Annotated in this window: 67 protein-coding genes and 1 pseudogene (1 of these 68 running past the window's edge); 40 read left to right on the top strand and 28 right to left on the bottom strand. The window is 71.1% G+C overall.

Annotated features, from left to right (window positions below; genetic code table 11):
• From ABZ855_RS42630 to ABZ855_RS42620, 3 genes are all read right to left on the bottom strand, one after another.
• Positions 1–942, bottom strand: the 5' portion of a protein-coding gene (locus ABZ855_RS42630; RefSeq protein ID WP_360817453.1) for a hypothetical protein. The gene continues 240 nt to the left of window position 1, outside the view; only the first 942 of its 1,182 coding nucleotides appear in the window; it begins with the start codon at positions 940–942; the stop codon falls past the left edge of the window.
• Between the two features lie 72 nt (positions 943–1,014).
• Positions 1,015–1,893 (bottom strand): GNAT family N-acetyltransferase, encoded by an 879-nt coding sequence (locus tag ABZ855_RS42625; protein ID WP_360817450.1) that lies wholly within the window; start codon positions 1,891–1,893, stop codon positions 1,015–1,017.
• 193 nt (positions 1,894–2,086) lie between these two features.
• The gene (locus tag ABZ855_RS42620) at positions 2,087–2,392 is read right to left on the bottom strand and encodes a hypothetical protein (protein ID WP_360817447.1); all 306 of its coding nucleotides are present in this window, start codon (positions 2,390–2,392) and stop codon (positions 2,087–2,089) included.
• 237 nt (positions 2,393–2,629) lie between these two features.
• Here ABZ855_RS42620 and ABZ855_RS42615 point away from each other — a divergent pair.
• Positions 2,630–3,150 (top strand): annotated as a pseudogene (locus ABZ855_RS42615) (DUF6233 domain-containing protein); the annotation flags it as partial.
• Between the two features lie 19 nt (positions 3,151–3,169).
• Here the strand turns inward: ABZ855_RS42615 and ABZ855_RS42610 are convergent.
• The 4 genes from ABZ855_RS42610 to ABZ855_RS42595 form a co-directional block, all read right to left on the bottom strand.
• Complete coding sequence (locus ABZ855_RS42610) at positions 3,170–3,703, bottom strand: hypothetical protein (protein WP_360817445.1); 534 nt, start codon at positions 3,701–3,703, stop codon at positions 3,170–3,172.
• Positions 3,700–4,044 (bottom strand): 6-carboxytetrahydropterin synthase, encoded by a 345-nt coding sequence (locus ABZ855_RS42605; RefSeq protein ID WP_360817442.1) that lies wholly within the window; start codon positions 4,042–4,044, stop codon positions 3,700–3,702. The genes ABZ855_RS42610 and ABZ855_RS42605 overlap by 4 nt, the downstream gene beginning before the upstream one ends.
• 63 nt (positions 4,045–4,107) lie before the next feature.
• Positions 4,108–4,782 (bottom strand): hypothetical protein, encoded by a 675-nt coding sequence (locus ABZ855_RS42600; protein WP_360817439.1) that lies wholly within the window; start codon positions 4,780–4,782, stop codon positions 4,108–4,110.
• Between the two features lie 70 nt (positions 4,783–4,852).
• On the bottom strand, positions 4,853–5,500 hold the full coding sequence (locus tag ABZ855_RS42595; protein ID WP_360817436.1) for a hypothetical protein: 648 nt from the start codon (positions 5,498–5,500) through the stop codon (positions 4,853–4,855).
• A 417-nt stretch (positions 5,501–5,917) separates the two neighbouring features.
• Between ABZ855_RS42595 and ABZ855_RS42590 the strand changes: the two genes are divergently transcribed.
• Positions 5,918–6,787: a GFA family protein gene (locus ABZ855_RS42590; protein ID WP_360817433.1), complete on the top strand. Its 870-nt coding sequence runs from the start codon at positions 5,918–5,920 to the stop codon at positions 6,785–6,787.
• Positions 6,788–7,065: 278 nt separating this feature from the next.
• Here the strand turns inward: ABZ855_RS42590 and ABZ855_RS42585 are convergent, their stop codons facing one another.
• Positions 7,066–7,746, bottom strand: a complete 681-nt coding sequence (locus tag ABZ855_RS42585) for an isochorismatase family cysteine hydrolase (RefSeq protein WP_360817430.1) — start codon at positions 7,744–7,746, stop codon at positions 7,066–7,068.
• 583 nt (positions 7,747–8,329) lie between these two features.
• Here ABZ855_RS42585 and ABZ855_RS42580 point away from each other — a divergent pair.
• From ABZ855_RS42580 to ABZ855_RS42570, 3 genes are all read left to right on the top strand, one after another.
• A complete protein-coding gene (locus ABZ855_RS42580) occupies positions 8,330–8,689 on the top strand; it encodes a DUF6233 domain-containing protein (protein ID WP_360817427.1) in 360 nt (119 codons plus the stop codon).
• A 62-nt stretch (positions 8,690–8,751) separates the two neighbouring features.
• A complete protein-coding gene (locus ABZ855_RS42575; RefSeq protein ID WP_360817424.1) occupies positions 8,752–9,597 on the top strand; it encodes a sugar nucleotide-binding protein in 846 nt (281 codons plus the stop codon).
• Positions 9,598–9,726: 129 nt separating this feature from the next.
• Positions 9,727–11,325 (top strand): IS1634 family transposase, encoded by a 1,599-nt coding sequence (locus ABZ855_RS42570; protein ID WP_360817421.1) that lies wholly within the window; start codon positions 9,727–9,729, stop codon positions 11,323–11,325.
• A 321-nt stretch (positions 11,326–11,646) separates the two neighbouring features.
• On the opposite strand, the gene ABZ855_RS42565 is transcribed toward ABZ855_RS42570, so the two are convergent.
• The 20 genes from ABZ855_RS42565 to ABZ855_RS42470 all read right to left on the bottom strand — a co-directional run bounded on the left by ABZ855_RS42565 (position 11,647) and on the right by ABZ855_RS42470 (position 26,245).
• Entirely contained in the window at positions 11,647–12,654 is a 1,008-nt protein-coding gene (locus ABZ855_RS42565; protein ID WP_360817418.1) for a SpaA isopeptide-forming pilin-related protein, read from the bottom strand.
• 62 nt (positions 12,655–12,716) lie between these two features.
• Complete coding sequence (locus ABZ855_RS42560; protein WP_360817415.1) at positions 12,717–13,049, bottom strand: hypothetical protein; 333 nt, start codon at positions 13,047–13,049, stop codon at positions 12,717–12,719.
• Between the two features lie 199 nt (positions 13,050–13,248).
• Positions 13,249–13,743 (bottom strand): hypothetical protein, encoded by a 495-nt coding sequence (locus ABZ855_RS42555; RefSeq protein WP_360817412.1) that lies wholly within the window; start codon positions 13,741–13,743, stop codon positions 13,249–13,251.
• A gap of 41 nt (positions 13,744–13,784) precedes the next feature.
• Positions 13,785–14,657, bottom strand: coding sequence for a DUF317 domain-containing protein (locus ABZ855_RS42550; RefSeq protein WP_360817409.1), 873 nt, complete (start codon positions 14,655–14,657; stop codon positions 13,785–13,787).
• Between the two features lie 47 nt (positions 14,658–14,704).
• Positions 14,705–15,358 carry an HAD family phosphatase gene (locus tag ABZ855_RS42545; protein WP_360817406.1) on the bottom strand — a complete coding sequence of 218 codons (654 nt, stop codon included), beginning with the start codon at positions 15,356–15,358 and terminating at the stop codon, positions 14,705–14,707.
• On the bottom strand, positions 15,355–16,518 hold the full coding sequence (locus ABZ855_RS42540; protein ID WP_360817403.1) for an MFS transporter: 1,164 nt from the start codon (positions 16,516–16,518) through the stop codon (positions 15,355–15,357). The genes ABZ855_RS42545 and ABZ855_RS42540 overlap by 4 nt, the downstream gene beginning before the upstream one ends.
• Positions 16,515–17,768, bottom strand: coding sequence for an ATP-grasp domain-containing protein (locus ABZ855_RS42535; protein ID WP_360817401.1), 1,254 nt, complete (start codon positions 17,766–17,768; stop codon positions 16,515–16,517). The genes ABZ855_RS42540 and ABZ855_RS42535 overlap by 4 nt, the downstream gene beginning before the upstream one ends.
• Positions 17,769–17,823: 55 nt before the next feature.
• A complete protein-coding gene (locus ABZ855_RS42530) occupies positions 17,824–18,126 on the bottom strand; it encodes a hypothetical protein (RefSeq protein ID WP_360817398.1) in 303 nt (100 codons plus the stop codon).
• A 36-nt stretch (positions 18,127–18,162) separates the two neighbouring features.
• Entirely contained in the window at positions 18,163–19,398 is a 1,236-nt protein-coding gene (locus tag ABZ855_RS42525) for an MFS transporter (protein WP_360817395.1), read from the bottom strand.
• Positions 19,395–19,913: a regulator gene (locus tag ABZ855_RS42520; protein ID WP_360817392.1), complete on the bottom strand. Its 519-nt coding sequence runs from the start codon at positions 19,911–19,913 to the stop codon at positions 19,395–19,397. Before ABZ855_RS42520 ends, ABZ855_RS42525 begins: the two co-directional genes overlap by 4 nt.
• Positions 19,910–20,752: a winged helix-turn-helix transcriptional regulator gene (locus tag ABZ855_RS42515; protein WP_360817389.1), complete on the bottom strand. Its 843-nt coding sequence runs from the start codon at positions 20,750–20,752 to the stop codon at positions 19,910–19,912. Before ABZ855_RS42515 ends, ABZ855_RS42520 begins: the two co-directional genes overlap by 4 nt.
• Before the next feature lie 41 nt (positions 20,753–20,793).
• Positions 20,794–21,207: a hypothetical protein gene (locus ABZ855_RS42510; RefSeq protein WP_360817386.1), complete on the bottom strand. Its 414-nt coding sequence runs from the start codon at positions 21,205–21,207 to the stop codon at positions 20,794–20,796.
• Between the two features lie 10 nt (positions 21,208–21,217).
• On the bottom strand, positions 21,218–21,661 hold the full coding sequence (locus tag ABZ855_RS42505; protein ID WP_360817383.1) for a hypothetical protein: 444 nt from the start codon (positions 21,659–21,661) through the stop codon (positions 21,218–21,220).
• Positions 21,658–22,134, bottom strand: coding sequence for a hypothetical protein (locus ABZ855_RS42500; protein ID WP_360817380.1), 477 nt, complete (start codon positions 22,132–22,134; stop codon positions 21,658–21,660). The genes ABZ855_RS42505 and ABZ855_RS42500 overlap by 4 nt, the downstream gene beginning before the upstream one ends.
• A gap of 99 nt (positions 22,135–22,233) precedes the next feature.
• On the bottom strand, positions 22,234–22,557 hold the full coding sequence (locus tag ABZ855_RS42495) for an SH3 domain-containing protein (RefSeq protein WP_360817480.1): 324 nt from the start codon (positions 22,555–22,557) through the stop codon (positions 22,234–22,236).
• A gap of 181 nt (positions 22,558–22,738) precedes the next feature.
• On the bottom strand, positions 22,739–23,488 hold the full coding sequence (locus tag ABZ855_RS42490) for a hypothetical protein (protein ID WP_360817377.1): 750 nt from the start codon (positions 23,486–23,488) through the stop codon (positions 22,739–22,741).
• A gap of 17 nt (positions 23,489–23,505) precedes the next feature.
• The gene (locus ABZ855_RS42485; protein WP_360817374.1) at positions 23,506–24,204 is read right to left on the bottom strand and encodes a hypothetical protein; all 699 of its coding nucleotides are present in this window, start codon (positions 24,202–24,204) and stop codon (positions 23,506–23,508) included.
• Between the two features lie 18 nt (positions 24,205–24,222).
• Complete coding sequence (locus tag ABZ855_RS42480; RefSeq protein WP_360817371.1) at positions 24,223–24,708, bottom strand: hypothetical protein; 486 nt, start codon at positions 24,706–24,708, stop codon at positions 24,223–24,225.
• Positions 24,705–25,247 (bottom strand): DUF4913 domain-containing protein, encoded by a 543-nt coding sequence (locus tag ABZ855_RS42475; protein ID WP_360817477.1) that lies wholly within the window; start codon positions 25,245–25,247, stop codon positions 24,705–24,707. The genes ABZ855_RS42480 and ABZ855_RS42475 overlap by 4 nt, the downstream gene beginning before the upstream one ends.
• 242 nt (positions 25,248–25,489) lie before the next feature.
• Positions 25,490–26,245: a site-specific DNA-methyltransferase gene (locus ABZ855_RS42470; protein WP_360817368.1), complete on the bottom strand. Its 756-nt coding sequence runs from the start codon at positions 26,243–26,245 to the stop codon at positions 25,490–25,492.
• Positions 26,246–26,761: 516 nt separating this feature from the next.
• Here ABZ855_RS42470 and ABZ855_RS42465 point away from each other — a divergent pair.
• From ABZ855_RS42465 to ABZ855_RS42295, 35 genes are all read left to right on the top strand, one after another.
• Positions 26,762–27,895 carry a C40 family peptidase gene (locus tag ABZ855_RS42465; protein ID WP_360817366.1) on the top strand — a complete coding sequence of 378 codons (1,134 nt, stop codon included), beginning with the start codon at positions 26,762–26,764 and terminating at the stop codon, positions 27,893–27,895.
• 311 nt (positions 27,896–28,206) lie between these two features.
• Positions 28,207–28,563, top strand: a complete 357-nt coding sequence (locus ABZ855_RS42460; RefSeq protein WP_360817363.1) for a hypothetical protein — start codon at positions 28,207–28,209, stop codon at positions 28,561–28,563.
• A gap of 247 nt (positions 28,564–28,810) precedes the next feature.
• The gene (locus ABZ855_RS42455; RefSeq protein ID WP_061334899.1) at positions 28,811–29,119 is read left to right on the top strand and encodes a DUF6112 family protein; all 309 of its coding nucleotides are present in this window, start codon (positions 28,811–28,813) and stop codon (positions 29,117–29,119) included.
• Entirely contained in the window at positions 29,119–29,805 is a 687-nt protein-coding gene (locus ABZ855_RS42450; protein WP_360817360.1) for a hypothetical protein, read from the top strand. Before ABZ855_RS42455 ends, ABZ855_RS42450 begins: the two co-directional genes overlap by 1 nt.
• 36 nt (positions 29,806–29,841) lie before the next feature.
• On the top strand, positions 29,842–31,215 hold the full coding sequence (locus tag ABZ855_RS42445; protein ID WP_360817358.1) for an ATP-binding protein: 1,374 nt from the start codon (positions 29,842–29,844) through the stop codon (positions 31,213–31,215).
• 80 nt (positions 31,216–31,295) lie between these two features.
• Positions 31,296–32,768, top strand: a complete 1,473-nt coding sequence (locus tag ABZ855_RS42440) for an SCO6880 family protein (protein WP_360817355.1) — start codon at positions 31,296–31,298, stop codon at positions 32,766–32,768.
• A 94-nt stretch (positions 32,769–32,862) separates the two neighbouring features.
• Complete coding sequence (locus ABZ855_RS42435) at positions 32,863–33,324, top strand: DUF6238 family protein (protein ID WP_360817352.1); 462 nt, start codon at positions 32,863–32,865, stop codon at positions 33,322–33,324.
• A gap of 28 nt (positions 33,325–33,352) precedes the next feature.
• Positions 33,353–34,888, top strand: a complete 1,536-nt coding sequence (locus ABZ855_RS42430) for an ATP-binding protein (RefSeq protein ID WP_360817350.1) — start codon at positions 33,353–33,355, stop codon at positions 34,886–34,888.
• The gene (locus ABZ855_RS42425) at positions 34,885–35,451 is read left to right on the top strand and encodes a hypothetical protein (protein ID WP_360817347.1); all 567 of its coding nucleotides are present in this window, start codon (positions 34,885–34,887) and stop codon (positions 35,449–35,451) included. Before ABZ855_RS42430 ends, ABZ855_RS42425 begins: the two co-directional genes overlap by 4 nt.
• A gap of 110 nt (positions 35,452–35,561) precedes the next feature.
• Entirely contained in the window at positions 35,562–35,732 is a 171-nt protein-coding gene (locus tag ABZ855_RS42420; protein ID WP_360817344.1) for a hypothetical protein, read from the top strand.
• Positions 35,722–36,639: a hypothetical protein gene (locus tag ABZ855_RS42415; RefSeq protein ID WP_360817342.1), complete on the top strand. Its 918-nt coding sequence runs from the start codon at positions 35,722–35,724 to the stop codon at positions 36,637–36,639. The genes ABZ855_RS42420 and ABZ855_RS42415 overlap by 11 nt, the downstream gene beginning before the upstream one ends.
• Before the next feature lie 213 nt (positions 36,640–36,852).
• Positions 36,853–37,632 carry a hypothetical protein gene (locus tag ABZ855_RS42410; RefSeq protein WP_360817339.1) on the top strand — a complete coding sequence of 260 codons (780 nt, stop codon included), beginning with the start codon at positions 36,853–36,855 and terminating at the stop codon, positions 37,630–37,632.
• Positions 37,616–38,587, top strand: a complete 972-nt coding sequence (locus ABZ855_RS42405; protein WP_360817336.1) for a hypothetical protein — start codon at positions 37,616–37,618, stop codon at positions 38,585–38,587. The genes ABZ855_RS42410 and ABZ855_RS42405 overlap by 17 nt, the downstream gene beginning before the upstream one ends.
• A 158-nt stretch (positions 38,588–38,745) precedes the next feature.
• Positions 38,746–39,255 carry a hypothetical protein gene (locus ABZ855_RS42400; protein WP_360817334.1) on the top strand — a complete coding sequence of 170 codons (510 nt, stop codon included), beginning with the start codon at positions 38,746–38,748 and terminating at the stop codon, positions 39,253–39,255.
• Between the two features lie 313 nt (positions 39,256–39,568).
• Positions 39,569–40,348, top strand: coding sequence for a hypothetical protein (locus ABZ855_RS42395; RefSeq protein ID WP_360817331.1), 780 nt, complete (start codon positions 39,569–39,571; stop codon positions 40,346–40,348).
• 111 nt (positions 40,349–40,459) lie between these two features.
• Positions 40,460–41,032, top strand: a complete 573-nt coding sequence (locus ABZ855_RS42390) for a hypothetical protein (RefSeq protein WP_360817474.1) — start codon at positions 40,460–40,462, stop codon at positions 41,030–41,032.
• A gap of 48 nt (positions 41,033–41,080) precedes the next feature.
• Positions 41,081–41,833: a glycosyltransferase gene (locus ABZ855_RS42385; protein ID WP_360817471.1), complete on the top strand. Its 753-nt coding sequence runs from the start codon at positions 41,081–41,083 to the stop codon at positions 41,831–41,833.
• Positions 41,833–42,366 (top strand): hypothetical protein, encoded by a 534-nt coding sequence (locus ABZ855_RS42380; protein ID WP_360817328.1) that lies wholly within the window; start codon positions 41,833–41,835, stop codon positions 42,364–42,366. Before ABZ855_RS42385 ends, ABZ855_RS42380 begins: the two co-directional genes overlap by 1 nt.
• Positions 42,367–42,653: 287 nt before the next feature.
• Positions 42,654–43,106, top strand: a complete 453-nt coding sequence (locus ABZ855_RS42375) for a hypothetical protein (RefSeq protein ID WP_360817468.1) — start codon at positions 42,654–42,656, stop codon at positions 43,104–43,106.
• Complete coding sequence (locus ABZ855_RS42370) at positions 43,103–44,293, top strand: hypothetical protein (RefSeq protein WP_360817325.1); 1,191 nt, start codon at positions 43,103–43,105, stop codon at positions 44,291–44,293. The genes ABZ855_RS42375 and ABZ855_RS42370 overlap by 4 nt, the downstream gene beginning before the upstream one ends.
• A gap of 18 nt (positions 44,294–44,311) precedes the next feature.
• Entirely contained in the window at positions 44,312–45,574 is a 1,263-nt protein-coding gene (locus ABZ855_RS42365) for an MFS transporter (RefSeq protein ID WP_360817323.1), read from the top strand.
• Between the two features lie 79 nt (positions 45,575–45,653).
• Positions 45,654–45,875, top strand: a complete 222-nt coding sequence (locus ABZ855_RS42360) for a hypothetical protein (protein WP_360817321.1) — start codon at positions 45,654–45,656, stop codon at positions 45,873–45,875.
• Positions 45,876–46,069: 194 nt separating this feature from the next.
• Complete coding sequence (locus ABZ855_RS42355) at positions 46,070–47,212, top strand: AAA family ATPase (RefSeq protein ID WP_360817465.1); 1,143 nt, start codon at positions 46,070–46,072, stop codon at positions 47,210–47,212.
• Positions 47,209–49,008: a hypothetical protein gene (locus tag ABZ855_RS42350; protein ID WP_360817318.1), complete on the top strand. Its 1,800-nt coding sequence runs from the start codon at positions 47,209–47,211 to the stop codon at positions 49,006–49,008. The genes ABZ855_RS42355 and ABZ855_RS42350 overlap by 4 nt, the downstream gene beginning before the upstream one ends.
• Before the next feature lie 34 nt (positions 49,009–49,042).
• Positions 49,043–49,540 (top strand): hypothetical protein, encoded by a 498-nt coding sequence (locus ABZ855_RS42345; protein WP_360817315.1) that lies wholly within the window; start codon positions 49,043–49,045, stop codon positions 49,538–49,540.
• A gap of 99 nt (positions 49,541–49,639) precedes the next feature.
• Positions 49,640–50,065 carry a hypothetical protein gene (locus tag ABZ855_RS42340; protein WP_360817312.1) on the top strand — a complete coding sequence of 142 codons (426 nt, stop codon included), beginning with the start codon at positions 49,640–49,642 and terminating at the stop codon, positions 50,063–50,065.
• Positions 50,062–50,907, top strand: a complete 846-nt coding sequence (locus ABZ855_RS42335) for a relaxase/mobilization nuclease (RefSeq protein WP_360817309.1) — start codon at positions 50,062–50,064, stop codon at positions 50,905–50,907. The genes ABZ855_RS42340 and ABZ855_RS42335 overlap by 4 nt, the downstream gene beginning before the upstream one ends.
• A 13-nt stretch (positions 50,908–50,920) precedes the next feature.
• The gene (locus tag ABZ855_RS42330; RefSeq protein ID WP_360817306.1) at positions 50,921–51,616 is read left to right on the top strand and encodes a hypothetical protein; all 696 of its coding nucleotides are present in this window, start codon (positions 50,921–50,923) and stop codon (positions 51,614–51,616) included.
• A gap of 22 nt (positions 51,617–51,638) precedes the next feature.
• A complete protein-coding gene (locus ABZ855_RS42325; protein WP_360817303.1) occupies positions 51,639–52,397 on the top strand; it encodes a hypothetical protein in 759 nt (252 codons plus the stop codon).
• Positions 52,394–53,041 (top strand): hypothetical protein, encoded by a 648-nt coding sequence (locus ABZ855_RS42320; protein ID WP_360817300.1) that lies wholly within the window; start codon positions 52,394–52,396, stop codon positions 53,039–53,041. Before ABZ855_RS42325 ends, ABZ855_RS42320 begins: the two co-directional genes overlap by 4 nt.
• A 16-nt stretch (positions 53,042–53,057) precedes the next feature.
• Complete coding sequence (locus ABZ855_RS42315; protein ID WP_360817297.1) at positions 53,058–53,465, top strand: hypothetical protein; 408 nt, start codon at positions 53,058–53,060, stop codon at positions 53,463–53,465.
• A gap of 274 nt (positions 53,466–53,739) precedes the next feature.
• Entirely contained in the window at positions 53,740–54,123 is a 384-nt protein-coding gene (locus ABZ855_RS42310) for a hypothetical protein (RefSeq protein ID WP_360817294.1), read from the top strand.
• Positions 54,120–54,923 carry a DUF317 domain-containing protein gene (locus ABZ855_RS42305; protein ID WP_360817291.1) on the top strand — a complete coding sequence of 268 codons (804 nt, stop codon included), beginning with the start codon at positions 54,120–54,122 and terminating at the stop codon, positions 54,921–54,923. Before ABZ855_RS42310 ends, ABZ855_RS42305 begins: the two co-directional genes overlap by 4 nt.
• Before the next feature lie 27 nt (positions 54,924–54,950).
• Positions 54,951–55,307: a hypothetical protein gene (locus ABZ855_RS42300; RefSeq protein WP_360817288.1), complete on the top strand. Its 357-nt coding sequence runs from the start codon at positions 54,951–54,953 to the stop codon at positions 55,305–55,307.
• The gene (locus ABZ855_RS42295; RefSeq protein WP_360817285.1) at positions 55,298–56,119 is read left to right on the top strand and encodes a DUF317 domain-containing protein; all 822 of its coding nucleotides are present in this window, start codon (positions 55,298–55,300) and stop codon (positions 56,117–56,119) included. Before ABZ855_RS42300 ends, ABZ855_RS42295 begins: the two co-directional genes overlap by 10 nt.
• The last annotated feature ends 205 nt before the right edge of the window (positions 56,120–56,324 follow it).

Raw genomic sequence — 56,324 nt, 5'->3', positions numbered from 1 at the left:
GCCAGAGAACGTGCCGAGTGTGTCCTCGCGGCTGAAGGATCGGTTCATCGCCGCCTCGACCACCGGCTCGGCCAGGCTGATCGCCGTCCTGACGTGAGCCCCGGCTGCGTCCGCCGAGCCCTCTGCGTCGGACTCTGGCGCGGAATCAGCTCGAACCCTGAGGGGTCCCTCCGGCTCCAGGTCCGCGCGCCGACGGGGATCAGGCCGCGGAACGCGGAATCGCCAGGGCGGTGCGCTGCCCGGCATGTCGATCCACCCGGTCCTGAGCCCGGCCGTGGCTGGGGCGTCGTCGGGCAGGAAGATGTCGACGTAGATGCCGCCCGTGCCGAGCCAGACCCAGCTCATGAAGTAGGCGTGATCATCGTGGTCGACGGACCACTGCGCGAGCTTCTCCAAGCGTGCCTTCTGCGCCTGGGTGCCTTTGCCAGCCGGGAACATTTGCTTGTGGTCGCGCCGGCGGCCCCGCGCCTCCCCAGCGAGCGGACCGGCGGCCAGGTCATACAGCAGGTCGGGCCGCACCCCCTTCTTCGCGTAGGTCCCGACAAGTTTCCCGGGCAGGACGTCGAAGCTGCTGAGGCCGTTAGTCCCGGGCTTCCAGTCGAAGAGGGCCTCGCTGGCGGCGGTCATCACCCCGAGCCCGGTGCACTCGCTGACAAAGCGTCGGATGTGGCCGGAGCTGGAGTCGAGGGCGGGGCAGTCGACCCCGAGTGAACCAGCGCCCGGGCTGCCGGCGATGTAGCTGAGGAGGAGGCTGATTTCGTGGTCGCGCACACGCTGGTCGACCGTCTTGCGCAAGTCGCAGGCAAGGGCGTTGATGTTGACCACTGCGGCCAAGGACACCGGCAGAGGGCCTTGCCCGATCTCGACAGCCTGGACGGCCTCAGCGCCAGACTTTCCCTTCTCGACCGTGAAGCGCCACACCCGGGCGCGCACCGAACTCATGCGGGAAGCCTAGGCCGCTCGCCGACAGCACGGATCGATCCGCCTCTGCGGGGCCCCTTCGACATGAGTTCTTCAACGAACTCCCGGGCCGGCACACGAGAAGTCGTACACCGCGAAGTCGGTAACCGGGCGGTACCCGATCCGCTGGTAGAGGCCGTTGCTGGTGGGGTTGGCCAGGTCCGCGAACAATAGGACCTCCGTCGCGCCTGCGGCCAGCGCGGCCCTGCTCACCTCGACCGTCACGGCGCCCGCGTAACCGTGGCCGCGTAGGTGGGCCGGGGTGTACACGGGGGCCACCCGGACCTGGCCGGCGACCATCGGGGTCATGCCCGCCATGGAGGCGGGGGTGCCGTCCGGGGTTTCCCAGAGCGTGACGCGTCCTTGGGCGATGCGTGTATCCGCCCATGAGCTGTTGTCCGCAGCGGGGGTTCCTCCGATGGCGGTGATGAACTCGCGGTGCCAGAGCATGAGTTGCTCACGGTCCTGCTCGTCCGCGACTCGGCTTCGGCCCTCCGGGAGCGGCTCCGGTGGTGTGAGCGTGCCGAGGCGGTACAGGCGCTCCCGCTCGTGCAGCGACGGTGTCGCGCCCGTATGCCGCGCCCAGGACTCGGCGAAGGCGGTGGCGGTGTCGTGGTCCGCGTTGACGCCGGGGAGGCGTTGGCCGAGGCAGGCCAGGTGGGCAGCGAGGCTGTCGGCCGCCTCGGGTGTGAGTGGGGTGAGGTACGGGCGGCGGGGCGGGGTGCGGAAGAAGGCCGCGTGGATCTCGCCCGCTCGCTCAAGGCTGCCGAAGATGGGGGCTTCTGCGCCGTACTCGTCCGCCCCGCGCGTACGCAGTGTCTCCGTCACCGTCAGCGGGACGGTGTGCAGGGCGGGGCGCGAGCGCAGGAAGTCTCCCGCTCGGGCGAGAAAGCTGTCGAGGTCTTCGGTGAGATGCCAGCCATCCGGACGCATGCCTCATGATCCCTCGTGCTGTCGGCATGGGCGCGCATTTTTCCGCTGGGGCGAGGCGGCAGGGCTGGTAGATCAGACACCGGCATCCTCGCCGATCTGCGCGGCAAACTCCGCGCCCACCGCCAGGTTTCCCTGGTCCGGGACTTCCGCGAGCGCACCGTCTAAAAGGCTCCGCCAGGCAGCGGCACCGGGATCAGGCCGGGGACCCGGCCACCACCAGCGCACCGTCGTCTTCCCGCCGGGTGTCGCGGAGCTTCAGGTCCGGAGACGAGTAGAGCAGCACACGGCCGTCGTAGAGGCGATACTGGTACCGCGTGGACCGCTCCAGGTCACGGCGCTGCTGAGGGTCGCCGTCGGGCAGCACAAGCTCAACGAACCCGCGGCCGTCGACCAGAACGCCCCGCGATGTGATCTTCCCGGTGACGGTCGCCACGAAGGTGTCGGCCAGGATCTCGACCCTGTCGCCGTGCATCGGGATAGGGCCAGGGAAGTCGGTCACGCCGTCACCCCCGCGAGGGGCGATTCGCTGATCAGGGCTGCGAAGAAGCTGTCCACGGGCCGGCGGTGTCCTCGTTCTCGGGGCTGGTAGTCCTGCCCATCCTTGCGGTGCCGCGCCCGTCTGCGCCACCCCCTGCCAGGTGCGGCGGCCGGACGAAGGTGACGGCCGGAGCAGCCTGCCTACTGTGGGGCGGTGAAGACGCCTTCCGATGACGCTGCCGGGCCCGAGCGGGTTCCTGTGCCCGTGCGGGTCGTGCTGCCCGCCGATCCGCTGCTCGGAACCGAGCAGCAGGAGATCGTCGCGCGGCTGTGGAAGCGGCGGCAGACGGATGATGATCACGGAGACGGGCTGGGTCTTCCTCGTGGGGCTGCCGTCGTACGGAGATCTCGAGGACGGGAGTGTGGAGGCGGCGGAGTACCGGGTGTGGGTGCTCGCGCCCGATCATGTGCGGCCGGTCGACGGCGTCGACTGCGACCAGGTCGCCACCGAGCGGTTGGAGCGGTCGCCGCAGTCGGTGGTCCGGGGGGGTCCTCGGGGAGCGCCGGCCGTCGGGATGGGTGCTGCAGAAGGTGAGCGGCGGGCGCGGTCCGGCACAGGCGGTCCTGCACGCCCGGGACTGCAAGGAGGCGCTGGCTGACGCGCCGCCGCTCGACTGGAAGCACGCCCTAGACGTCGCGGAGAACCCGGGCACCCGGCTGTGTGGTTGCGCCCAGGAGCTCTCCCCCCTGCTGAGCGGCTTCGACCACATCGACGGTTCCAAGAGGCGCTCCGGGCCGCTCAACAGCCCGGCGGCTGCCGGGTGGTCCTGGCGGCTTCGGTCGCGTCGGCCGCCCAGGTGGTCAGCAGGTCGACGGCGGCGCCGGCGTGGCCGCGCGCGATGCCCCGGGTCAGGCCGTCCCATTGCGGGCGGGGCCTGATCGGCGGGAGGCCACTGATGTCGTCAGGCGGCTGCGGCGGCCACAGGCGGGTCAGCCACAGCCACGTCGCGACCGGGGGTTGCCCGGCGGTGGGCACGGGCGCGTCCGGGGCGGTGTCGAGACTGTGGGCCAGGTCCTCGCCGACCACGGCCGCGGCCAGGTCCCGCACGTGCCGGGCGCCCTGCTCGCAGTGCTGCCCAAGCTCCGTCAGCGGCACGTCGTCGGGGCTGCGTCCGCTCTGGCCGGCGAGCGCCGCCAGGACGACGGCAAGGAGGCCGCGGATTCCGACGTAGTCCCAGTTCTGCTCCGTGCACAGCGCGGGAGGCTGGAAGCACGCCGTGATCCGCCCGGCCCGGGCCAGGGCCTGGCTCCACCCGTCGCCGGTCGGCGTCACGCCGCGCGGTACGTCGCCGCGGTGTCGCGTGCCTGGGACACGCGCACCTCGGTCAGGCCCGGCATCCGGCCGGCCCACTGCTCGTAGGCCCACACGGCGAACAGCTCGGCACTCGGGCGCGCTCCGACGATCCCGTTCAGATGCTGTCCGCGTAGCCGCTCGTCAGCCCACTGCCTGAGCGTCTGTTCGTTGCTGCCCATGACGGCCGCGTCCTGGCCGGCGAACACGAAGCCGAGTTCGTACTGGTGCCCGTGGACATCGTGCTCGTGATGCCACCGGGGCAGCATCGGCAGGGCGTGGGTCGCCTCGAAGTACAGGGTGATTTCTTGCGTAACGGCCAACTCGGTCGCCCCCTCCGGCTCATGACGTCCCGGCAGCGTATCGCCGTGGCCGGGCCTATGGGCTCAGCTGGCTTCGGCGACCGTGACGAGTCCGTATCCCTGGTACCAGCGGGGATCACGGACCGGCACCGGCGACATCCCCAGGGACGGGGCGACCTCCGCCATGGACCGGTAGTCGCCCCTGCGGCCCGGGGCCTGCCGCAGCCGGTAGTCCTGCAGCGGGTTGTAGGCGCCGTCGGCGAGGTGCGGAGCATGGCCTGCGTGCAACAGCAGGCTGGTGAACGCGCGGTACACCGAGCGGCGTACCCGGGCCCACTGCTCCGGGTCGCTGCCGATCACACGCATCAGGGCGTGCCAGCGGTCGGCGTACGGTCCGGTGGGGGCCGGCCACCCGGCGACGCCGGGCGTGAGCCTGGCCCCGGCCTCGTCTTCGTCCTCGCTCCAGTTGCGTAGCTCGCAGGCGAGCCGGTCCAGGTCCAGGTCGCCGATCGCGGCTCCGGTCCATCCCATCGCGATCCGCAGGGACTCCGCGACCGCGGCCACCAGGTGGCCGCGGGCCTCCTGGTCGTCCCCGAGCAGATAGCCCCGGTGGGGCTGCACCGAAGGATCCTGCTCCTGGTGCCAGCGGACGACGGCTTCCGCCCACGGCCACGCGTCGGTGTAGGGGTCGCTGCCGTCGTGGGCGGCCCGGTACGCGTCGGCGAAGTCGGGCAGGACGGCATGAGGGTCAAAGGCCATGCCCGCAGTCTGCCCCACCACCGGCAGCGTCATCCGGGGAACCGGTACCGCAGATGTGTTCCCGCCCGGGTCAGGCCGCCTCGGGCACGGCCGTCAGGCCGTCGATGCCCTGGTAGGCGAGCGGATCGCTGACCGCGACCGGCATCGTGATGCCGATGATGGGCGCGGTGTCGGCGAGTGCCATGTAACTGGAGTCGTAGGTGTTCTGGCGGTACCTGAGAGCGGCGCCCCGGTCCATGGCCTTCGACGTGTGGAACAGCAGCCCGAGCAGCACATGGCCCGCCCCCGAGGCCAGCCGGCGGGTACGCCCGGGATCGCCGGACAGGAATGCCGCCCGCCACCGGTCGGCATACGGCCCGGTGGGCTCGGGCCATCCGGGCGTTCCCGGCTCAGAACAACTCGCGTTCGTCGCCCAGGGCTCCGCCCAGTAGCCCAGCTCACTGCGGGCGGTCTCCAGGGCCAGGTCTGCCGGCAGCCGGTTGTGGCGGACCATGCTCAGGCGCAGGGTCTCGGAGATGGCGGCCGGAACGTGCTCGATGTCGCCGTCGTTCAGGCAGGCGTTGCGCAGGCTCCACCCGAGGCGCTGCTCGTTCGCCCGGGACCAGGCCAGCGCGGCTTCGGCCCACGGCCAGCAGTCAGTGTAGGGATGGCGGCCGGTCCGGGCGACGTACCGCTCGGCATGGGCGGACACCCTCATGTTCATCCTGCTGCTGTTCACTGCGTCACGCCCCCTGCTTCAACGGCCACCGTCGTGGGATCCTCGCTGGAGTTTCTCACCAACCCCGGTGATCGGGCAGGGCGTTCGGTGGGCGCGGCGCCCTCACCTGGCCCGCGACCACGCGGCCGGGCGTGTCCTCTGGCTCAGGCCGCCACCTTCACAGTGTCGGCCTGAGCTACGGGGACGACGGCGATCGGCTCCCAGGTGATGTGCCGGCGGTTCGGGGCGGTGGGCGACCAGCGACAGGTGGGGGGCCCGCAGCACGACGGCACCGCCGGGGTGGTCAGAGAGCCACGCCTTCATCATCCGGCAGTCGGCCTGGTCGGGGCTGCCGGTTGAGTGCAGTCGGGTATCGGAACTCACCGAATTGCTCGAACCCAGGCGGCAACACGCTGCCCCATTCCTCCAACAAGCGGTGTGGCGAAAGCCGCCGCGGCCCGCGCCTCACCCCAGCGGATGTCCTGCATCTGCTCGCTGGTGGTACGCCGGTGCGCGAAGTTCGTCGACGACCCCATCACCGCCGTCCAAGACGCCGACCTGCTGCTGCACCTCACCGAGTGGCCGCAGTTCTCTCACATCGACCCGCACCGCCTCGCCGCTCGCACCACCACCCCGCACGTCATCGACGACCGCGGCACCCTGAACACGGACACCTGGCGCGATGCCAGATGGATCGTCCGCGCCCTCGGCCGCCCGAGCCGAGGTTTCGTCGCCCGGCCCGCGGCGCCTCCGCAATCGGCCCACGCCGCCGGGCCACGCCAGAGTCGCCAACAGCATCCTGGCGATCATGGAAGCGATGGCACACTGATGGGCCCAACTTGCCCATCGCGCCCGGGAGATCACCTGATGAACGCCACCCCCGCCGCCGACGGCCAGGGAGCCGAAGAAGCCGAGGTACGTACCGGCGGCTGCCTGTGCGGCCGCATCCGCTTCACCACCCGGGGTCCGGCCGTCTTCCCCCACACCTGTGTCTGCCGCCACTGCCAAAAGCTCGGCGGCGCACCAGTGATGTGGTGGGTGGGATTCGAGACCGTCACCTGGACCGGCGAGGGCGGCGAGCCGACCTGGTACGAGACCTTCGAAGGCGAGGCGAAACGCGGCTTCTGCCCGACCTGCGGCAGCCGCCTCGCGGCGATCGACAGCGACATCCCAGAGACTGGCATTAACGTCACCGCCCTCGACGACACCAGCGGCCCAGACCTCGTGCCGATCCACGCGTCCTTCCGCCACAACGCCGTGCACTGGCTGCCGTCGGTGCCGGAGACCGAGCACAGCACGGCCGGTTGATCGCCCGACCACTGGTCGGCAACGTCACCTGCTCCCTCGATGGTCCCGGCCGGCACCCCGTTCTCGCCCGCGAGTAGAGCGCGAACTCCCGGACCGGGCCCCGCCGCGGTCAAGGGGAGCCGCTCTGCGTCGGGAAAGCGAGTCAGCCGCGCCATGGATGACCGTAACCCTCACCCCGACCCGCTCCACCGGTAGCGGCATGACAGCCGTTCCCCGGCCCGCCCAGCGGTTGAGATGGAGGCGAACGCGGATTACGGCGCCCCTTCGGTCCGGCGTAGTCAGTTCGGGTGCCGTCCGATCAAGCCCAGCACCTCGTCCGTAGTCCGTACGTCGCCGAATGACCGGTAGATCGTGTGCAGCGCAGCGTTGTGGTCCTGGTCGCGCCGGGCCGCATTGGCGTCGGCGACCATCAGCACGCGTAGGCCCGTGGTGGCCGCGTCCCGGGCCGAGGATTCGCAGCAGACATTCGTGAGTGTGCCCGTGATGAATACGGTGTTGATACCGAGCTCCGCTAGCAGTCCCGGTAGCTGCGAGCGTCCGGGGAAGAAGGCGCTGTAGGCGGTCTTCTCCACCACGAGGTCGCCGTGCCGGGCGTCGAGGGCGTGCCACAGGCGCGAGCGCAGTGGACCTTCGCCTCCTGTCGCCGCGAACGTCTGGCTGACTGTCGATCCGTAGAACTCGCTGCTCACGCTCCCGAGCGGTGCCTCGTTCGCTGGCAGCACCCAGGCGACCGGGCCGCCAGCTGTGCGCAGTGCCTCAGCGATGCGGTTGATATTGGGCACGACGCCGCGGACGTACGGATTCGCCTCGACGAAGAAGGACACCATGTCGATCACGATCAGCGCCGTGCGCACCGGGTCGAGGCTCTCGTACGCGTGCCGCCTGCCGCTCCTCTCCTCCTGCCGCGCGTACTCCCGGGGTTCGATCCGCCAGGCGTGGATCTTGGAGTCGGTCTGCATACATCCCCCGGTCGGCTGGCCCGTGACTGAGACGAGCCTGCCCCCCGTGACCGACCAGCACGCCGACCCCGCCTCTCGGCTACGTGTCATGCTCCAAGACCCCAACTGAAGCGGAGAGTGCCCGAGCAGCGGCGCTCAGTCACACAGGAAGACACACGGACTCCGCAAGGTGGGACATAAATCGAACACATGCTTGAATGGGGTCATGGAGTCCGCGCCCTACCCCCATGACCTACTGCAGGCACAGCGTGACTGGTACCGAACCTATGAGGCGCTCGCTACGTTGCCTCCCACCGCGGGAACCACGGCTCTGCGTCGACGGCTTCTGCTTCTGTCCTCCCGAGTCGTGTGGCACCGGCATTGGTCAACCCTTCGGTCCTCTCCAGCCGCCCGGGTGGAACTGCGCCGCCAGGCACGGACGCTGGAGAATGAGCCCGTGTAAGAGCAGGCCGCTGTGACCGCCGCCCCGAGGAAGCCATTCGCCCTGATCATGCTGGTCATGCCGGACGGACAGACCGTGCGAGTCCGCCTCTATGAGAGGTTGCAGACGACCGGGCTGCACCCTTGGAGGTACCGCATTGGCATGCCCTCGTGGGTAGCAACGGAGGAGGGCGTGGAGGCTGCCGAGTACTCGGTGTGGGTCACGGATGAGCAGCTCCGGCCCATCGAAGGTGTGGACTTGTCGGTCGTCCCGACGCATCGGCGCCTCGCGGCTCTTCCACCGCCGAAGCCTTCTGGGTGGGTGGCGCAGCCCGATCCACAGCGTCGTGGAGGCACCGTCGTTCACGACTCCGCATGCCGCAGCGCGACGGGCGGGGGCAAGGAACTGGGCGCGCTGGAGGCGCTCGACGCGCTGATGCGGCCCGGCGCCACAGCGTGCCACGAGTGCGCCGCAGCCGAAATACTCATTCCCGCCTTGGAGTTGGGCAAGGGCTACGGGTAACCCGACGGCGATGACGGGAAACGGTACCGAGGCTGCTGCGCCGCCACATAACGTGTCGATCTATGAGGGTTCTGATCATAGGCGGCAGCGGTTTCCTTGGTACCGAGTTGGTCCGCCTGGCCACGGCGGCGGGGCACGAGACCGCCGCGACGTTCGCCACCACCCGCCCCGACGCCGCCTTGGAGGTCACGTGGCATGCCCTCGACGTCCGAGACCCCGCCCGGGTCGCCAGTGTAATCAGCGACGTGGCTGCTCCGGTCGTCATCAACGCATCGAGCGGCAAGTCCGACTGGGCGGTCACCGCAGACGGCGCGGTCCGCGTCGCGATGGCCGCCTCGGAGCAAGGCTGCCGCCTGGTGCATGTCTCCAGCGACGCCGTGTTCTCCGGTGCTCGCGTCCACTACGACGAGACGTGCGTTCCGGACCCGATCACCCCGTACGGCGCGGCGAAGGCCGCTGCCGAGACGGCCGTGCGACTCCTCGTGCCGAGCGCCGCCGTGGCCCGCACCTCACTGATCATCGGGCACGGCCGTTCGGTGCACGAGCGCGCCGTACACGCCCTCGCGGCCGGCACGCGTGACGGCGTCCTGTTTACCGATGACATCCGCTGCCCGGTGCACGTCGAGGACTTGGCCGCCGCCTTGTTGGAGCTCGCGTTGTCCGACGCGGCTGGCGTGTTCCACCTCGCCGGACCGGACGCCCTCAGCCGTTACGACCTCGGCCTGCTGATTGCCCGGCGCGATGGGCTGGACCCCGCGCGGCTGCCTGCTGGGCGACGCGCCGACACACCGCTGCCCAGCCCCCTCGATGTTCGCCTCGACAGCTGCGCCACACAGGAGCGTTTGCGGACCACGCTCCGGGGTGCCCGCGAGTTCCTTCGGCTAGACCCGTACTTCGCGGGTCGCTGATTCGTATGGTGTGACCGGCCCGGGGGTGTCCCGGGCCGGGGTGGTGGCGTTAGGCCGGGTGTGTCGATGACTTCCCGGTCCCCGCGGCCACGGTCTGAACGTCAGCGCTTTGAAGTGGCGGTGACGTCCGTGGTGGAGAAGCGTCTGGGCGCTCTGCCTGTCGCTGCCGAGTTTCTGCGCCGGCTGGACGTCGCCGGGATCGTCGACGAGGTGTGTCCTGGTGGTGCGAGTGCGCTGGTGACGCACGGGCAGGTGATCGAGGCGTTGGTGACCAACCGGCTGACGTCGCCCGCGCCGCTGGTGCGGGTGGAGGACTGGGCCCGGTGCTGGGCGGTGGAGGAGGTCTTCGGGATCGAGCCCGCTCTGCTCAATGATGATCGTCTGGCCCGGGCACTGGATGCGATCGCTCCGCACCTGGAGCACATCGCGGGCACGGTCGGGGCGCGGGCGATCGGTGAGTTCGGGATCGATGTGGCCCGGATGCATTGGGACATGACCAGCATGTCCGTGCACGGGGCCTTCCCGGTTGAGGGTCAGGACGGGGACTTCCCCGTCATTGGCTACGGGCATCCCAAGGACCGGCGCTTCGATCTGAAGCAGGTCCAGGCCGGGCTCGCGGTGTCGGCCGACGGCGGCATCCCGCTCCATGCCCGGGTCTTCGGCGGCGGTGCGGCCGAGGTCAGCCAGGTCGTCGGCGCGATGAAGGACCTGCGGGCCATGGCCGGTGAGCGCGACTTCCTGATGGTCGCCGACTCCAAGCTGGTGTCCTACTCCAACGTCCGTGCCCTGCTGGCAGCCGGGGTTCAGTTCATCGCCCCGGCCCCGGCCGTGCAGGTCAAGGACGAGGTCTATGCCGCTCTCGATCTCGCGCAGGCCACCGTCGTGGACTGGACACCGGACCGGGAGGCGGGCAAGCCCGCCGAGCGGCGCGAGACCTACCGCGTGCTGGAGGACACCCACACCCTGACCGGGCCCCGCAAGAGCGATCCGCCGCTCACCGTGCGGCGGATCCTGGTCCACTCCACCGCGAACGCGGCCGGCCAGCAAGCCGCCCGGGACAAACGCCTGGCCAGGGCCGCCGAGGACCTGAACAAGCTCACCGCTGCGGCCGGCGGACGCCACTACAAGACCCGGGAGAAGATCGTCGCCCGGATCGGTGTCATCGCCGCCAAGCGCCGTGTCACCTCTTGTCTGCGCTGGACTGTCACCGATAACGAGAGCGGAACCCCGGTCCTGGCCTGGCACTTCGACACCGGCGTGCTGGACGCCGAAGCTGCTGTCGACGGCTGGTACGCACTGCTGACGTCCGTCCCCGCCGACCAGGCAGACCCGGCCGGGGCCCTGATCCACTACAAGGGCCAGGGCGCGGTCGAGCGCCGCTACCACGACTTCAAGGGACCGCTCGCGATCGCGCCGGTCTTCGTGCAGCACAACCGGCGCGTTGCCGCCCTGATCCAGGTCATCTGCCTGGCCCTGCTGGTCTTCTGCCTGATCGAGCGGCAGGTCAGACGGGCGCTCGGCCCCAAGCAGACCATGAGCGGCCTCTACCCCGACAACCGCCGGGTCCGCCCCACCGGCCGCATGATCTTCTACCACCTCGGCGAACTCACCCTGCGGATCGGCAATGTCACCGACCCGCCCACCGTCCAGGTCACCCGCGGCGTCCAACTCCACCTCCTCGACCTCCTTGACACCGACATCGGACAAACCCGCTGGCCACAGACCTGAAACGGTGACCCGCGAAGTCCGGGGCTAGACGGCCGCGGCCACCACGGCCCAAGCGAGTGAAGCCTGTACAGAATCCGCGGCCAGATCAGGTACGGGGTTCGGCTGTCTGTCTCCGATCTCGAAGTTCGCGGCATGCCGAACCTTCAGAAGTGGCATGAGGAGCAGCTCCTCGACCCCGCAACGACCGTCTGCCGAGCGGTGATCCTCAACTGACTTCTGGCCCGTACTGCGACGTCCACCAGAGAGCCCGTTTATCGGAAGCGCGAAACCCCCGGAATCGCGAGGACTCCGGGGGTTTATAGCGGCTGCTAGCAGGGTGTGTCAGCCCAGGGAAGGGCCGTCGCTGTCGTCATCGACTCGGCGGCGGCGTGCCGCGAAGACGGCGCCTCCCCCGGCGGCGAGGAGGACGCCGGCGCCGCCGAGCAGCCATGGGGCGGCGTCAGCACCGGTATGGGCGAGCGTGCCCTTGAGGGCGGGGGCCGCCGTGCTCGTCGCAGTCTTGGCGACGACCGCGGTGTCGGACGTCAACGTGGACGACGAGGGCGTGCTATCACCCTGGTCCCGGTTCGGCTTGCCCGACGTGGACTCGTCGGTGGTCGGCCTGTCGGAGGAACTGGGCGCCGGTGTTGCGCTGGTGGTCTTGGCGTTGGTGACGGTCACGGTGACCGGGCTGCCGGGCTTGGCGGTGAAGCTCTTCGAGGGCTCGTAGAGCTCGTATCCGGCCGGTGCCTTGGTCTGCTTGACCCAGAAGGTGGTGCCGGTACGGCTGTTGACGGGCAACTTGGCGGAGGCGGTGCCGCCTGCGCCGGTGGTGACCGTGAGAACGGTGGTGTCGCCGGTGCCGACGTTGACAGTGGATCCGGGCAGCAGCATGCCGCTCTTGCTGTCCCTGGCCTTCACCGTGACCGTGGCGGGCTTGAAGGGGTCGATGATCGTCAGCGGAGTGTCCGCGCCGGGGGTGACAATGACGTCCTGATCGTCGACGACGTCATGCAACGGGCTGCCGCTGGAGACCTCCTTGAGCCGGTAGACCCCCGGCGAGAGGTCCTCGAAGGCCAGTTGGCCGTCGGCGTTGGTCTCGCCGCTGGCGGCCTGCTGGCCTTCGGAGTCGAGCAGGCTGAACGAAGCGCCGGGGAGGACGTCTCCTCCGGGATCCTTCTTCAGGATGGTGACCCCGCCGGTCTCAGCCGCGCTCAACGGGACAGCGGAGGTGGACGGGGTCGGCTCGGAGGTCTGTGCCGCGGCGGCCGGTGCCAGAGACACAGTGCCGGCCACGGCGGCGAGGGTGACGGCTGCGACGGGAAGACGGCGGGCAGAGCGGGTGTGCAAGAAGGGGACTCTCCTGAGTGGGACGCGGGCGGGTCTGCCCGTCGGTTGAAGGGTGAGGCCGGTCAGCGGGTACGGCGCGGAGGCTGAACTGCTGGGGCAGCCGGTACCTGACGCGTTTGTGCCGGGCGGCGTGACGGCGCGGTGGTCGCGTAGCGGCGGGCCGCTGTTCGTATGAGTGTTTGCTGGTCTTCGATGGGCAGTGTCTCGATGCGGGCCAGGCCCTGGGCGATGGTGGGGCCGAAGATCGGGCCGACGGGCAGGCCGGCGGCTTGGACGATCTGGGCGGCTGCCTCGGCTTCGACGAGGATGCCGTACTGGTCAGGAATGTTGAGCAGGTCGGCGGCGTGGTAGCGGAAGCCGTCGATGGCCTCGGGCAGCGTGAAGTCGTCGTTCATGACGTCCTCGACCAGGTAGAGCAGGGTCAGCGTGGCGGAACGCAGCCGGGCGGAGAAGTCCGGGTCCGTGAGCCAGGGGCCTGCGGTCCCGGCGGAGTGTGGGACTCGGGTTCGGCGGTGCGGGTGGCCTCGGGTTGCGGTCGGCGCCGGAGGGCCAGCCAGCGGGGCGGGGGCATGGTCTCCGTGTTCGGGGAGCGGGTCAGCGTGTTCGGGTTCCTGTGGGGCTGGCCTGGGCTGCGGGGATGTTGCGCGCCGTACGGGCCGCCGGCCGGGTGCGCGCCGTGGTCTTCCAGGATCCGGGGAACCAAATCTGCGTGTACTGCTCGATCGCGGCCCGCAGTCCGCTGACGTCCGCGCCGTGCCACGGCGGCTGGCGGTTGTGGTGGCGCAGGTCGAGGATGCGGGCGTAGCCGCTGTAGCCGGGTTGGACCTCACGTGCGGCGTCGCGCCGGGTGAAGGTGTCGTGCTCGTCGAAGGTGAGGACCACGGCGTCGACGTCCCCCTTCTCGGGGTGGACGACGGCCAGGCGCAGACCGTCGTACTCGTTTTCGCGGATGGTGCGCGAGAAGTCGATCCGCAGCCGCAGTACGGAGTTGGGCAGCGGGGTGGCGTAGTAGGTGTTGCCGACGACGGTGCTCTCGGTGAACGGGAGCGTGAGGTGTTCGGTGAAGAACTGCTGGGCGTGCAGGGACACTTACGGGTTGCCTTCTGACGTGCGGGGCAGGAGAGGCCGGTTCAGCGGCGTGGGCCGGTACGGGCCGCGGCGGGAGCCGTGGCGACGGTGGTGGTGCTCCAGCGCGGAACGCTGCGGGTCCCCAGGGCCGGCGGGCGGCGGGCGGCGGCGCGCTGGACATCGAGGGGCGTGGGAACTCCCGGTGCGGGTGGCATGACAGGGGTGAGCTGCGCGGACTCGCGCAGCCAGGGGAGCATGCCGTCCTTCCAGCGCGCCAGCGGTGCCGGGTCGGCGACGCTCTGCGTGATGGCCTTGACCAGGGCGGTCGGTGTGTGGGTGGTTGCAGTGGCGTACCAGCGGGCGTGGCCGCTCTTGGGGCCGCCCCACAGGTGCCAGCGGGCCTGAAGGGTGGTCAGTTCCTTCTCCGGGTCGAGGCGGCCGGTGGTGTATTCGCAGGTGGCCATCCCGTCTGGGGGCTTCAGTTCCATCACGCCCCAGCCCGGGTGCTGGAACTGCCAGCCGTTCTTGATCAGCGGGACCACGGCGTCGAAGGCGCCGAGCTCAGGGTCCTCCAGGTCGGGCGGGGCGAGATAGGTGTCGGGGCCAGCGGTGTATGCCTCGGCGAGGGCTGTAGTGAAGGCAGTGACGAACTCCGTGGGCGCCATGTCGTTGAAGCTCACGCCCCACGTGGGCGGGCCGAAGCGGTCACGGTAGGCGTTGATCCTCCACAGTCCGTCGTCGTCTCCCTCGGGCAGGAATCCGAGTCGGATGCGGTGGTCGGGCGCGGTGACGTATGCGTTGCCGAGGTCGTCGTGACGCAGGTCGAAGCCGAGCGCGAGCAGCGGTTCCAGAGCCGGGTCTCCGGTGTAAGTGCTGGCCGCGAGGTAGCGGGGGGAGACGTAGACGTCGCCGTCGATCTCTTCGGTGTCGGGCACGAAAGTCCTGAGGGTTTGGGGCAGGGGGTGAGCGGCGCGGTGCGCGGTCAGGAACCGGTGCTGGCCGCGAGGGTGGGCAGCAACTGTCGTTCCAGGTGGGCGGGTTGGCCGGTGTAGTGGAGGGTGCGCAGGCCCAGCTGGGCGGCGGCCCGGCAGTTGTCCTCGCGGTCGTCGACGAACAGCACGCGTGCTGGCTCGGCGACTCCGGTGGCGGCCAGGGCGTGTTCGTACACGGCCGGGTCGGGCTTGCACAGGCCCAGCCTGGCGGAGTACAAGGCGTAGTCCATCAGCTCGCGCCGCCAGACGGTGGCGTCCAGGACGTCGCTGAGGTGGGCCGGGGCGTTGGAGAGCAGGACCATCGGCAGCTCCGCGGCCCGGGCGCGGTACAGGACATCGAGGACGCGCGGGTCGGTGCGGGTCCACATGGCGGTGTCGGCAGCCCGCAGGGTGCGCAGCCACCGCGGGCCGGGATGGTGTCCGAGGACCTTGGCCCAGTAGGCCAGATCGCTCAGTTCCCCTGCGTCGTACGCGTTGCGGGGAGCCCAGAAGGCGTCCTGGAACGAGGGAAGATGCCGGTCGGGCCACTCGGCGAGGTCGGCGAGACGGGTCCACATGGCGGTGCTGGGCTGGAGACCGAGGACCCCGTTGTAGTCGAGGATCAGGGCGTCCACGCCGCTCGGGGAGGCGGAGGTGCGGGTCAAGGGGTCGTTTTCTCCAAGGCTTTGGGGGCGAGCACGGCGACGCTTGCGGCGAGGAGGGCGGGCAGCAGCAGCGCGTGCGGCAGTGCGGTGACGGTGGCGAGAGCGCCGATGAGGGCGGGGCCGGCGAGCAGGCCGACGTAGCCGGTGACCGCGACGGTGGCGACCGCGCGGGGTCCGCCAGTGCCGGCGGCGGTGATCAGGCTGGGGATCGTGACGGACAGGCCCAGGCCGAAGGCCGTCCAGCCGAAGAGGGCAGAGGCAGTGGTGGAGCCGGCCAGTCCGGTGGCGAGGCCGAGCGCGGCCAAAGCGGCGCCGGTGCGCACGACGGTGTCCGCGCCGAAGCGGGCGGTGAGCCGGTCTCCGGCGAGACGGCCTGCGGCCATGGCGGCGCTGTAGCAGCCGTACGCCGCGGCGCTGGTCGCGGCTGTCGCGCCGAGGTTATGCAGGTGGACGGAGGCCCAGTCGGCAGCGGCTCCTTCACCCAGCAGTGTGGCGGCGGCAAGTGCGCCCAGCAGCCACAATCGACGCCGGGACAACCCCTTCCGGTTGTCCGAGGTCGGTGCAGCACCGTGGTGGACGGGCTCGAGTGCGGGGCTGGCGACGGTGCGGGTGAGTCGCGTGGTCGCGCCTGCCGCTGCAGCGGCGCCAGCTGCCACTGCGGCGAACAGAACGGTGTGTGATGTGTGGGCGGTGGTGGCGGCGAGTGCGGCGCCGAGGAGGGCGCCGAGGCTGTAACTCGCGTGCAGCCGACCCATGATGGGGCGTCCGTGGGCGTCCTGGCAGCGGACCGCTGCGGCATTTGCTGCGACGTCAAGGACGCCGTGCGCGATGCCGAAGGTGAACGCCGCTGCCAGGAGGCTCTCCAGACTGAAGCAGAGCCCGAGGACGGCAAGACAGGCGGCGAGGGCAATGGCACCGCCGGTCAGCAGCGCGGGCAGTCGGGCCGGGCGGGCGAGGCGTCCGCCTGCCTGGAGTCCGGCGACCATGCCGAGGGCGGCGGCCAGCAGGACCAGGGCAAGCCCGGCTGTAGTCACCTCGGCGGCGTTCTGAACGGCGGGCATGCGCGCGCCCCAGATGGCCATCACCACACCCAGTCCGGCGAAGTACCCGGTCAGCAGGCGGCGGCTGCGCACCAGCTCGGGCGCTGCGGTCTGTCTCACGCGGCACGCTGCCCGATAGTCAGGGCCGTCGGCGGGACCGGGGCGACCTGGACGTCGAGGGTGCGGTACGCCTCCTGGGCGCGTGCTTCGGCGATAGCGGCGGTCGGCCCGGTGGTGATCAGGAAGCCGATGCGGGCGGTGTACAGATCGCCGCCGTCCTGTGGCAGTACGAGCGGGTCGCCGGCCTGTCGCTGAAAGCGCACGCGCACCACTCCTTCGACGTGTGCCTTCAGGCGGCGGGCGGTGAGGGTGCCGGAGTAGGCGGGGTAGATGAAGCGGATCGCCGCCCCCTGGTGGCGGGTGGACGTCAGGTCGGGGGTATGTCCGCAGGCGATGTCGGCGGCGGCCCGGGCGAGGTCGACGCCGGTGGCCAGGTGGACGAGGTGGCCGATCATGTCGCCGCCCAGGCGTGCGTTGACCTCGATCAGCCGGGGCCGGCCGCCGACCAGGCGCATCTCGACGTGCTGCACGCCGTCGGTGATTCCCAGGGCCTTGATGGCAGCAGCGGCGGTCGGCGCCACCGTTGCGAGGAGCGGATCGGCGGCGTCGACGGTGTGGCCGGTCTCGTCGAAGTAGGGTGCGGGACCCAGGCGTTTGCGGGTCACGGCGACGGCGGTGGTGGTGCCGCGGTGGGTGACGCATTCGACGGAGACCTCCGGTCCGTCGAGATACTCCTCGACCAGGACGCCGCTGTCGGCACGGCTGCGGTGTGCGCCGGCCGAGGCGAACTGGAAGGCGGCGGGCAGCTCTTCGGGCCGGTCGATGCGGATCACGCCGATGCTGCCGGCCGATGCGGCGGGCTTGATGACGGCGGGGAAGCCGAGGGTCCTCGCCGCCAGTTCAGCCTCCCGCAGGGTCCGTGCCTTCATCGACGCGGCCGACGGCACTCCGTGGCGGGCGAACAACGTGCGGGCGGTGGCCTTGTTGCGGCAGGCCCTCATCGCCTCGACGGAGTTCGCGGCCAGACCGAGCGCGCGGGCGAGGCGGGCGGTGGGGACGAGGTTCCATTCGTCCCAGGTGACGACGCCGCCAAGGTCGTGTCGTTCCGCCAGAGCCCGGCCTGCGGCGAGCAGCGCAGTGGTGTCGTTCAGATCGGCGACGGCGTGGTCGACGATGTGCGGCTTCTCCCACGACGGCTCGGTGCCGGTCAGCAGGACGATGTCATACGCGGCGGCCACCTGCTCAAGGCAGTAGCCGCGATCCGCCTCATCGCCCGGAGAGACGACGAGGACGAGGGGGCGAGCGGACAAGAAGGGTTTCTCCGAGTCGGTAGGCGGCAGGACGAGGGAAGAGAAAAGGGGTGTCTCAGGCGGCCCGGCGTCGGCGCAGCTCGAACACGCCAGCCCAGCGAGGGTGGTCGTCGATCAGGCGGCGGGCGTACAGGGCGGTGAAGTTGTTGTTCAGCCCGGCGACGCCGTACGGGAGTTGGCGGCGCAGTTCTTCGAAGAGGTCCTTGAGGCTGACCCGTGTGGCGCCGGCGGCCAGGCGGCGGGCGGCCATACGTTCCAGAGCGCGGTAGACGTGCGGATTGTGTGCGTCGAAGGCGTGGAACTGTTCGGTGATGGTGCGACCGCTCGCGCGGTTCGTCCCGAGGATCGTGGCGGGCATGAGGTTCTCCACAGGCTGGAGAAAAGCGCGACAGGGTCAGGCGCACAGGGCGGGATCGGCGCGCAGGCGGGCGAACGCGTACAACAGGCCGAGGGCCTGCAGGCCGGCGCAGACGGTGATGACGTGGCCCAGCGCATCGGGCGGGGTGAGGGCGGTGAGCGCGCCGGCGACGGGGAAGGGCAGCAGGAGGACGAGGATCGTCGCCGACAGGGTGCTGCCGAACTTCTCCGGGGGGATCAGGCGGGAGCGCAGGGTGCGCAGGACCACCGTCATGCCGCCGTCGGCCGCCATGAGGACCGCGACCAGGACCAGGTAGGACCAGTAGTCGGGGGCCTGGGCGGCGGCGAGGCAGGCGAGCGAGGCAAGGGCGGCGCAGGCAGCGCCGACCGGCCACAGGCCCAGGCGGTCGAGCGCGAACCAGCAGATCGTGACGCTCAGGAGCGTCGCTCCGGCGGCGGCGGACCAGACCAGGCCGACGGCAGTGGTGGACTGCCCGAAGTGCTGTACGACGATCACCGGACCGGCCGCTTGGAGAAGTCCGGTGGCCAGGTTGGACAGGGTCAGCCCGGTCACCAGCCAGCCGAGTGCCGGAAGAGAGCAGATCGTGCGCCACCCGGTGAGGAGTCCGGCGCCGGACCGTCCCCTCTGCGCGCCGGCCGGGGCAACGGGTGAGGGGGGTGTGCGCAGGGCGAGCATCGCGGCGAGAAGCGAGAGCACCGTGATCACCGCGAGCATCGTCGGCGCCCCGGCGAGCAGGAGCACTCCGGCGAGGGCCGGGCCGGCCAGGGTCGCGGTCTGGTCGATGCCGAGCAGGGCAGCCTGGACGCGGTGGGCCCGCTTTCCTGCCTGTCGGCCGGCGGCAGCGCCCGCGGTCTCGGCCGCGATGTAGCTGAACTCGGTGAGCACGCCGGTCGTCGCCGCGAGCACCAACACCGTTGCGCTCGCCGCGGTGCCGGACGGGTAGAAGTGGAGCAAAGCTGCGCCGGCGGCGAGGACCAGCGCGCGTCCCAGGGAGGCGAGGTGGAAGACGACTGCCGCCCCGCGCCGGTCGACGATGGATCCGGCCCACCCGAACGCCGCCAGCCGCGGGATCCACTCCAGGGCGAACGCGGCGCCCGTCAGAGCGGCGGAGCGCGTGGTGGCCAGGACCAGCAGCGGGATGCCGTAGGTGCACATCGCGAACGCGAGGGCGTCCGCCGTGCGCGGCAGGTACATGCTGCGCATCAGCCCGGCGCTGTGGCGTGCATGCCGGGGTGTAACCGCTGGGCTCACGCGGCCGGCTCGGGCTCGGGCACCCAGGTGATCTGAGGGTTGCCGGCCAGCCACTGAATCAGGAGGGTGCGGGGACGGACAAGGTCCGCTTCGGCCTCGTCGCTGGGCAGCCGCGCGGCGGACGGCCGCGGGTGACCGTCGGCGCGTTCGGTCGTGAGCGTGGGCGCCAGGAGGTCGAGGACGTGGCGGACGCGACTGCTGAACTCGCAAACCGGTGCCGGGTAGGCGTGGTGTCGGGCCCAGCGCGCCGCCGTGTCGTACAGGTCGGTCAACTCCGAGCCCTGCTCGGTGAGTTCCAGGCCGGTGCCGGGTGCGGTCCGGACGAGACCGTGGGCGCGGGCCGTCTCAGTAGCGCGGCGTAGTTGGTGCGAGGAGAGGTCGGGGAGGGTACCGGCCAGCCGCCTGGGAGGTATCGCCCCGTTGTCGTCGATCTCGGTGACCAGGCGGATCAAGGATCGCGAAGCCAGCAGCTCGATCGCGTTGCGTACTTCGGCCGTGGTGAAGGGGGTGGTCATCGGCGCGGACCTCCCGCCGGGATGGCCGCCTGCGGGCGGGCAGGGGTGGCGTGCGAGAAGAGATCGCGGTTGTGCCACGTCGGAGAGGACTCACCCGTCCGGGTCTGCGGGAGGGTTGCGGGTGCCGGCCGGGGCTGGCTGCTGACCCACGGCCTCGGCGCGGGCTTGGCCTGCGGGTGCCCCCAGACCGGGTGTTGGGCCGCGTTGTTGAGGGGCTGTCCGGCGGACCAGGCGGACAGGGCGCCGAGAACGGGGCTCAGGCCGTCGCCCGCCGTGGATAGCCGGTAGGGCTGGCCGAGGCCCTCGGTGTCGACCAGGCCGTCGGCGACGAGCTGCCGCAGTGGCGGGTACACGTTGGTCCCGTCGCTGCTGGGCATCACGATCCGGGCCAGGGCCCGCCCGCTGACTTCCTCGCGGGACTTGAGGACCCACAGGATGGCGGCGGCGTGCCGCCGGGTGAGCAGGGTGAGGCTGTCCTCGATCTGCTCGATCGCGGGCAGCGGGCGGTCCGCCTTCTCCAGGTGCTCCTCGGCCCAGGTGACGATCATCGGCAGGACCGGCAGCAGGGCGACCCCGCGCTCGGTGTGGCCGTAGGTCACATGCCGTGCGGTGTGTTCGGTGCGCTCGACGAGTCCGGCGTCGCACAGCGATTTGAGCTTGGGGTGGAGCTGGCCGTTCTGCAGCCAGGACACCTTGGCCGCCAGCTCGCTGTAACGCAGCGGCGGGCCGGAGAGTGCCAGCAGGATCCTCACGTTCCAGCGCGGGGTGATCATGGCGAGGGCCTCGGTGACCCGGGCGATGTCGGCGTCGGTGTCGGGAGGCAGGGCGGTGATGGCCAAGGGAGGAACTCCTGGAGTGGGGATGGGAAAACGCCAGCGGATCAGCGGCTGTGCGCCGTGCTCTGGACCGGAAGAGGCGGAGCCGGAACGGGCGGCGAAGCTGTCGGCGGGGACGGCACTGGTGCTGGGACGCGGGCCAGGCTCTGCAAAACGGCGGCGACCGACTTGGCCTGGACGTCGCGGACTGCGACTGCCTCGGCGAGCCGGCGAGAGCCGTCGAGAAGGTGGGAGACCTCATGCCGGCTGATCTGCCGCTCGGGGTGGACGAGCCGGGCGAGGTAGTCGCGGTGGAAGTCGATGCTGCGCTCGGCGAGGGCGAGGTCGTCGTGCATGCCGAGTAGGGCGGAGAGCATGCCGGGCGGCTGGTCCTGGGCGTGGGCTTCGAGGTCGGCGAGCGGCGCGCCGTAGAGGTCCTCGATCCGTCCGGCTATGTCGGTGGACGTGAGGTGAGACAAGCGGGGGCTTTCACGGTCGGCGGGCCCGGGCCGCCGCGGCACGCTGAGGTGCCGGGGCGGCGGACGGGGGCAGGGCGGCGGTGACCCTGAGTTGTGCCGTGCGGACGGGACGGGCCCGCTGGTCGGGTGGAGGCATGGTGCGCAGCAGCTCGCCGAGGGCGGCGCGGTAGCCGTCGCGGGCATCCAGCGCCGCCTCCAGCCACTGCGCGTCGAAGCGGAGTTTGTCCGCTGACAGCTCGCCCATGTCGCGGTCCGGATCCATGTCCGCGTGCACGCGGTCGCGGACGCGGGCGACCTGCTCCTCGGTCAGAGCCAGGAAGGAGCGCAGTTCCAGGGCACGGGCGAGGGCAGGCGAGGCGTCGGGTCCGACAGCCGCCTCGTATAGTTTGGGAACCGGGTTCCCGAAGACCTTCTGCAGGTCGCCGTCCATGGTGCTTGCCTTGTCCCGGCTCACCGGACGGGCCTTCCCGCCCGCCACGCCGACGCGGGTGTGCCCGCGGGTCGGTGGGGAGCGCTGGTGTGTACCGCCGGCCCGGTTCGGGGGCGCAGACGGGCGAGGCGTTCGGCGGCGAGGTCCTTCTTGCCCGGAGCGTCCGGGTCGAGGAGCCACCGCACGACCAGGGCCCGGCCGTCGCGTGTGGTCACGGCCGCGTTCACGCGGTGGGCAAGGCCCATCGTCGGGTCGTCGACCTCGCTGGGCTGGGTTTCCAGCGCGGCGAGGAGGTCGTCCTCAGCGCGGTCGAGCACCAACTGGGCCTCGACGAGAAGGCCGTGCCACCTGACGACCTCGGTGGCGTCAGGATGCGCGGTCGGCGCGGCGGAGACCGCGGCCTTCAACTGGTCCATGTCCATGGCGAAGCGCGCTTCGATCCGTTCGGTGAGCACGCCCACGACATCCTCAGCGTCATCGGATATGCCGTCGGACAAAAGGGAAACTCCTGTTCTGGATGGGCCGATGCCTGGGGGAATATGAGGGGCGGCCGTGCCCGGTCACTCGACTGCTTTAGGGCACCTGCTGAATGTCTGTCAGTCCAGGCACATGCGGGTGTCGCGGTACACGTATGTGCCGGAGACCCAGCCCTTGACGCTGGTCGTCTTGTCCGTGATGTAGAGCCAGTTGCCGCTCTTCTTGTGCACGGTGAACTTGTGGCTCTTGTAGAGCACTCCGAGCGCGGTGGACTTCGTGGTGGCCTTGGACCGGATGGTCACAGCCGACGCGTGGACCTTGTACGGCAGCGGCGGGAGGTCCGGGCAGGGCGTCACGATGCTCGTGGCCGTCGAGGCAGCGGCGGCGGGGGCCGCGCTCGCGGGCGTAGTGGACAGCATCGGCAGAGCGAGTGTTCCGAGCATCGCCGCGGATATGGCAATTCGGGTGGAGCGCATGCGGAAGAAACCTCCGTGAAGGCATAGGGATTGCGTGGAATGGCGCCGCGGGAGTTGTCCCGGCGGCTGTATAAGAGTCCGGAGAATCGCCGGTTTGGCTAACCGGCGATCGTCGGCTATGTTGCGCTGCCCGCGTCGGCCTTGGTGCTCAGCGAGAACGGCCGGGCGGGCGCGGAGCAGGGGCCTTTGCCACACCGGCAGGGCTGCTGGCTGCGGCTGCGGGGCGGACCGGCGGGAGGGGACCGGCCTCGCCGGTGAGCCGGTTGTCGCACCACTGCAGGGCCTCGCCCACTGTGTCGAAGCCGCCTTCGCGCAGGGTGTGCGTCCACGCGTGGGTGTCGACTTCCTCGACCACGACGCGGAACGGGCTGGGGGCGCGTTCGTCCAGGGCGCGCAGTGCCACGACGGTGACGGTGTCGTCCGGGTCGTCGCGGGTGTAGGAGTAGCCCATGGCGTAGTGGTCGCCGTCGCCCGCGAGGCGTCGCTCCAGCGCACGAGTGGCCTCGTCCGCCGGCGGTGGCCCCAGCTCGGGGTCGAGGCCGATGGCGTTCTGCGGGCAGCCGCGGTGGATGAGCCAGGACTGCGCCATCGCGGGCAGCGGCATGGCGGCCTGCTCGAAGGTGAACGTCCGCTTCTCTCGGTCCCGTTGCAGGTGCACGGCGAGGAGCTGCGCCATACCAGGGTGTCCCCAGGTGGCGGTGCGGTCGAAGAGGACGTAGTAGCTGTGCGCCCCGTTGGGTGTGTGGTGTGCGGCGAGGGGGACGAGCATGTCCTCGTGGACGGAGACCTGGCGGTAGAAGTCGAGGTACATCTTCTCGTCGGCGTCGAAGTCGTCCAGCTCGAAGTCGACGTGGGGGATGGGTTTCCGGGCGGGCGCCGGTTCGGTAGGGGGCAACAAGGGCCTTTCGGTGGAGTTCAGCGCCGCTGCACGGGGGTGGACGGCGCTGTGCCGGGGCGGGCCGGGGGCGTGGGTGCCTGGGTCGTGGGGGTCCGACGGGCGGCGAACAGCGCGGCGCGTCCGGCGTCGGTGAGTGCGACCGGCTGGCCGGCGTGCAGGGGGCGGTCGGTATCCCGGACGACCAGGCCGGCGTCCTCCAGTCGCTGCAGCTTGGCGTGTGGGATGCGGGTACCGGAGGCGGCGGTGACGGATATCCGTCCGGTCAGCAGGTGTTCGTAGAGCTTGGCGCCGCCTGCGATGGCGAGCAGCGCGGCCTGGTCGTCCGTCGCGAGTGGCTTCGCGCCGGGCGCCGGGGCCGCTGCGGCGGCCTCGATGGGCTCCAGGGCTGCGAGTACCTTCCCGGCGGCGGCGTTCCGTGCGCCGGCGGCCTCCTCCAGCTGGTCCACGGTGCGGTTGATGCGTGTGAACAAGGCGTCGTTGACGTCGAACTCGCCGTTGGAAAGGCGGTGGAGGAGGCGGAGGTAGAAGGTGACGCCGGTCTGGGTCTTGGCCAGCTCGCGGTGCCGGTCGACCAGGTGGGCATGTGACTCGTCGAGGATGCCGCGGTCGCGGTAGGCCCACAGGGTGTCGATGTCGTGGCCGGTGACGGCTTCGATGCGGTGGTCGAGCGGGGAGACCGCACGCCGGGCTGGTGTCGGCGCGGGTGCAGGGGACATAGGCGACGCTCCGTACGTTCAGCGGGTGTGATGGTGCGCGGGGTTCTGTGCGGGACGGGGCAGACCCGGCAGTGCGGTGGGCGGCGGACCGGGCCGGGGCACGGGGCCGCGGGTGGTCAGCTGCGGGGAGCGCGAACGTGCCGCGTGGGTGCGGGCGCTCAGCGGCCGGCGGGTCATCCCCAGGCGGCGGCCGACCTCGTCGTAGACGTCGTTGCCCGCCCGCGGCCGGATGGCGACGACGTGGATCTCCTTTGGGTGCGCGGACTCCGCGGGCGCCGGGCGGACGCCGTAGACGACGCGCCAGTCCTTGCGCGAGTCCACGAACAGCTTGCGGTAGCCCACCAGGTCACCGTCGAGGCGTAGCCCGAAGCGCTGCGCGTTCACGACTTCCTGCAGGTAGGCGAGGGTGAGGTCGCGGATATCGCTGGGAGCTTGGAGGAGATCGGTCAGCGCGCGGGGGTCGAAGCTCAGTCCGAAGGCGGGCTGTCCCACTCCCGCGGTCATGACGTCGGCTCTGCGGGCCCGCCGGCTTCCGCCGTGGCCGCCGTCTCCGTGCGCGCGGACGGCGGCGGGCCGGGCAGAAGACGGTGCGCGGGCCGGTCGGGAGAGGTCATACAGGCCGACAGCGGCCCGCCCGGTGCGCGGATCGCCGCAAGGGCGTGGGTGAGGAAGTCCCGGTGCCACACGAACAGGCCGCTCAATCCGGCTTCGGGGTCCTTGTGCTGCTGGTAGGCGAGCCATAGGGCGTGGAGCCAGGCCACGACGTCGTCGTGCTCCTGCCACTGCAGGCACCAGGGCGCTGCGGTGGTGACCTCCGCCCCGTAGACCGGGAGGAAGAAGTCGTCGATCCAGTCCGACAAGGCGTCGAGTTCGTCTTCGCGTTCCTCCCCGTCGAGTTCCAGGATCGGGCGGGGCTCGGGCGGAGCGGCGGCAGGCGGCCCGCCGAGCCCCGGCATGCCGAACGCGGCGAACGGCGATCCGCTCGGCGCTGGGGCGGACGCGAGGTGGTCGAGTTGCTGCGCCTGTTGCGCCGACTGCTCCATGAGCCGTCGGACGCTCGCCTCGATTCCTTCCAACTGTGGATCGGGAATGCGTACCGGCTCCAACTCCCCATCGGCAGGGGGTTTTATGGGTTCGGGCATGAAGAAGTTGGGCCTCCTACGAGACGCGGAATGTGAGGAAGACGGAAGCGGCGATGCCCGGACCCGGACGGCGAGTTACAAGTCCGCTTCGTCGGATTGCCGGCTGGGGCGCCGGTCGCCTTGACGGGAAGCGCGCTCGCGGCTCAGGCGGTGAGGATCACGTCGTCTTGCGTGAGGGTCTCGCGGAGCGTTTCGGTGAGCCGGTCGGCCGCGATCGACGCGTAGTGCTCGGTCTTCTCCACGCCGATGAAGTCCCTGCCTTCCAGCAGAGCGGCCACCCCCGTGGAGCCGGAGCCGGCGCAGAAGTCGAGCACCGTGCCGCCCTCGGGGCTGATCTTGACCAGCTCGCGCATCACCTCGACGGGCTTCTGCGTGATGTGCTGACGCTTCGCCCCCGAGGGCTGCGAGGCCGAGTACAGGCCGGGCAGATAGACGGGGTTCCGGGAGCCGTCGATCGCCCCCTTGCTGGCCCAGACGATGAATTCGCAGTTCTGGGTGAACCGGCCCTTCTGGGGCCGTGCCTGCGGCTTGTGCCAGGCCAGTACCCCGCGCCACAGCCATCCGGCCGCCTGGATCGCGTCCGTCGTGATCGGGAGTTGGCGCCAGTCGGTGAACAGCAGCGCGGTACCGCCGCTGCGGGTGAGGCGGTGGGCTTCGGTCATGATCTGCGTCAGCCAGAACCCGTAGCTGCGCTGGTCCATGTTCTCGCCGGTGAAGTCCGGCAGGGTGTGCTGGGCGTCGGCGGAGGTGTACTTCTGCTTCGCGGAGCGGGTGGTGCGCTCCTTCGCGGTCCTACCGCCCGAGTTGTACGGCGGATCGGTAATGACGGAGTGGACGCAGCCGTCCGGAAGGCCGGCGAGAACACTGAGGGCGTCGCCCTGGTGCAGGGAAAAAGGCAAAGAGGAACCCCTATTCGGGTGCGGAGTCGCGGAGAGAACTCACCGCCTCGCACAGAAATCCTCGCGGGCCGGGAGTGGGCATGCAGAAGCCCAAGGCCACAGACCGAGGAAGGCGAGGGGGGAGTCCAAAAACTGTAGAGGCGAAAACGCCGACGACCAAGAAGTGCATTGCTGAGGTGCCGGATTCCGGTACCTCACGCCAGCTTTTTGGTCAACCGCCGATCTGGGCCTACTGTTTTTGAACCGCCCGGCGCACACCGCCGCTGGCTATTCCCCGCCCCACCTCACGGAGGTACCCCCTTGCCCCGGCACACCTAGCTCACGGCCCGGCCACGCGGAGCGAGCGGCAACTCGCCCACACCGGCCCGTTCCGATCGCCCACCCCGGCCGCCGCGCCCTTCCAATCACGCCTCGCGCACGCGGCACGGCCGGACACTGCACCCCGAAGGACACGCTCATGACGTCTCGCCACCCACCCACGCCCGAAAGCGCTGACCGGCGAGCGATCCGCTCCGGTTGAAGGCGCTCGCCGCCGGCATCGGCGTCGTCTTCCTCTCCCCAATCCTGATCGCCGGCACCGGCATGATGCTGGCTTCCTCCGCCGACGCCGTGCAGAGCAGCGGCTCCTTCAGCAACTGCCTGACCGACATCGACACCGACGAGGTCGCCGAGCAGGTCACCAAGATTCTCGACGGCGCGTCCGGCAAGAACGTCCATGTCGAGGGCCTGGACCTGCCCGCCGAACAAGTCCCCAACGCGGCGACGATCGTGGCCGCCGGGCTCTCGCTCGACGTCCCCAAGAAGGGACAGATCATCGCGCTCGCCACCGCGATGCAGGAGAGCCGGCTGCGCAACCTCAACTACGGGGACCGGGACTCGCTCGGCCTGTTCCAGCAGCGTCCCTCCCAGGGCTGGGGCAGTGCCCAGCAGATCCGCGATCCGGTCTACGCCTCCGAGCAGTTCTACAAGCACTTGCTCAAGGTGAGCGGCTGGCAGCAGATGACCGTCGCCCAGGCCGCCCAAGCCGTGCAGAGATCCGCCTACCCCGACGCGTATGCGCAGTGGGAGAACCTGGCCACCGCGCTGCAGGATGCCATCGCCAAAACCTTCCCGGGCGGCGGCACCGACGCGGACAGCAAGGACGCGGACCAGGGCGAGCAATCGTCGACCGGCACGAGCGGCTGTGCTCCGGGCCAGGACGGTTCCGGCTTCGGCCGTATCCCCGAGGGAAGCGTCCCGAAGGGCTACGCGATCCCCAAGGACGCCGATCCGAAGGCGCGCACGGCCATCGAGTGGGCGATGCACCAGCTCGGCACGCTCTACCAGTGGGGCGGCTCCTGCACCAACGCGCACGGCCCCGACCCCATGGGCCGCTGCGACTGCTCCAGCCTGATGCAGCAGGCGTACGCGCACGCCGGCGTCACCCTCACCCGCACCACGTACACGCAGGTCAACGAAGGCAAAGCGGTCTCGCCCGCCCAACTTGAGCCTGGTGACCTGATCTTCAGCCGCGGCACGGCCGCACGGCCCGAGCACGTCGGCATGTACATGGGCGAGGGCCTCGTGATCGAGGCGCCGCGCACCACCAAGCCAGTCCGGATCACCCCGATCAAGGACTGGACGATTCTCGCCGCCCGCCGCGTCCTCTGATATCGGCCGGGGCTGTAGGTTCCGATCCATTTTGTCAGTGTCCAGGCGATCTGTCATCGAACTGTCAGCCACAGGGACGAACGCACAGGTCGGCCGTCCGAGAGATCTGTCAGCCGAGCCCGAACGAGCCGTGTCAGCTGAGGAATTCGACAGATCGGCTGGACGAATCCGCTGACAAACCGCCCGGACAGCGGCACGAAGCCGCAGGTCAGTCCAACACCGGACGACAGATCAAATTCGGAACCTACAGGGGCGCGACCGCCCAGGCGCACCATCCCTGACCGAGATTCCCCCGACAGTACGGAGCATCCTTGATAACCCGCCACCGCGCCCTCGCGGCAGCCTCTCTGGGCCTGACCATCGCAGCCGGCGGCCTGGCCACCGCCACCACGGCACAGGCGTACGACACCGGCACCACCACCATCAGCTGCAGTGCGGTCAAGATCCGCAAGGCCCCGTCGAAGACGTCCACGGTCGTGGGCATCGGCTACCGGCACGACCGCGTCCTCTACGACCAGTGGGCGTACAAGAAGTCCGAGCGCACCTGGTACACCCGCGGCACCGTCACCCGGAAGTCCGACGGCAAGAAGATCCGCGGCTACATGATCTACAACTGCGCGAACCCCTACAAGACCAACCCCGCTCCGAAGCCGTCGATCCCAAAGTAGGGGTCTCCCACGGCCGGTTCGGCCCCTGAGCCGGCGCGCCTTCGCTGGGGGCACCAGCTCGGTCCGCAGCCTCGGCGCGGCACCTGCTGCGTCCTCGTGCGAGCGATGTCGTCTCTTCGCGGACGCCGCCCGGGCCAGCCGGTTCCTGCACGGTGTCTGCCCTCCCTTTCTACGAGGCGCTGCCTCGTTCCTCCCTTTCCTTCTGTGATTCCCGCGCGCCGGGTTTCGGCGTGCCCAAGGAGCCTCCTTGCCCCTACTCGAAACCGTGCAGTACCTGGCCTACGATCCCGGCATCACGCCGTCGGGCGGTGGCCTGCCCGGCCTGAGCGTGCTGAAGAACGTCGTCAACTCGATCAACCTGTTCGGCATCATCGCCGTCGTCGGCGCCCTCGCTGTGTCGCTCGGCGTGTGGGCCTGGGGCCACCACACGGGCGGTCACCAGGCCGAGGCCAACGGGAAGAAGGGCGCGGTCGTGGCCGCGGGCGCCGCCCTGGGCCTGGGCGCCGCGAACGGCATCGTCGCGTTCTTCTCGACCCTCGGGTCGCAGGTGCACTGATGGAGAAACGATTCCCCTCCCTGTCTTCGTATGGCAGTGGCTGGTCGGCCAACCGGCGCATCGCGATCGTCGCCTTTGCCGTCGCAGTCCTGCTCGCCATCGCCGGGGTCGTCGCCCTGCTGACTGGCGGAGGCAACGGCCCTCAGGCCCCGGACACCGCCGCGCCCGCCCCGAGTGGCAGCCCGTCTTCCTCCGAGGCCGCCCCGAAGCCTTCCTCCGGATCCGGGTCGGTGTCCCAGCCTCCGCAGATCGCCGAGCCGGTCGCCTACGCCAAGGCGGCGGCCCAGATGCTGTGGTCCTACGACACCCGCGACACCAGCCGCGACCAGCAACTCGCCGGCATGCGCGCCTGGATGACCACGGAGACCAAGTACGCCGACTGGGCCTCTGTCTCCGGCCAGGTGCCCGATCCGGTGCTGTGGTCGCGGATGGCCGACCAGGACCAGCACGCCACCGCCGGCGTCACTGAGGGCCACTACCCCTCCGCGTTCAAGCAGGCGCTGGCCGACGACCCGTCCGCGATCACCGAGGCGTACATCTACGTCGTCACCGTCAACGGCAAGCAGACGCTCAGTTGGAAGAAGGGCGGCGGCGGGGCCGAGGAACGGGCCGTGACCCTCGCCGTCCAGTGCCGCCCGAATCACGACTGCACCCTGGCCGCCATCGCACCGAGCGTCACGCAGTGACCCGCGCCTGAGACAAGAATGGAGGAGTAACTCCTCGTGGGTTTCTGTGATTTCCCCCTGGCAGACAAGCTGTGCGCCGTCGGCGACGCAGTCGATTTCGCTTCGGACCCCGGCAAGGCCATCGGTGACTGGATGGCGAAGTCCGCCGGTGAACTGGCCGCCGCCGCAGCCGATCTGGCGGCCGAGGCCGTCAACACCACCACGAAGGTCGACCTCAACGCGTCGTGGTTCGTCGACAACTACGAGATGCTGCTGCCGCTGGGCCTGGTCCTGCTGGTCGCCACCTTCTGCGCACAGCTGGTCCGGGCCGCCATCCGACGCGACGGACAAGCCCTGGCACAGGCGTTCACCGGCACCATGAGCGGCGTCCTGTTCGCCTTCTGCGCCATCGCCTTCACCACGGTCGCCGTCGAAGTGGTCGATGCCGTCAGCGACGGCCTGTTCAAGACCGCGCACCTGAACATCGAGTCGGCCGTGCGACGCATCGTGAAGGTCAACCAGATCGCGGGTCTGTCCGGGATGGGCTGGCTCGTTGCGGTTGTCGCCGGCCTTGGTGCCGCCGTCGGTGCCTTCCTCTACTGGTGCGTGATGATGGTCCGCAAGGTTGGCATCCTCGTCATGGTCACGCTGGCTGTCTTCGCGTCCGCCGGCGGCGGGTGGGAGGTCGCGCGGCGCTGGCGCAAGGGCTGGATCGAGGCCACCGCCACCCTCGTCGTCTCCAAGCTCTTGATGACCGTGATCTTCGTCCTCGGTATCGCCGCCATGGGCAAGACCGAGGCCAAGGACGGCATTGCCGCTCTGGCCGACGTCATGTCCGGCATCGTGATCATGATCCTGGTGCTGCTGTGCCCGTACGCCGTCTTCAAGTTCGTGCACTGGGCGGCCGACGGGACCGACGGCGAGTCCATCCACCGTGCCGGCGGCGCCGGAGCGCAGATCGCCAAGGCGCATGCCGAGAAGGCCGCCCGTAAGGCCTCCGCGGCTGCGGCCACTGCCGGAACCGGTGGCGCTGCAGCCGGAGCAGGCGCCGCACCGCAGGGGCCCGACGCCGCTGGCGGGGGAGGTTTCCCCGGCGACGTCGCCGCCAACCCGACCGGCGGCGGAGGGGGCAAGGAAGGTTCGCAGGACGGCGGAACGGGCATCTCGCCCGGTGGCGACGCGGTCAAGTCCGGTCTGGAGAAAGCCGTCCAGCCCGCGCCGACGAGCGTGTCCGACGACACCAGCGGCCAAGTGGGCGGCAGCCCAGGGCCGGGCGGGTCCGGAGCGAACGCCGCCTCCGGCCAGGGTGGCGGATGGCAGTCCGCGCCGCCGACCACCACCGCGCCGCCGCAGGGCGCACCCCCGTCCTCCAGCTCACAGAACGCCACGTCCAGCGGGTCGGCCTCACCTCCGCCGCCGACCGGCCTCTGATCCCCTCCCCGTCCACCGGGGGCGGGACGTGCGCTGCACCTCCCGCCCCCGGGTTCCCCCGCGTCTCCAGGACCCGCCCCTTGACTGATCTCTCCGTCGCCCCGGTCACGGTGAAGTTCCCTCACCGGTCCCGCCGCGGCATCCTCCTCGGCCTCTCCCTGCCCCAACTCATCCTCGTCTCCTGCACGCTGGCGCTACTGCTGATGACGGTGGTCTCCACCGGACTGCTCGGCGCCGTCGCCCTGGCCCCGCTGTGGGCGGCCTCCGGTGCGCTCGTCACAATCCGCCGGCACGGCCGCTCCCTGATCGACTGGGCGCCAATCGTCGCCCGCTACGCACACCGCCGCCGCACCGGCCAGACCCTCAGGCTCGCCCGGCCCGTCACCCGGCCCCGGCAGGACGGCATCCTCCATCTGCCCGGCACCACCGCCTCCCTCAAGGTGGTCACCCCCGGCGACTCCGCCAACGGCGCCGCAGCCGTGCACGACTCGCACCAGCAGACTCTGACCGCCATCGCCCGCGTCAGCAGCCGCGCCTTCGCCCTCCTCGACCCCGCGACGCAGAACCACAACGTGAGCAGCTGGGGCCGCGCGCTGGCGGGCATCGCCCGCACCGGGCACATCGCCACCGTCCAGGTGCTGGAACGCACCGTTCCCGACAGCGGCGACACCCTCACCCGCCACTGGACCCACAACGGACAGCCCCAGACCCCGGTGGCCGGACAGATCTACTCCGAGCTGGTCGCCTCGGCCGGCCCCGCCGCCGCCCCGCACGAGACCTACCTCGCCATCTCCCTCGACCTCAAGGCCGCCCGGCGCCTGATCAGCCAGGCTGGCGGAGGGCTGCCCGGGGCGTTCACCGTCATGGAGCAGACCACCGCGTCCATCGCCCAGGCCGCCCGTAATGCCGGGCTCCAGGTCACCGGGTGGCTGACTGCGCGGGAGATCGCCGCCGTTATCCGCACCGCCTACGACCCGAAAGCGCTCGCCGCCCTCCAGCAGTGGTCCGAGACCGGCCGCGCCGAGGCCGATCCCGCAGCCGCCGGGCCCGTAGTCCAGTTCGAGGAGTACGACCGTCTCGCCACCGACAGCGCACGGCACGCGACGTACTGGGTGGAGAACTGGCCGAGGACGGAGATGGGGGCCGGGTTCCTGCACGGGATCATGTTCACGGCCGGCGTGCGGCGCAGCCTCTCCCTTATATACGTGCCGCAGGGACTCGAGTCCGCCCTGCGAGACGTCCAGCGGAAGAAGGCGGCGATCATCGCCGACGCCAACGAGAGGGCCCGCCGGGGGCAGGTCGACAGCGAGGAAGACTCCGTCGAGTATGCCGACGTCAAGCAGCGTGAGCGCCAGCTCATCGCCGGACATGCCGACGTGGCCCTGACCGGCCTGGTCACCGTCACCGCCGAGACCGACGCCCTCCTGGACGCCGCCTGCGCACAGATCGAGACCCACGCCGTCACCTCCGGCGTCGATCTGCGACGGCTCAACTACCAGCAGCCGGACGCCTTTGCCCTCACCGCGCTCCCGCTCGCCCGGACCGCCCTGTGAGCCGGGCCCGTCCCCGCCGGTCAGCAACGTGGCGCCCGCTGCTCTTCGACCATCCGTCACCGCCCCTGCCTTCCGGCAGGAAGGACCACCACCCTTGACCGCTCCCACACCTCCGGACGACGCGCACCCCTACCTCCGCGCCGCGAGCGCCGGAGTACGCCACCACACCCGGACCCTGGCACCGTCGGACGCGAACCCGCCCCGGCCAGCGGACCGCGTGCACCTCGACGTGCTGCACGCCCACCTCACCGCCCTGCACCAGCTCGTGGACCGGCTCGCCGAAAACACCCGGCCTGCGCACCCCGCCGCCGGCCGCCACCTCGCCACCGCGCACACCCGCCTCTGGCAGGCCACCAGCGAGGTCCACTCTGCCTTCCACCTGCTGCCCAACAGCGCAGCAGCAGAAGCCGAGTCGAGCGCATGCCATCCAGAACGGCTGCCCGAGGGACCGCCCGTGCTCACGATCTGCCAGCGCCACCTCGCCGCCGGACACAGCATCCGCCGCAAGACCACCCCCACCGACCTCCGCCCGCACACCACAGCCTGCGTGCGATGAGCACCACCCGCAGAAACGAGGGCCCTCTATGAACCATCGGCCCGCCCGCCGCGCCCGCCGCGCCTCCGCCAGCCCGCTCTTCACCCCCCACGGCACCGACCGCGCCAGCCGCAAGGCCGCCCGTCGCCAACTCGCCGAGGCCACCGCCAAGGCCCGCGCGGAAGCCAGTGCCCACCAGAGTGAGAGCGCGTCCGCCGAGCACGAGATGCCAGCCGCGCTCTACCCACCGAGCGGACGTCCCGGTCCCGCCTCCGCGCGGGGGAACCGGCTGAAGCTGCCCGCCCACCGCATGACGACGGCCGTGGCCGCCGGCGCGTATCCGTTCCTGGCCGAGGGCGGACTCGGCGCCGAGGGCATCTACATCGGGCGCGACGTCCACGCGGAAGCGTCCTTCGTCTTCGATCCGTTCGCGCTGTACGGCAAGGTCGAGGGATTCACCAACCCCAACCTCCTGCTCGCCGGGGTCATCGGCCAGGGCAAGAGCGCGCTCGCCAAGTCCTTCGCGCTGCGTTCGGTGGCCTTCGGATACCGCGTCTACGTGCCGTGTGACCCGAAGGGCGAATGGACGCCGGTGGCCGAGACCCTCGGTGGCCGGTCCGTCGCCCTCGGCCCCGGACTGCCCGGACGGCTGAACCCCCTGGACGCGGCCCCGCGACCCGAGAGCGTCTCCGAGGCCGACTGGGCCGGCGAGATCCGCAAACGGCGCCTGCTCCTGCTCGGCTCCCTGGCCCGGACGGTCCTGGGCCGGGACCTGATGCCCATGGAGCACACCGCCCTAGACGTCGCCCTGGACGCCGTCGTCACCCGCGCCGCCGACACGCACCGCACCCCGCTGCTCGGCGACGTCGCCACCACCCTCAACAACCCCAGTGCGCTCGACGAGGCCGCCGGGATGATGTCGGGCCAACTCGGCGACGCCGCCCGCGACCTGGCCCACGCCATGCGCCGCCTCGTCCACGGTGACCTGGCCGGCATGTTCGACGCCCCCTCCACCGTCGCGTTCGACCCGAACGCGCCGATGCTCACCATCGACCTCTCCCGGCTCGGCGGATCCGGCGACGACACCGCCCTCGTCCTGGCGATGACCTGCGCGAGTGCCTGGATGGAATCCGCCCTCTCCGACCCGTCCGGCGGCCGGCGCTGGATCGTGTACGACGAGGCGTGGCGGCTGATGCGGCACGTCGGCCTGCTGCAGCGCATGCAGGCCCAGTGGAAGCTCAGCCGCGGCCTCGGCATCGCCAACCTCATGGTGATCCACCGGCTGTCCGACCTGCTCACCGCCGGCGACGCCGGATCACAGGGCCGGGCCTTGGCCGAGGGCCTCCTCGCCGACTGCTCCACCCGCATCATCTACCGCCAGGAGACCGACCAACTCCATGCCGCGGCCTCGCTTCTCGGCCTGACCTCCGTCGAGATGGATGCCATCGCCCACCTCAACCGAGGGCGTGGCCTGTGGAAAGTCGCCGGACGATCTTTCATCGTGCAGCACCTCCTGCACGCGTACGAGCTGGCACTCTTCGACACTGACGCTCGAATGCATACAAAGGCTGCAAAAGACTCATGAAGCCTGATATCCAGTGTGAACTGATCCCGCGCGCCACCACCCTTCACCTCATCGACGCGCTCAACGCCGTGAGGGGCAAACTCTCCGGCGCGCTCGAGCAGTGGGAGCTGCTGGACGACACAGGTCGTGTCCCGGCCTCGCCGTCCTACACCGCGCTTCTCCAGCACGTCACCGGCGCACAGACGCTCGCCCGTGATGTCGTCCAGCTGACCGCGGACTTCGCCCGGACCACCTCCCGTACGAACCGTGCCGGCAGCGCCGTCCTCGCCCATCTGGCGTCGGCGGTCACCCTGTCGAGCCAGGCCGTACCGCACTTCGCCGAGACCGCGCAGACCGCGCTCTCACCGCCCCGGCCGCACAGCGAGAACGACAGCTACGTCCGGGACAACCGCATGGTCGTCGAACACGCGACGGCGCGTGCCTGTCTGCGGCGCGCGGCACAGGCACTCGGTCACGCAGTCCAGGAACTCACCGACCACCTCGACTTCCACCGCTTCTTCCCCACGCCCTCCCCCCACCAGAGCCCGGCGCCGCCGCCCAAACCGGGCGGTCGCCACCGCTGACCCGGCACCGCCCCCACCCCCCTTCAAGGAGTCCTCTGAACCGCCCCGCCCACTTCAGCGACGCCGACTGGGCCGACTACCAGCAGTGCCAGGCCGAGCACGACGACCTCATGGCACAAGTCGCCGACCGCGAAGCCCAGATGGAGCACGGCCTGATCGCCGCCTACGACGAGTACGAACTCGATCTCAGTCCGGTGCCGAAGCCGGAAGCCGACCCCGCTCGCCGGATGTCTCCGCCCCGCCACGCGCCGGCCTCCCGCAGGAGGAACCGTGGCCGCTGACCAGGAGAACACTCCGGACGCCCGCCGCGCGGCTGCGCTCGCACCAATTCCCGACCACCGCAACGTGGACACGCCGTGGTGGCAGGAGCTGTGGCGCCGCCACGCGCACATCACCACGCCACTGCGAGAGCGCGGGCTGGAGTGCGACATCGAGTTCGGCCTCAGCGCCTACATCGTGCGCGTACCGCTCCCCGACGGCACTCACCTGATCATCGGTCCGCCGCAGGAGCCCCCCTCCAACCGCCCGCCCGGAAGCCCGGAGGGCTGGATCGCGACCCGCGAGCACCCCGACGACCCGTCGCTGTTCGAGCTCATCTACGACTCGGCGCCCTCCGACGACCCCGGTGCACCCCAGCGGCCCGAAGCCCGGCACGGCGGCAGCGCCCAGCCCCTGATCGAGTCGATCGACCATCGCCTCGCCCAGCTCGGACTGCTGCCAACTCCCTCCTCGCCCACCGCCCGTACGCCCGTGTCCGCCGCCGAGACGGCGCTCCGCACCCCCGAGCCCGCGGACGTCTCCGGCAACGCGGACCGCGCCTTCGTCTACGGCGACGTACTCCTCGCTCTCACCGACCGGCTCAACGCCACCGAGTCACCTACGGACGCCGCCGCCCTGCTGCACCAGGTCCTGGACCCCACCAGCGGCCTGCTGGAACGGCTCGGCGAGTTCTTCGAAGCAGCCGCGGAAAAGGCCAAGGAATCCGAGCAGGACGACGGATTCGACCTCCACTACGACCTTCAGGACGCCGCAGCCACCCTGCGCAGTCTCGGCGAGGACCTGCACACCGCTGTCGACCGCATGCGTGCCCTGGCCCCCGCGCGCCGGACCACCCGGACCGCTCTCCCGCCGGGCCCGAGCCCGGGGCCACCGACGGCGACCACCCCCATGCCCGGCCGCACACGGTGAACCAGGCACACCCGACGCTCACCGCCCCCTCGCCCGGCTCGCAGACCAGGAACGTGCCGCCTTCCCGAAATGGCGAGGTCCACCAGCCGCAGGCCCCACTTCGCGGAATTCCGCCCGGCCGGCAGGTGGTCCGGACGGCGGTCGGCGTCGCCTGCGGGGAGGTACATGGTGCGCTATCTCGGCACTCCCTCGGGGCCTGAGATACGGGCTGCGATGAGCGCCGGACGCATCGGCTGTATGACCACCCCGGCGCAAGGCAGTCGGATCCCCGAGGGTGCGCTGTATGCCTGTGACAACTCGAAGTTCGGCAGCGACGGCAAGGGCCGGTACTGGCCCGGAGCCCAAGCATGGTTCGCCTGGCTGCACCGGACCGTTGAACGGTACGGGCCGGATCGCTGCCTGTGGGCGCTCGCCCCGGACCAGCCGTTCGACGCCGCCGGCACCCTCACCGAGTCCCTGCCGTGGCTGGCCCGCATCCGCGAACTCGGCGTGCCCGCGGCCTACGCGGCCCAGGACGGCTGCGATACACCCGGGCTGCTGCCCTGGGACGACTTCGACGTCCTGTTCCTGGCCGGATCGACCGAGTGGAAACTCGGCCCCGTCGCCGAACGGCTGGCCCGCGAGGCGAAGGCCCGCGGCAAAGGCGTGCACATGGGCCGCGTCAACTCCCGGATCAGGCTGGGGATAGCCGAGTGGTTCGGCTGCGACAGTGCCGACGGCACCTACCTCGCGTTCGGGCCCGACAAGAACCTGCCCAAACTCCTGACCTGGCTCGACGAACTCGATGGCCGCCCCTCCCTCATCGGCGGCACACAACCCTTCGCCGCCCCCGACGCTCCGTCGACGGCTCCGCCTCCGCGAGCAGACCTCCGACGACGTGTACCGCCAGGTCACGAGGCTGCCATGAGATCGAAGAAATACCCGCCCACGGCGACAAGCGATGTAGCCCCCGCCCTCCCGACACCACGAGGTCCACGTGCCAGAACCCGCTGAACAGTCGACGCCGCACCGGTCGCAGCAGCAGCACCTCGAACTGCGCAGTACCTCCGAGCCCCTCGAACTGCTCGACCACACCGGCCACGTCCCGGACGATGGCGGGTCACCGGCCGGAGCCTCATCGTCCGACATCAACTCCACTCGCACGAGCCTGGCGTTGTTCGACACTGACGGACCTGCAGACAAGCCCATGCCCGCCATTAGCCTCGGCGATCACGACCAGATCGGTGTCATCGCCCTCACCAGCAACGACGCCCCCGCTGCAGCCCACACCCTCCTTACCGACCACGGCTTCTGGCGCCCACGCGGCGTCTTCGGCTCCATCCTGATCCACGACAGGTACGACCACGACGTCCCGGCCCGGCTCACGCGGTTCCTCGCCGATGCCGACCGACAAGGCATCGGCGTGGAATACCACCTGCCCCGCATCTTCGCGGACGCCGGTTCTCCCGCTGCGGGCAAGCGCGTCGAAGACCTGTGGCGCGACAACCAGCAACGGGAGTACCGCCGTTCACAGCGTGAGGCCGTCCGCATCGCCACCTCCGGCAGCGATCTGGCGTCCCTCGCCCATGGCCTGTGTCACCGTCTGCCCGGCGAATGGGTTTCCTGCATCACCGACTTCGCCGATCCGGACAGCCAGCTCGACTTCTTCGACGACCTGTGGGACAACGCGTCTTTGGCCAGCGCCTGGATGCAATTCCGCGTTCCCCGCGCCGCGATCCTCACCGGCCCCAACCGCCTTGAGCTCGTCGTGATCGACCGCCCGCTGCACCGCGGGCAGGTCCTCGTCGGCGCGCTGTCCCTGCACGGCATCACCCACGACTACTTCGGCGACGACAACGCCCCGCACGCGATCGCAGTCCCCGCCGAGGCAGTCCGCGCCGCGCACACGGTCTCCCGGCGGCTCCTGCCCCGCTACCGCCAGGCCGCCCGGTGCCTCAGGAACCCATGACCGCGTCCCGCACCGATCTGTCCGCCTCCGAGGGCCCACCGACCCGCCCGCCCACAGCAGCGCCCGGCATACAGCCGACGGCGGGCACGCCGTCCTCAGCACGGCGGTAGACGCCCCCACCCCTCCTGGAGTTCCCGCTGTCCGATCCTGACCAGCGGATGCTGCTGCACGACGTGGCCGACCGGCTCAACGCCGTGGCCGACCACCTCCCGCTCCCCGACCAGATCCAACCGGACCCGGCCCTGAGCGAGATCCTGGACGACGAAGTCCGCCACCTGGCCAGCCTGCTGACCTACCTCGTCGGCGAGAGCGCCTTCCGCCACCGGGCCGCCGCCCGCTACCCGACCCGCGTCACGGCCACCCACCGCCGCACCACCCTCGCGCTCGCCCAAGCGGCCGAGCCCACCAGTGCCGCGCTCGCCGCCCTCGGCTCGGCCGTGCACCACCTCGGCCTCCTCGCCGACCTCACCCACCAAGCACCTGGTCCCGCCCGCACCCGGGCAATCGCCTCCACGTACCCGGGTCTCGTGGACCGGCTCGGTGAGAGCCGCACCTGCCTCGCCCGCGCCGCGAAGCAACTACGTGCCGCCGCCGATACCCGGGCGACACCGGCCGTGACCGCGCCGTCCCCGCCGACGGCATCGGCCACCGCATCCCGTACCCGCTAACCCGCTACTTTCCCGGAGCTCCCTCGTTCCCCTGCACACCTCCGCCCGCCGCACCGCCCTCCTGCTCACCGCCGTATCCGTCGCGCTGACCGCGTCCGCCTGCGCCACCTCCGGCAGCCCGGACGCCGACACCACAACCACGGCCAGGACCACGGCCACCCGCAGCGCCTCCCCCACCCCGACCGCCGAGCCGGCGCTGACGAAGAAGGAGGCCCTCGCCCAGATCGCCCACTACTCCAAGATCAACAACGAGGCCAACACCGACCGCGACCGGCGCCTGCTCGACGCGGTCGAGGACGGCCCGCTGTACGCGATGTCCATCTCGGACTACACCGAGACCGAAGGGCTTCCCGCAGCGGACCGCAAGCCGTACAAGCCGTGGTCCTACGACTCGGCAAACGCCGAGCTGTACATCCCGCGCCTGGAAGCGGGGCAGGATCGCTGGTTCGCCGCCGCGCTCTCGGATCAGAAGGGCAAGGCGCCCTCGCGTCTGGCAGTGTTCGCCGAACGCCCCCAGCACAAGCGCTGGGAGATGGTCTTTGTCGTCGACCTGGACAGCCAGAAGCTGCCGGACATCGCCCTTGACCGGGACGGGTACGCGACGGCCGTTCCCGCCGCCGGCAACAAACGGCTGGCAGCGGACGCCGACCTGTTGCGCGCAGCCGTGCTCGACAACTTCGCCACCGGAGGCACGGACACCGGGACGAAGGTCTTCGCACCGACCAAGGCGAGCAAGCGGCAGATCCAGGTTCACGACAAGACCGGCACCCGCTACGGGAACCAGGGCACCACCGTCTTCGCCGGCGCCGCCAACCGCTACACGGACGCCTACGCCCTCAGGACCACCGACGGCGGCGCGTTGATCCTCTTCTCCCACACGCACACCCAGACCGACGCCGTCGCGCACTCCGGCCTGCAGATCAACCCCGGCAAGGACGACCGGGCCTGGCTCCACGACGTGCCCCGCACCTCCATCACGTACACGTTCGTGTGCAACGACGCCGCCATCGTCCCCGCGAAGGCCGAGACGTCCCGACTGATCGGTTATACCTGCGCCCGCACCGACGCCTCCGGCCCCCCGGTCGCCTCCTGACCGGACCGCGTGAAAGCGCACCACCCCTGACGGGCCGCGCGCCCCTGATGGCCGCCCGCCGTCCCTGCTTCCTTGCTCGATCCGGAGAACTCCCTGTCCACACGTTCCTTCATCGCCCGCCCCACCACCGGTACGGGATACAGCGGCATCCACGTCCAGCTCGACGGCGTACCCAGCCACCACCTGCCGCTGCTCCTGGCCGCCTATCAGTACAAGTTCGGACGCGACGTGGAAGCCATGTCCCGTCACCTCATCGACGACGTCGCCGTCGGCTGGGACGAGCTGGGCACCGATCTCCTCGACGGCGCCCCGCCCTCGCTCGTGGCCGCGCTGACCGGCGGCGAGCAGTGGCCCAGCCGCAACCTCGACCACCTGATCACCCCGGACGGCTCCCCGCCGCGGCGCATGTCGGTCACCGACGACACCGCCGACGAGCAGGACATGCAGTGGGGGTACATCCTGCACAAGGAGGGCATCGAGGTGATCAGCCTCCTCCACGAGGACATCGGCCCGGTCGTGGACTGGGCCATCGACCCGCGCACCGCCTTCAACGACCACCCGGCGGCCTGGTCCTCCCTCGACCCCCCACCGGTTATCCGGGCATCGCGCAGCACGCCGTCCCCGGGCGCTCCCGCTGCATCCCCGGCGAAGGCCCACGCCCCGCGTCCCGCCACGCGCCGCTAGTTCACTCTCGTCTTCCCGGAGCCTCCCCTGCCCTCGCACACCCAGCCCCTGATCACCGTCGTCATCGCCAGCCGCCTGCGCGAAGACCGGCTCGACTACCTGACCGCCATGCACGCCAGCCTCACCCGGCAGTCCGTGCCGTGGGAGGCCGTGATCGCGCTCGACGGCGCCTCGCCGGACCGCCTGCCCGACCCGCTCGCGCAGGACTCCCGCGTCCGCACGCTTGCTCTGCCGCGCCCGGTCGGCGCGGCCTGCGCCCGGAACCTGGCCCTCGCCCATGTCCGCACCCGGTACACCAACTGGGCAGATGACGATGACGAGTTCACCGACGACGCCATGGCCGTACGGCTGAACATCCTGGAATCGACGGAGGTCGGCTGGTGCGCGGGATGGAGCGAGGACCGGCACCCCGACGGCTCGACCACCCTGTGGCGATGCCCCGCCCCGCCCGGCCGGCACGAGGCCGGCGACGTGTGGACGTACTGGAAGTCACCGGCGGACACCATCCCCATCGGGCCGACCACGATCCTCGCCCGCACCGACCTGGTGCGCGCCGCTCCGATGGGCGGGCTCGTCCAGGGCGAGGACTACTGCGCCGCCCTCGGCGTCACCAGCCTCGCCCCCGGGATCCTGCTTCCCCTGCCGGTCTACCGGTACCGCAAACACCCTGGCCAGATGACCCGCCAGGACGCCTATGACGTCCTGGAGCCGGAGGCTCGCCAGCATGCGTGGAACTACGGACGCAGCCTGCGAGCCGCCCTCCGCGCCCGGGAGACAAGCGCTGCGGCCGGGGTGGTCTGATGTCTTCCTCCGTCACTGCGGCCACATTCGACTATCTGGCCAGGCGTCTGGAGGAACTGGCCGCCTCATTCCCCACCGGCCCCGACGCCGTCGACCTGATCACGCTCACCGACGACATCGGCGTGCTGGCCCACCATCTGCAGCACACCATCGAACACGCGCAGGAACGGTTCACCACACCGCAGACGGTCTACCTGCCCGAACGCGTCGCCCTGGTCCAGCTCGCCCGGGCCGCCGCCGGTATCACGCGAGTTCTGGACACACTCGCCGAAGCCCTGACCTACGCCACGACCGGCTTCCAGCGCGAGGCCGTGGAGGATCTCGCCCACTCGCATCTGCGCAACGACCCCGAAGTCCTGCGGATCATGACGGCCGAGAAGTACGTCGCGGCCCGCGCACGCCTGCGCCACACCGTCGCCGCCCTGCGCGCGACCTCCACCCCGGCACCGTCTGGGCCGTCCACACCGCGCACGACCGGCCCACTAACCCAGCCAGCTGCCGCCGCCCAGTCACGGCAGCCGAACCGCCACTGAACGACACCAGCAAACCCCGGGACGCCCCCGAACCCTCTTGCCGAGATCCGGCTCGCCTACAGCCGCGCCGCCGCCCTGGCCGCCATCGCCCAAGCAGTAGCAGTGGGCCAACACCGCCTTGGACCAGGCCGGATTCACCAAACGGGACGACGGAAGCGACAGCATGCCCGGCCCCGACGTTCGCCCAGCCCGCCACCGGCGGACCCGCCCCCTTGAAACCAGCCCGTCGTACCGCGACCCATCCGCCGTGCCCTCGCCGCTGACCAGCAGAAAGAAGGGATCCTTCTCTGTCCGACCACTTCCGCTTCCGTGCCCATCCCGAACACGGTTTCGTCGCCACCGCCGCACCGAGCTTCACCCCTCACCTGGCCGAGTGGTTCCTCGTCCGCGAGCAGTTCGAGCCCGTCCCCTTTTCGCCGGGCCTCTACCGGCTCACCGAGCCGGAACGCGATGGGCTGCGCCGTACCCGCCAAGCCGTCCACGACCTGCGCAGCCTCGGCTACAGCGTGCAGGCCGACATTCGCCTCGACCCGTCCCTCACCGCCGGGCCACCACGCCCGGACCGGCCGAACGGGCTCCAGGAGCGCCGCAGCCGTCTCGCCCAAGCAGCAGCCGGCCGAACGACGCAGCGCGCCACACCGCCCACCACTTCCCCGCCCTCGGCCCGACCGATCCCGCCGAAGCCCACCTACGCACCGACCGTCCACCTGACGGCCTCGGGCAGTGGACGGTCCCGATGACGCCCGCGAGGAATCCGACCCCGGACGGCTCCGTCCCGGTGACACCGCAACTCACGGACGGTGCACGCAACTTCCGGCTGCGGATGGCGGTCATCGACCGCGAGAGCGAGGTCGCGCTCGACATGACATGCGACCGCTACGGTCGCACCGTCCACGCAGGCGCCGCGGCAGCCGCACGAGCCCACCGCAACAGGGCGGCGGTGGAGGCGTACACCACACACCTCGCCCCGCACGCCGACACGCTGCTCGACGCCGCCCGCCGTGCGCTCGACGAGCTGCCACCCGCCCGGCACCTGGCCGGGTGGCGGGCCGTGCTGGACTGCCTGGCCGCCTCCGCCGCCGAGATCCGCCGGGCCCTCGACCGGCCGGACACCCCCGGCTCCCCGGCCGAACGCGCACAGCACTCGGCCCTGTGGCCGCACCTCGCCGCCTGGGCGGATCACAGCTTCATCGCCAGCGATCTCGCCGACCAGAACAAACACCGTCATCACAAAGCCCCGCTGACCGACGAGGAACAGCGGATGTGGACCGAGAGGGCCCAGGCCGCGCAGAAGCGAGGCGAGCTGGAGCTGACCGAGTCGTGGTACGCCGCCGACGGGCAGCCGATCACCCTCGCCCACCTCATCGAGAACGATGACTCGACGCTGGTCGCGCTGCGAGGCGACCCGGACGCACCGGGCTGGCAGGTGATCGGGCACTACGCCCACGAATACGAGGCAGGGAAGGTACTACCTGCCCCGGTCCCGCCTGGCGTGCTGCGCGCGGACGTCTCCCGGTTCAACCGCCCAGCGCCGGTCCCGGAGGTGTCGCTGCAGGAACTCATCCGCGACGTCGTCGAAGGCCAGACCGCAGGAGACGCCTCCGAAGCTCTCCTCGGCGCCGTCCAGCGCGGCTACACCCCGGGCCCGATGGTCCGTCTCCAGGAACTCCTGGAAACCAGCAGCCAGTTCGCCAGCGCGCTGGAGACCGTGCAGGGCCGCCAGATCGCCGCCCGCCTCTCGGCGCTGGGCCGGCAGATCGAGTTCCTCACCCGCGAAGTCGAGGAGGCGGCCGAGGACCTCGGCGCGACCGTCGCCGTCCTGCCGCCGCACCGCACCCCCGTGCCGCGCGTCCGCCCGCGTCCGGCCGTGGACACCGCACCACCCACGCCGCCGCCCCGCGCCAGCACGCCCGCCCGCCACCGCTAAGCACCGAGAAAGCACCCGTTGTCCCTGACCGCATCCCCGGCCCCGTGCGTCTCCTTCGGCGTGGTGCTGGGCAGCCCGTACGTCGCCCGCCTCCTCGGCGGCACCCTCACCGGCCGACTTCCCAACGGCATGGCGCCCGCCGCCATCCTTCTGTGGGCCACCGCGAGCGGCAGCAGCATCGCCTTCGGCGGACTGCTCAGCGCCCTGTACGGGCTGTCCTCCGCGCTGTCCCAGCCGGTCAAGGGACGCCTCATGGACCGCCACGGCCAGAGCGCGGTGCACCTTCCGGCAGCCCTGCTCAACTCGGCCCTCCTGGTGGCTCTGCCCCTGGCCGGACCGTACGGCGGACCGGGCCTCGCCACGGCCATCGTCGTCGTCGGCGGCCTGACCACGCCTCCCCTGGAGGCCGGACTCCGGGCGCTGTGGCCGAGCGTGCTGCCAGACCCCCGGCTGCGGCACGCCGCGCTCGCGCTCGACACCGGCACGCAGGGCCTGCTGTACATCGTCGGCCCCCTACTCTCCGCCGCGCTCGCCTCCGCGTACAACCCCGCCGTCGCGCTCGCCGTCACCGCAGCCCTCGGCCTGGCCGGCACCGCCGCGGTCGCCCTCGCTCCGCCGTCGCGACGCTGGCGACCCGAACCGATCGTGGGGCAGGACGCGGCCCCGGCTCGGCAGTTGGCCACCCCTGCCGCGTTGCTGCTGTTCGTTTCCCTCACCGGCATCGGGTTCGCGATCGGAGCCATGAACGTGTGGTCCATCTCCATGGCCGAGCACCACCACCAGGACATGCTCTCGGGCATCATCCCCGCCGCGTTCTCCACCGGCGCCTTCCTCGGCGGCCTCATCTACGGAATCCGCACCTGGACCGGCACCACCATCAGGCGACTGATCATCGCCACAGCCGCGTTCCTGGCCGGGTGGCTCCCGCTCCTTGCCCTTCCGGCCCCGTATGCGGCCACCGCCGCGGTCACCGTGCCCGGTGCGTTCCTGACCATCGTGGTCGCCTGCGCCTACGTCACCACCGACGCCCTCACCCCCGCAGGCCGCACCAGCGAGGCGTACGCGTGGCTGATCCTCGCGATCGGCGCCGGGCAGTCCGCCGGCACCGCCCTCGCCGGACGCCTCGCCGAGCAGCCTCTCGCCAGCGCTGCGCTCCCCGCCGCCGGCGCGGCCTTCGCTCTCACCGTCCTTCTCGCCGCTCGCCGACGTCTCGGCCCCACCGGACACATGCAGTGCGGCCGGCACCGCCGCCCGCTCCGAGGCCGGCGCAAGACGCCCTGATCCGGGCGCAACACCCCACCGCTTTCCCGCCACCACCGATAAGAGATCCGCCTTGCCCGAAGCACCAACAGAGCCGTTCATGCCGATCCGGCACACCATCACCGGCGAGATCACCACCACGAGCTACAACGCCGCCGCCCGGCGGATCCTGCTCCAGGCCGGCTTCGAAGAGACGCCAGGCTGCGCCTGCAGAGCGACGGAACCCGATATGGAGCGGACGCACGGGCCTGCTCGGCAGCCAGCGAGCTGCTCGTCGCCGGCCATCCCCTGCACCTGGACCGAGCCATCGGTCGGCCGGTGAGCGCCGACGGTACGCCCCGGTTGGCCCTGTCGCCGATGTCGGCACAGTCCGTGATCCGCTCCGAGGGCGGCCAGTCTCTCCGGCGCATCGCCAACCCCGCCCGCACCCGCACCTGTTGAAGGGGCCTCGTTTTGACCACACCCGGAACGCCTACCAGTCCAGCGCGCACTAAGGGCGGCGAACTACGGGCCAAGGTGGCCCGGCTGCTGGCCGACCGTCCGGCGGACACGCTCACCATCGGGGACATGGCCCGGCAGCTGGGCCACTCCCACGGCGCTGTGCGCAACGCCGCCCTCACTCTGGTGCGACGCGGCGAGGCCGACCAAGGCGGAATGGGACAGCCGGAGTTCCGCGCGAACGCGAAAACCGCCGCAGCCGCACAGACCGCTGTGATCAGCCCACCAGGCACCCACGCTCCCCGCGCCCAGCCGGCCACGGCCCGCACCACCACTCCCGCAGCAGCCACGCCCAGGCAAACCGGCCCGATCCGCCGCGCCGGGGGCCAGCTCTACCACCCCCGGGAGCTAGCCGATCTGCCCGACGTCGAGGCGCTGAACCGTCTGCGCGACGCCGACGTGCCGGTGCTGCTCTACGGCCCTCCGGGAACCGGCAAGACGAGTCTGGTCGAGGCGGCGTTCGAGGACCTGCTCACCGTCGCCGGTGACGGCGACACCACGGTCGGCGACTTGATCGGCGAGTACACACAGGACGACGCGGGAGCCTACGTCTTCCAGTACGGTCCGCTGGTCACCGCGATGACCGAGGGCCGCGCCCTGCTGATCGACGACGCCACCCTGATCTCACCGAAGGTCCTGGCGGCACTGTATCCCGCGATGGACGGGCGCAGGCAGATCCAGGTCAAGGCCCACAAGGGCGAGACCATCAAGGCCGAGCCGGGCTTCTACGTGGTGGCGGGCCACAATCCCGGCGTCCACGGGGCGGTGTTGACGGAGGCGCTCGCGAGCCGGTTCAGCGTGCAAATCCAGATCGGCACAGACTATGACCTCGCCCTGGCCTTGAGGATCGATGCCCGGGTGGTCCGGGTCGCCCGACACCTCTCCCGCCAAGTCGAACTCGGCGAGCTGGGCTGGGCCCCCCAACTGCGAGAGCTGCTCAGCTACCAGAAGACAGAGGCCGTCCTCGGCACCAAAGCCGCGCTCGCGAACCTGGTCGGCATCGCTCCTGTGGAGGATCGCGACGCCGTCGCCGCTGCCGTCATCAAGGCTGTCGGCGTCAAGGAGGTCGCGCCCCTCACCCTCGGCAAGCAGCTTTCCGCCTCGGCCGTCCGGCAGCCCCCGGGCAGCACCGGCTCCGCGCACCGGGGCCGCTCGCGATGAGCGCCCACCACCACGTCCAGTCCCCCGCCACCACGCCGGACGACGACGTCGACCTCGCGCGATGGGACGACGACGGCGCCCCGCCCGCGCAACCCCGTTCCTCCCCGCACTTGTGGCTGCGCGTGGGAGCCGAACTCGGCGATCGGCTGGTCGCCCTCTCCGGCCGCCCAGACCTCCTCGTCACCTGCCGCCCCGGCACGCGCAGCGGGGCACCGGCCGCGTTCTTCCCCACGCTGGGCGAGGTCGAGTTCGACGCCGGCCTGTTCGCCCCGCTGAAGCCCCACGAGATCCATCCGCGGATCGTGGGCGACGAGGAGCGGTATCCCGCCGCCTGGGGAGTGTTCGTCCACGAGGCCGCGCACGCGGCCCACTCCGTCTGGACGGCGCCAGCCGGAGCGGACCCCCGTGTCGTCGAGGCCGCGCTCCTGCTGGAGGAGAGCCGCGTCGAAGGCGCGCACCTGATCACGCGGCCCACAGACCGCACGTACCTGCGCACCAGTGCCCGAACCCTGGTCATGCCCGACATCGCCCACCCCACCCTCCAGGGCATCGAGCACGCCGCCGCCGTGGCGGCCCTGGTCCTCGGCCGCCGTGACGTCGGCATCCTGGACGCCGGCGAGACCCGGGCCGTCGCCGATCTGTGCGAAAAGGTGCTGGGCGCAAACCTGCTGACCACCCTCACCCGCATCTGGAGGGCAGCCCACCAGTGCGCCGACCACGACGCCACGACCATGCTCGACCACGCGAAAGAATGGTGCGACGCTCTGGACACCGCGGCCCCCGCCCTGCCCGTGCCGGAGAACCTCTCCGATCTGCTGTCCGGCGCCGTGGGGATCGTCATGGACCACGCGGCAGCCACCGACGCCGCCGACCTCGCGGCACAGGCCGCAGCGGCCAACGCCATGGCCGCGCGGTCCACGGCGCAGGCTCAGGACCGCGCCCAGCGGGCCGACCAGCGACGCAAAGCCGCCGCCACCGCCAAGTCGGTCTTCAACGCCCGTGGCACCACCGTCACCCCCGACGGCACACCGGCGCCCCACGGCAACCCGGTCACCGGCACCCGCAGGCCCACCGCCGCCGAGAAAAGTGCCGCCGCGCGCCTGAGCCGCGCCCTGCGTGCCGCCGCCTACCGCGAGCGGACCGAGGAGCGGACCACCAGCCCCACCCCGCCCGGCCGCCTCAACATGCGCGCGGCCCTCGCCCGCGACGCTCAGCGCGCGGCCGGGTCGGTCCCCACCGCACAACCGTTCACCCACACCCGCCGCCGCAACTCCCCCACCCCACCGCTGCGTGTGGGTATCGCCGTCGACGTCTCCGGCTCCATGCGTGCCGCCTGCGCGCCCGTCGCGTCCGCTGCCTGGATCGTGGCACGCGCAGCAGCCCTGACCGACCCCGACTCCCTTACCGCCACCATCGCCTACGACAGGCACCTGACCGCATTGACCCGACCCACCCACCGAGCACCAGAGCGCGTGACGACGTTCGATGCCAAAGGCGGCCACCACAACCTCGGCGACGCCATCGACGCACTCGACCACGGCCTCGAACTCAGCCGCCCCGGCGCCGGCCGCCTCCTCGTGATCGTCACCGACGCCCGGTACGGCAGCGACGAAACCGCTCAAGCCGTCACCCGCGTCAAGCAGCTCACGACCGCCGGCTGCGCCGTACTCCAACTCACCCTCACCGCCAAGTCCCACCACTTGCCGGGGACCACCTTGCTGCACCTGCCCCAGCCCTCCAGCGCTCCCGCCGCCATCGCCACGGCAGCCACAGACGCCATCCGCAGGACACGCTGAGACAACGCAAAAGACAGAAAGCAGGAACAATCGCTTGGCAATCCGTAAGACCTGGACCGTCGTCCACCGATGTGGACACGAACGAGAACATGACCTGTCCAACCGTCCCGCCGACCGGCGTGCCTCATTCGCCCGCTGGCTGCAGGAACGTGACTGCACCGACTGCTGGAAGGCGTCGCGTGACGCCGACACGGGGTCCAAGGAGGAGTGGCTCGCGGCCAAGCGCGCCGCCGAGCAGGAGGCTGCCGTCGCGTGGGCGAGGCAGTTCGACATGCCGCAGCTGGAGGGCCCTGCCAAGGCCCTGGACTGGGGCGAGCGCTCCCGCCACCAGCTGATGACGGCCGCGCACACCGCGCTGGTGGTGGAGGGGAGTTGGGACGAGGCGGACTGGGCGGAGCTGGAGGAGAAGGCCCGCGCCATCACCGCCGCCGGATGGTGGATCGACCAGCGCGACGCCGAGGGCACCGACGTGCTCGAACTCCTCGACGCAGCCACCGAGGCGGACCGCGGGACGGAGAACCCGTTCCGCTGACGGCGGGGGAACATAGCCGGGAAACGCCGGTTAGCCAAACCGGCGTTTCTCCGGACCATTGTTCCTCCCACCCCGCCACCGATTGCGTGGAAGGAACCCATGTCCCAGCCCCCGCCCACTTCGGCCTTCGCTCCCACGCCCGACCCGCTCACCCCCGGCCGGGACATCACACACGAGCACTTCCAGACCGGTGACACCGTCGTCGTCCTGAAGGGGGTGGCCGGCGGGGAACTGTGGGGAGACGCGATGCGCGTCGTCGCCCCGTCCTGGCACACCCCGACCGACGAGGACGGCTGGCGGTTGCGTGACGCGACCGGTGGAGCCCAGTCCTACGTCACCGCCCACCCCCGCTACCTCGTGCACCTCTCGCGCCGCTGCCCGGACTGCCTGATCTACCTGCGGGCCATGGAGGACGCCCTCCTCGCGCGGTTCGCGGACCGTGACGAGCTGATCGACTGCGGCTGGTACACCACCACCGCCCTGGGCCAGCTCGTGCACATCGCCGACATCCGGAGCGGCCGGTGATCCCCCGCCTGAACGCGCGGACCCACACTCCGCACGACCCACTCGCCGAGGCGCTGCGGCGGCCAGTCTCCCCGAACGAGGGCCTGACCGAGCACACCATCGTCGCCCACTGGCCGGGCCTGGATTACTACACCCTGGACGACGAACAGAAGACCTGGACATCCGTCCAGTGGGCCGAGCACCTCGAAGGCCCTTACCTGAAGCACCCGTTCGCCGCCAGCCCGGACGACGACCGGCGGGCGATCCTCCACCTCGACGTCCGGCTCCATCCGGACGACCGGGAGCTGACCGGGCCCGAGTGGGCCGAGGTCGCTCACCGGCTCGCCCGCGTTGCCGGTATCGAGATTCCCGGCAAGGAGCACGGCTGCCGGTGGATCGCCGTTCAGGCCCAGCCCGGACGCCTCGACCTGATCGCCAACCTGATCCACCTCGACGGCGCATGGCACGCCCCGCCCCCCGACATCCTGCGGCGCCTCTCGGGCGAGGCGCGCCGCATCGAGCAGGACCTCCACCTGATCCCCCTCCGCGCCGGGCCCACGACGCGGCGCTCCATCCGTACCGCGCCCACGGCATCGGCCCAGCTCGCGAGCGTCCTGGCCCAGCTGGCCGACGAGCACGCCGGCCCGCTGGCAACGGTCCGCGGACTGGTCGAGCACACCGCGCACCGGATCGCCCGCCAGCCCGGAGCCAGCGGCACCGACACGGCCTACCGCCTTGAGCTGATCGCCCGCCGTCTCCATGCCATCCAGCAGGACCTGGACAGCACCGCCGCGCGTCTGGTCCAGCCCCGGGTCGCCGCCGCACCGCCCGCCGTCCGGCACACCGCCCACCGATCGCCGTAGGAGAAACGTCTCCTTGCCCCGTACCGACCGCTTCCTGGACATCCGCCGTGACCCGCACTCCGCCGAACTCCTCGCCCGCGGCGGCGACTCCGAGGCACACAGCGTCCTGCAGCGCGCGGGTTTCATCGCCGTTGTCCGCGTCCACGAGACCTACCACCGCGCCCCCACCGGCCTCACCGAGGACGGCGAGTCCGATCTCGCCATGGACGCCGTCGCCCGCCTCCGGGCCGCCGGGTACCACGTCGACTGCGACGAGGACTTCGACACTGACTACCGGCCGGCCAGTTACCTCCCGCTGGGCTCCTCCGTAGCCCACTTCGCCGAGCGCATACGCGAAGCCACCACCACGGAAGAGGCGGCCGACGCCCTGACCGAACTGACCGCAGCCCACGACGGCATCCTCGCCGCGCTGGAGGAAGCGCTCATCGCCACCGCCGACTTCCACGACGGGCTCGGCCAGGCGGCCGACCCCTACACCGCCCGGCGGCTGCGCTACCTCGTCGACGAGCACCTGCACGTCATCCGCACCGACCTCGCTCACACCCGCAACGCCCTCGCCGACCGGCACGCCCCGCACCCGGGCCGCAGCACCTGCACCGGTCAGGTCCCCGAACCCGAACGCGAACGCTCCGCCGTCTGCGCCTGCCCGCCCCCGCCGCGCACGCTCCCGGTCCCGCCGCCCCCCGTGGCCGCCGGACTGCGCCGCTGACCCTACTTCGTCCAAGGACACCATGCACGACCACGACACCTCCGAGCGCCTCGCCTCGTACGCCGACGTCCTCGCCGGCGAACTCCCCGACACCTGGACCAGCACTCACCTCCCGCCGGACGCCAAGGACGACCTCTCCGAACTGGCCGACCGCATCTGGGACTTGGACCTGGTCGCCGCCTCCCTCGCCGAGCACCCGCTTCGACACGCAGCCGTCCTGAGCCGCCCCGACGGTGCCCAGCTCGTCCTTCTCGACCGGCACGACGAACGCGACGGATTCCTCCTCGCCGCCGTCGCCCCCCGCGCCCTACCCGACGAGGCGTACCGCGGCGTCCCCGAACCCAACGGCATCGCCCTGGCGGACGACCCGTTCCTGAGCGCGGAGCAAATAGCCGGCGACTTGCTCGCCCGCTACGACAGCGCCCTCGCCCAGGCCCGGCACAACGCCCTGGGCGGCATCCAGCCCTCCCAGCCGGACCGGGTCGTCCTGACCTGGCAGCCGGACGGCAGCGTCGCCACCGCCCCCGTCGACGGCCGTGCCGGCGCGATCCTCGTCGCCCACGGCTTCGTCCAGGACCCGCAGAGCGGCATCTACCGCCTCAGCGGCGACGACACCAGAGCGCAGGCGCGCGCCCTGCGCGAGCTCGGCCCGCAACTCGACGCACTCGGCATCGGCACCGCCCTCCAGCACCCCGCAGGCCGGACCGCGCCCACCTCCGCCCCAGCCTCCATGCCGCCCTCCCCGGCCGGCAGTCGTGCGCCGGCCACCAGGGCTCGATGAAGCAGACGGAGCCCGAGTTCTGGGTGCTGGAGTACATCACCATCACCAAGGACCCCCGCACCGGCCTGGTAGTCGCCATCGGCGGCACCGAGAAGGCGGCTTACATTCTCCAACGAACCGGCGGCTTCTTCTCCGCTGCTGGACCGAGGGGGGACTACCACCGGCTTCCCCACGGCCTGCCCGTCGAGCACCAGCGCTTGAAGGCGACCGCTGCCTCGCACGCGCTGCTCGCCGCCGGTCACAGCGTCCACCTCGACCCCGCCCTGAATGCGCTGGTCACACCGGACAGCGAACACAACGCGGCCCTGCGCTTCCTCACCCAGCTCGCCGAGCGGGCCTCTGCCGCCAAGACCAGCAGTGCGGTGGCCGAGGTGCTGACCGAGATCGCCGCCCCGGTCAATGGGCTGCTGCCCCTTACCAGGGAAGTGGTCGTCCGGGCCTGGATCGCTGCCAGTGCCCTCCAGGGGGCGGCCCCCGGCGAGGAACCCGAACCCCTCGCACGGCTCAGGGACACCGCGAACTCCATGAGCCAGGCCGCGTGCGTGATCCTCCACGCCCGCAACCACGCCGCCCGGGCTCCGCAGCCGGCGGCCCTCACACCGCCGCCGAGCTCTGCCCAGCCCTCGGCCTCCCGCCACCGTTGATCCCAGAGGGAAACACATGGCCAACCTGGCCGACGAGTACGGCACGGACGTCGAGATCTACATCAAGGCCCTGACGACCACCCTCCACGCCGACACCCCCACCGGCGCCCCCGCCCAGCTCCACGACCTGCTGGAACAGCTCGGCCTCGAACGCCACGAATACCCCACGGGCGCGCCGCTGTACATCTGGCACACGGTGCCCGAACACCTCGGTGCCGACGAGCAGAAACGCCTGGCGACCCACGCCATCCCCGCCCTGCTCCTGGCCGGGTACGACGTCAACTGCACGCCCGACGTCTTCGAGGAAGCCACCTACCGGCAGGCCGTGCACGACATACGTACCCGCGCGGCCCGCCCTGCCGCACAGCACCCGGCACCGGCCGGCTCCCCCTCGCGCCCCGCACAGGCCCGGCGCGCCCCGTAAGACCGCCCGGGTGGCCCTGGCCCCCTCGGTGCCGCCCACCGCAACCCCGATTCCCGGAGAAACCTGTAGCAGCCCGCACACCCCCACCGATCAGCAACCGGCTCCAACCCCGACTCGCGACCGCCCTGTTCCGCCGCTACCTGCGCGCCTGCATCCCGACCGGCCCCGACCGCGCCTCCCCGTTGGCCGGCGCCGGCCCGGAGGCCGTCCTCGCCGAGACGCAGCGCGTCGGCCACCGGCACCACCACTGACCGCACCCCCGCCCCGGAGGAGCATGTCCCACCCCGCCCCCTACCCGGTGAAGCTGGCCGACGAGATCACCCGCCAGCTCGGCCAGCTCGCCGACCACCTCTCTCAGCTTCCCCCGCCCCAGGCCGCGCAGGTCATCGCCCGCGTCCTCGACCCGGACACCGGAGTCCTCGGCGGCATCACCCACCTCGTCGCCACCGGCAGCGTGTTCGCCAAGGACCAGGCCGAACGAGGCGCCCTCCCCGCGGAAGTGTGGCTCGCTCTGGGCCGCGCCTCGAACGAACTGCACGACATCACCCTCGACCTGGACGAACACAAGGACACCCTGCGGCACGTCGGCACCCAGCCCGCCACCACCGCGGCGAAGCCTCCGGCACCCGCACCGCTCGTCGTCCGGCGGCACCGGTGAAGAAGAAGCATTGGCAGGGCTGGGGGCCAGGAGAGCAGGCCGAGCAGCACTACCTCGTCCAGCCCCGTGCCCTCGCCGGCGGCGGCGACGTCCGGCACGTCTCGGAGTTCCTGCGCGCCTCGGGCTGGCGGGACAAGTCCAAGACGAACGGCCCGCTGCTCATGGAGAGCCCCGACCGCACCGTCCGTGTCGCCTACGACCCCTACATCCTGCCCGGCGGGTGGACCATCCACGGCAGAGGGGACGGCCTGAACGGCGAGTGGACGGCGAACCTGGGCCGGCAGACGCCGGTGGAGATCGTCGCCGGTATGACCGACGCCCTCACCCGACCCCGCTCCGCTCACGCCCCCAACGTCTGGGCGCCCCTGCAGGAGCAGGACTGGCACACGCGCTTGGAGGGCGAGCACTACACGGCGACCAGCCCCGACGGCACCGCGTGGATGCAGTACCACCACAGCCCCGACGGCACAGCGATGTGGTGGACCGGAGCGAAGGACCAGCAGGGCAACGGCTGGACGGCCAACTTCACGCCCAACACCCCGATGCACCTGGTACAAGCCCTCTCGGCCGAACTCGCCAATCCCGATCCCGTGATGCGCCCGCGCGGGCGCGTCCCGCACAGCGCACAGATCCGCACCTGGTCGGTCTCCGTCACGCCCTCCCAGCTCAGTGCGTGGCAACAGGCCCGGCTCACGGCTGCCCGCGCCGCAACCTGGGCCCGCAACAGTGCCCGAAGCACACGGCCACGCGCCACCGCCCGTACCCATACCCCGGCCGGCGGCGCCAGGACCCGCCGCTGACCCGACGCACCCGTCCCGAGGAGCCCGATGCCCGCACTCACCCCGGACACCATCCACGCCGCGGCCGAAACCCTGTCTGACCTCACCGACTACCTGCGCGAGAACCCTGACCCCGTCCAGGCCCTCGCCCTCGTCGAGCCCCTCCTCGATGAGTACACGGGCCTGCCCGTCCAGCTCGCCGACATCCTGCGCGCCCTCGCCCGGACCCTGCAGGAACACCCGGACACGCCGCGCACCGCACAGGTCGGCCTTCTGATCGCGGAACTGCGCACGGCCGCGTGGGAGCAGGCCGACCAGCACACCCTCCACTACGTCCTGGACGACCTCCGGGACCTGTACGGCAGCACCGCCGCGAGTGAGCCGGGAGACGCCCGGTGCCCCTGAGCGAACGACAGCTCGCCGCGTTCGCCGACAAGCACGCCAGGCAGATCCCCTTCGACACCAGCCCCCGCCACCTCGCCGGCCCCGGGGATGCCCGCCACGTCACCCACGGCCTGGCCGCCGCCGGATGGAGCGCCGTCTCCGACCCGTTGAGTGCCGAGATGGTGCTGCGCAGCCCCGACCTGCGCCACCGCCTCCAGTTCGACCCGCAGTCCGCCACCTCCGCGTGGTGGCGGCTGCGGGCCGAGCCCACCGACAAGGAGCCGGGCTGGTACGCCGAGTTCGGTGAACTCGTGCCCGCCGAGGTCCTCGCCGGGTTCACCGACGCCCTCATCGCCCCGCCGCCGCAGCAGCCAGACCCGTGGCAGCCGGTGACCTCGGCGAACTGGCGCCGCGACTCAGGCGGCACGGCGCACTCGCCGGACTCCATGTGCCACATCGAGCTGCGCCCGTTGAGCGAATTCAGCGACCGGCCGTCCTGGCATGTCGAGACCCGCGAGCCCGGCTACGACCAGTTCCCCGGCCCGCGTATCTGGCACGCCTACTTCGACGAGCGCACCCCCGCCCACCTCGTCGGTTCGTTCCTCACCGCGCTGGTCGACGCTAGCCCGCTCCAGCGCGGCATGTACGACCGCACCGGCCACTACAGCGCCGTGCAGGAGCCCAGCCCGCTGCGCCCGCAGCAGGTGGTCGACGCGCACACCGCGCGTATCGAGTCGCTCCGCGCCCGGGCACGCTCCGCCCGCCGACAGCTGACGAGGCCCGCACCGACCCCGGCGAAGGCCCACACCGCCCAGCCTGCCGCCCGCCGCTGAACCGACAGGACTCCTCCCCATTTCCGCCGATCACCGCGCACACCGCGACTTCCTCCGTCACCTCGACCGCTACGTGAGCGACAGCAAGAAGATCCTCGATGCCTGGGACGCTGTGGGCGCTCACGGAATGTTCCCGGGGTCGGCTCATGTAATGGGACCGACCCCGGTCTGTTGAGTGGGTCTACTTCGTGGTGGCCGTCGCCTT

Origin of the sequence: Streptomyces sp. NPDC047042 (genome assembly GCF_040644035.1) — a bacterium.
Taxonomy (GTDB): domain Bacteria; phylum Actinomycetota; class Actinomycetes; order Streptomycetales; family Streptomycetaceae; genus Streptomyces.
Note: the sequence above shows the minus strand (reverse complement) of the source record. Positions and strands in the feature narration are given on the sequence as shown.

Bases quoted from the DNA above. Each gene is read 5' to 3' on its own strand.
- ABZ855_RS42625 (WP_360817450.1), bottom strand. From the start codon at position 1,893: ATGCGTCCGGATGGCTGGCATCTCACCGAAGACCTCGACAGCTTTCTC.
- ABZ855_RS42600 (WP_360817439.1), bottom strand. From the start codon at position 4,782: ATGGCCTTTGACCCTCATGCCGTCCTGCCCGACTTCGCCGACGCGTAC.
- ABZ855_RS42585 (WP_360817430.1), bottom strand. From the start codon at position 7,746: ATGCAGACCGACTCCAAGATCCACGCCTGGCGGATCGAACCCCGGGAG.
- ABZ855_RS42580 (WP_360817427.1), top strand. From the start codon at position 8,330: ATGCCCTCGTGGGTAGCAACGGAGGAGGGCGTGGAGGCTGCCGAGTAC.
- ABZ855_RS42575 (WP_360817424.1), top strand. From the start codon at position 8,752: ATGAGGGTTCTGATCATAGGCGGCAGCGGTTTCCTTGGTACCGAGTTG.
- ABZ855_RS42560 (WP_360817415.1), bottom strand. From the start codon at position 13,049: ATGAACGACGACTTCACGCTGCCCGAGGCCATCGACGGCTTCCGCTAC.
- ABZ855_RS42530 (WP_360817398.1), bottom strand. From the start codon at position 18,126: ATGCCCGCCACGATCCTCGGGACGAACCGCGCGAGCGGTCGCACCATC.
- ABZ855_RS42520 (WP_360817392.1), bottom strand. From the start codon at position 19,913: ATGACCACCCCCTTCACCACGGCCGAAGTACGCAACGCGATCGAGCTG.
- ABZ855_RS42495 (WP_360817480.1), bottom strand. From the start codon at position 22,557: ATGCTCGGAACACTCGCTCTGCCGATGCTGTCCACTACGCCCGCGAGC.
- ABZ855_RS42485 (WP_360817374.1), bottom strand. From the start codon at position 24,204: ATGTCCCCTGCACCCGCGCCGACACCAGCCCGGCGTGCGGTCTCCCCG.
- ABZ855_RS42480 (WP_360817371.1), bottom strand. From the start codon at position 24,708: ATGACCGCGGGAGTGGGACAGCCCGCCTTCGGACTGAGCTTCGACCCC.
- ABZ855_RS42475 (WP_360817477.1), bottom strand. From the start codon at position 25,247: ATGGAGCAGTCGGCGCAACAGGCGCAGCAACTCGACCACCTCGCGTCC.
- ABZ855_RS42450 (WP_360817360.1), top strand. From the start codon at position 29,119: ATGGAGAAACGATTCCCCTCCCTGTCTTCGTATGGCAGTGGCTGGTCG.
- ABZ855_RS42430 (WP_360817350.1), top strand. From the start codon at position 33,353: ATGAACCATCGGCCCGCCCGCCGCGCCCGCCGCGCCTCCGCCAGCCCG.
- ABZ855_RS42425 (WP_360817347.1), top strand. From the start codon at position 34,885: ATGAAGCCTGATATCCAGTGTGAACTGATCCCGCGCGCCACCACCCTT.
- ABZ855_RS42420 (WP_360817344.1), top strand. From the start codon at position 35,562: ATGGCACAAGTCGCCGACCGCGAAGCCCAGATGGAGCACGGCCTGATC.
- ABZ855_RS42410 (WP_360817339.1), top strand. From the start codon at position 36,853: ATGAGCGCCGGACGCATCGGCTGTATGACCACCCCGGCGCAAGGCAGT.
- ABZ855_RS42400 (WP_360817334.1), top strand. From the start codon at position 38,746: ATGCTGCTGCACGACGTGGCCGACCGGCTCAACGCCGTGGCCGACCAC.
- ABZ855_RS42395 (WP_360817331.1), top strand. From the start codon at position 39,569: ATGTCCATCTCGGACTACACCGAGACCGAAGGGCTTCCCGCAGCGGAC.
- ABZ855_RS42380 (WP_360817328.1), top strand. From the start codon at position 41,833: ATGTCTTCCTCCGTCACTGCGGCCACATTCGACTATCTGGCCAGGCGT.
- ABZ855_RS42370 (WP_360817325.1), top strand. From the start codon at position 43,103: ATGACGCCCGCGAGGAATCCGACCCCGGACGGCTCCGTCCCGGTGACA.
- ABZ855_RS42360 (WP_360817321.1), top strand. From the start codon at position 45,654: ATGCCGATCCGGCACACCATCACCGGCGAGATCACCACCACGAGCTAC.
- ABZ855_RS42350 (WP_360817318.1), top strand. From the start codon at position 47,209: ATGAGCGCCCACCACCACGTCCAGTCCCCCGCCACCACGCCGGACGAC.
- ABZ855_RS42340 (WP_360817312.1), top strand. From the start codon at position 49,640: ATGTCCCAGCCCCCGCCCACTTCGGCCTTCGCTCCCACGCCCGACCCG.
- ABZ855_RS42325 (WP_360817303.1), top strand. From the start codon at position 51,639: ATGCACGACCACGACACCTCCGAGCGCCTCGCCTCGTACGCCGACGTC.
- ABZ855_RS42320 (WP_360817300.1), top strand. From the start codon at position 52,394: ATGAAGCAGACGGAGCCCGAGTTCTGGGTGCTGGAGTACATCACCATC.
- ABZ855_RS42315 (WP_360817297.1), top strand. From the start codon at position 53,058: ATGGCCAACCTGGCCGACGAGTACGGCACGGACGTCGAGATCTACATC.
- ABZ855_RS42310 (WP_360817294.1), top strand. From the start codon at position 53,740: ATGTCCCACCCCGCCCCCTACCCGGTGAAGCTGGCCGACGAGATCACC.
- ABZ855_RS42300 (WP_360817288.1), top strand. From the start codon at position 54,951: ATGCCCGCACTCACCCCGGACACCATCCACGCCGCGGCCGAAACCCTG.